This is a genomic window from Amphritea sp. (genome assembly GCF_050300915.1).
Lineage (GTDB): Bacteria > Pseudomonadota > Gammaproteobacteria > Pseudomonadales > Balneatricaceae > Amphritea.
The window spans coordinates 5,627-48,575 of sequence record NZ_JBNKYN010000027.1; the positions used below are offsets into that span (position 1 = coordinate 5,627).

39 protein-coding genes are annotated in these 42,949 nt (G+C 52.1%); 13 read left to right on the forward strand and 26 right to left on the reverse strand.

Annotated features, from left to right (window positions below; all coding sequences use genetic code 11):
- The 3 genes from ACQY8X_RS09185 to efp form a co-directional block, all read right to left on the reverse strand.
- A partial coding sequence (locus ACQY8X_RS09185; RefSeq protein ID WP_428034847.1) for a pilin occupies positions 1-568 on the reverse strand: 568 nt, incomplete at its 3' end.
- A gap of 308 nt (positions 569-876) precedes the next feature.
- Positions 877-1,848, reverse strand: coding sequence for an EF-P lysine aminoacylase EpmA (gene epmA, locus ACQY8X_RS09190; protein WP_428034848.1), 972 nt, complete (start codon positions 1,846-1,848; stop codon positions 877-879).
- 279 nt (positions 1,849-2,127) lie between these two features.
- The gene (gene efp, locus ACQY8X_RS09195; protein WP_428034849.1) at positions 2,128-2,691 is read right to left on the reverse strand and encodes an elongation factor P; all 564 of its coding nucleotides are present in this window, start codon (positions 2,689-2,691) and stop codon (positions 2,128-2,130) included.
- A gap of 110 nt (positions 2,692-2,801) precedes the next feature.
- Here efp and epmB point away from each other — a divergent pair, with 110 nt between their 5' ends.
- Together epmB and ACQY8X_RS09205 are read left to right on the forward strand one after the other, a co-directional pair.
- The gene (gene epmB, locus ACQY8X_RS09200; RefSeq protein ID WP_428034850.1) at positions 2,802-3,812 is read left to right on the forward strand and encodes an EF-P beta-lysylation protein EpmB; all 1,011 of its coding nucleotides are present in this window, start codon (positions 2,802-2,804) and stop codon (positions 3,810-3,812) included.
- Positions 3,813-3,819: 7 nt separating this feature from the next.
- Positions 3,820-4,638 (forward strand): glucosaminidase domain-containing protein, encoded by an 819-nt coding sequence (locus ACQY8X_RS09205; RefSeq protein WP_428034851.1) that lies wholly within the window; start codon positions 3,820-3,822, stop codon positions 4,636-4,638.
- A 21-nt stretch (positions 4,639-4,659) separates the two neighbouring features.
- On the opposite strand, the gene ACQY8X_RS09210 is transcribed toward ACQY8X_RS09205, so the two are convergent.
- The 4 genes from ACQY8X_RS09210 to ACQY8X_RS09225 all read right to left on the reverse strand — a co-directional run bounded on the left by ACQY8X_RS09210 (position 4,660) and on the right by ACQY8X_RS09225 (position 12,100).
- Positions 4,660-7,986: an EAL domain-containing protein gene (locus ACQY8X_RS09210; protein WP_428034852.1), complete on the reverse strand. Its 3,327-nt coding sequence runs from the start codon at positions 7,984-7,986 to the stop codon at positions 4,660-4,662.
- 617 nt (positions 7,987-8,603) lie between these two features.
- A complete protein-coding gene (locus ACQY8X_RS09215; protein ID WP_428034853.1) occupies positions 8,604-10,787 on the reverse strand; it encodes a TonB-dependent siderophore receptor in 2,184 nt (727 codons plus the stop codon).
- 405 nt (positions 10,788-11,192) lie between these two features.
- Positions 11,193-11,603, reverse strand: a complete 411-nt coding sequence (locus ACQY8X_RS09220) for a DUF805 domain-containing protein (protein ID WP_428034854.1) — start codon at positions 11,601-11,603, stop codon at positions 11,193-11,195.
- 182 nt (positions 11,604-11,785) lie between these two features.
- Positions 11,786-12,100, reverse strand: a complete 315-nt coding sequence (locus ACQY8X_RS09225) for a DUF1820 family protein (RefSeq protein WP_428034855.1) — start codon at positions 12,098-12,100, stop codon at positions 11,786-11,788.
- A 156-nt stretch (positions 12,101-12,256) separates the two neighbouring features.
- Between ACQY8X_RS09225 and miaB the strand changes: the two genes are divergently transcribed.
- From miaB to lnt, 5 genes are all read left to right on the forward strand, one after another.
- Entirely contained in the window at positions 12,257-13,615 is a 1,359-nt protein-coding gene (gene miaB / locus ACQY8X_RS09230; RefSeq protein WP_428034856.1) for a tRNA (N6-isopentenyl adenosine(37)-C2)-methylthiotransferase MiaB, read from the forward strand.
- Between the two features lie 99 nt (positions 13,616-13,714).
- On the forward strand, positions 13,715-14,740 hold the full coding sequence (locus ACQY8X_RS09235) for a PhoH family protein (RefSeq protein WP_428034857.1): 1,026 nt from the start codon (positions 13,715-13,717) through the stop codon (positions 14,738-14,740).
- Entirely contained in the window at positions 14,737-15,195 is a 459-nt protein-coding gene (gene ybeY / locus ACQY8X_RS09240; protein WP_428034858.1) for an rRNA maturation RNase YbeY, read from the forward strand. The genes ACQY8X_RS09235 and ybeY overlap by 4 nt, the downstream gene beginning before the upstream one ends.
- 27 nt (positions 15,196-15,222) lie before the next feature.
- Positions 15,223-16,080, forward strand: a complete 858-nt coding sequence (locus tag ACQY8X_RS09245) for an HlyC/CorC family transporter (protein WP_428034859.1) — start codon at positions 15,223-15,225, stop codon at positions 16,078-16,080.
- The gene (gene lnt / locus ACQY8X_RS09250; RefSeq protein ID WP_428034860.1) at positions 16,080-17,600 is read left to right on the forward strand and encodes an apolipoprotein N-acyltransferase; all 1,521 of its coding nucleotides are present in this window, start codon (positions 16,080-16,082) and stop codon (positions 17,598-17,600) included. The genes ACQY8X_RS09245 and lnt overlap by 1 nt, the downstream gene beginning before the upstream one ends.
- Here lnt and ACQY8X_RS09255 read toward each other — a convergent pair.
- Positions 17,544-18,086 carry a zinc ribbon-containing protein gene (locus tag ACQY8X_RS09255; protein WP_428034861.1) on the reverse strand — a complete coding sequence of 181 codons (543 nt, stop codon included), beginning with the start codon at positions 18,084-18,086 and terminating at the stop codon, positions 17,544-17,546. The genes lnt and ACQY8X_RS09255 overlap by 57 nt on opposite strands.
- 124 nt (positions 18,087-18,210) lie before the next feature.
- On the opposite strand from ACQY8X_RS09255, the gene leuS reads away from it, so the two are divergent.
- From leuS to ACQY8X_RS09275, 4 genes are all read left to right on the forward strand, one after another.
- Positions 18,211-20,799: a leucine--tRNA ligase gene (leuS, locus tag ACQY8X_RS09260; protein WP_428034862.1), complete on the forward strand. Its 2,589-nt coding sequence runs from the start codon at positions 18,211-18,213 to the stop codon at positions 20,797-20,799.
- A 10-nt stretch (positions 20,800-20,809) separates the two neighbouring features.
- The gene (lptE, locus tag ACQY8X_RS09265) at positions 20,810-21,319 is read left to right on the forward strand and encodes an LPS assembly lipoprotein LptE (RefSeq protein ID WP_428034863.1); all 510 of its coding nucleotides are present in this window, start codon (positions 20,810-20,812) and stop codon (positions 21,317-21,319) included.
- A gap of 6 nt (positions 21,320-21,325) precedes the next feature.
- Positions 21,326-22,345, forward strand: a complete 1,020-nt coding sequence (gene holA / locus ACQY8X_RS09270) for a DNA polymerase III subunit delta (protein ID WP_428034864.1) — start codon at positions 21,326-21,328, stop codon at positions 22,343-22,345.
- Between the two features lie 161 nt (positions 22,346-22,506).
- Positions 22,507-22,830 (forward strand): c-type cytochrome, encoded by a 324-nt coding sequence (locus ACQY8X_RS09275; RefSeq protein WP_428034865.1) that lies wholly within the window; start codon positions 22,507-22,509, stop codon positions 22,828-22,830.
- A 302-nt stretch (positions 22,831-23,132) separates the two neighbouring features.
- Here ACQY8X_RS09275 and ACQY8X_RS09280 read toward each other — a convergent pair whose 3' ends face one another.
- The 18 genes from ACQY8X_RS09280 to ACQY8X_RS09365 form a co-directional block, all read right to left on the reverse strand.
- Positions 23,133-23,573 (reverse strand): OsmC family protein, encoded by a 441-nt coding sequence (locus ACQY8X_RS09280; RefSeq protein WP_428034866.1) that lies wholly within the window; start codon positions 23,571-23,573, stop codon positions 23,133-23,135.
- 104 nt (positions 23,574-23,677) lie between these two features.
- On the reverse strand, positions 23,678-24,556 hold the full coding sequence (locus ACQY8X_RS09285; protein WP_428034867.1) for a phosphatase PAP2 family protein: 879 nt from the start codon (positions 24,554-24,556) through the stop codon (positions 23,678-23,680).
- Positions 24,531-26,132 carry an ArnT family glycosyltransferase gene (locus tag ACQY8X_RS09290; protein ID WP_428034868.1) on the reverse strand — a complete coding sequence of 534 codons (1,602 nt, stop codon included), beginning with the start codon at positions 26,130-26,132 and terminating at the stop codon, positions 24,531-24,533. The genes ACQY8X_RS09285 and ACQY8X_RS09290 overlap by 26 nt, the downstream gene beginning before the upstream one ends.
- The gene (locus ACQY8X_RS09295) at positions 26,092-27,126 is read right to left on the reverse strand and encodes a glycosyltransferase family 2 protein (RefSeq protein ID WP_428034869.1); all 1,035 of its coding nucleotides are present in this window, start codon (positions 27,124-27,126) and stop codon (positions 26,092-26,094) included. Before ACQY8X_RS09295 ends, ACQY8X_RS09290 begins: the two co-directional genes overlap by 41 nt.
- 96 nt (positions 27,127-27,222) lie before the next feature.
- Entirely contained in the window at positions 27,223-28,158 is a 936-nt protein-coding gene (locus ACQY8X_RS09300; protein ID WP_428034870.1) for a lysylphosphatidylglycerol synthase domain-containing protein, read from the reverse strand.
- Positions 28,158-29,162: a lipoyl synthase gene (gene lipA / locus ACQY8X_RS09305; RefSeq protein ID WP_428034871.1), complete on the reverse strand. Its 1,005-nt coding sequence runs from the start codon at positions 29,160-29,162 to the stop codon at positions 28,158-28,160. The genes ACQY8X_RS09300 and lipA overlap by 1 nt, the downstream gene beginning before the upstream one ends.
- Entirely contained in the window at positions 29,155-29,826 is a 672-nt protein-coding gene (gene lipB / locus ACQY8X_RS09310; RefSeq protein WP_428034872.1) for a lipoyl(octanoyl) transferase LipB, read from the reverse strand. Before lipB ends, lipA begins: the two co-directional genes overlap by 8 nt.
- Positions 29,826-30,107 (reverse strand): YbeD family protein, encoded by a 282-nt coding sequence (locus tag ACQY8X_RS09315; RefSeq protein ID WP_428034873.1) that lies wholly within the window; start codon positions 30,105-30,107, stop codon positions 29,826-29,828. Before ACQY8X_RS09315 ends, lipB begins: the two co-directional genes overlap by 1 nt.
- Positions 30,108-30,124: 17 nt before the next feature.
- Positions 30,125-30,982 carry an aminotransferase class IV gene (locus ACQY8X_RS09320; protein WP_428034874.1) on the reverse strand — a complete coding sequence of 286 codons (858 nt, stop codon included), beginning with the start codon at positions 30,980-30,982 and terminating at the stop codon, positions 30,125-30,127.
- 67 nt (positions 30,983-31,049) lie between these two features.
- On the reverse strand, positions 31,050-32,219 hold the full coding sequence (locus ACQY8X_RS09325) for a D-alanyl-D-alanine carboxypeptidase family protein (protein ID WP_428034875.1): 1,170 nt from the start codon (positions 32,217-32,219) through the stop codon (positions 31,050-31,052).
- A 121-nt stretch (positions 32,220-32,340) separates the two neighbouring features.
- Complete coding sequence (locus ACQY8X_RS09330; RefSeq protein WP_428034876.1) at positions 32,341-33,186, reverse strand: septal ring lytic transglycosylase RlpA family protein; 846 nt, start codon at positions 33,184-33,186, stop codon at positions 32,341-32,343.
- Positions 33,186-34,229: a lytic murein transglycosylase B gene (mltB, locus tag ACQY8X_RS09335; RefSeq protein WP_428034877.1), complete on the reverse strand. Its 1,044-nt coding sequence runs from the start codon at positions 34,227-34,229 to the stop codon at positions 33,186-33,188. The genes ACQY8X_RS09330 and mltB overlap by 1 nt, the downstream gene beginning before the upstream one ends.
- A gap of 143 nt (positions 34,230-34,372) precedes the next feature.
- Entirely contained in the window at positions 34,373-35,509 is a 1,137-nt protein-coding gene (gene rodA / locus ACQY8X_RS09340; RefSeq protein ID WP_428034884.1) for a rod shape-determining protein RodA, read from the reverse strand.
- Complete coding sequence (mrdA, locus tag ACQY8X_RS09345; RefSeq protein ID WP_428034878.1) at positions 35,502-37,436, reverse strand: penicillin-binding protein 2; 1,935 nt, start codon at positions 37,434-37,436, stop codon at positions 35,502-35,504. Before mrdA ends, rodA begins: the two co-directional genes overlap by 8 nt.
- Positions 37,437-37,468: 32 nt before the next feature.
- Complete coding sequence (rlmH, locus tag ACQY8X_RS09350; RefSeq protein WP_428034879.1) at positions 37,469-37,936, reverse strand: 23S rRNA (pseudouridine(1915)-N(3))-methyltransferase RlmH; 468 nt, start codon at positions 37,934-37,936, stop codon at positions 37,469-37,471.
- A gap of 80 nt (positions 37,937-38,016) precedes the next feature.
- The gene (gene rsfS / locus ACQY8X_RS09355; protein WP_299195107.1) at positions 38,017-38,367 is read right to left on the reverse strand and encodes a ribosome silencing factor; all 351 of its coding nucleotides are present in this window, start codon (positions 38,365-38,367) and stop codon (positions 38,017-38,019) included.
- Positions 38,368-38,373: 6 nt separating this feature from the next.
- Entirely contained in the window at positions 38,374-39,039 is a 666-nt protein-coding gene (nadD, locus tag ACQY8X_RS09360) for a nicotinate-nucleotide adenylyltransferase (RefSeq protein WP_428034880.1), read from the reverse strand.
- 6 nt (positions 39,040-39,045) lie between these two features.
- The gene (locus ACQY8X_RS09365) at positions 39,046-40,302 is read right to left on the reverse strand and encodes a glutamate-5-semialdehyde dehydrogenase (protein WP_428034881.1); all 1,257 of its coding nucleotides are present in this window, start codon (positions 40,300-40,302) and stop codon (positions 39,046-39,048) included.
- Between the two features lie 155 nt (positions 40,303-40,457).
- Here ACQY8X_RS09365 and ACQY8X_RS09370 point away from each other — a divergent pair, with 155 nt between their 5' ends.
- Together ACQY8X_RS09370 and ACQY8X_RS09375 are read left to right on the forward strand one after the other, a co-directional pair.
- Complete coding sequence (locus ACQY8X_RS09370; protein ID WP_428034882.1) at positions 40,458-41,915, forward strand: hypothetical protein; 1,458 nt, start codon at positions 40,458-40,460, stop codon at positions 41,913-41,915.
- A gap of 118 nt (positions 41,916-42,033) precedes the next feature.
- Positions 42,034-42,804, forward strand: a complete 771-nt coding sequence (locus tag ACQY8X_RS09375; RefSeq protein WP_428034883.1) for a sulfite exporter TauE/SafE family protein — start codon at positions 42,034-42,036, stop codon at positions 42,802-42,804.
- The last annotated feature ends 145 nt before the right edge of the window (positions 42,805-42,949 follow it).

The following is a 42,949-nucleotide window of genomic DNA, read 5'->3' on the forward strand; positions in this document are numbered from 1 at the left end:
TTCCTGTTCCTGTTCCTGTTCCTGTTCCTGTTCCTGTTCCTGTTCCTGTTCCTGTTCCTGTTCCTGTTCCTGTTCCTGTTCCTGCTCCAGGAGTAGAAACACTTGCAACGGTGCATGAGCCAGGGCTTGGCGCGGTACCCGAGCGACAGCTATCAGGCAAATAATCTGTTGAAACACCTGTTCCAGGGGGGGACATGCAGGTCCAGCTGGTCACATAGTTATTGTTACATTCAGGCACAAACTGGAGAACCTTATGACTACCCAATTGCTGTAGTTTATAGCTAACATTGACAATGCCATCGGTGATCCAGATTTTTTCAACATAGTTGGTTTCGTAATCACTCGAACTCAACCCCAGATCCGTTTCTGTAACGGGCACCTTGCCGGTACTCATTACCTCCTGCGCTATCTGCAACTTAACCCCATCAGCCATGCTAAACCCTTCGGTGACTTTAGCCCGGGTGACATAACTGGTATACGCAGGTATAGCGATAGCGGCAAGAACCCCGACAATTGCCACCGCAATCAGAATCTCTATCAGCGTAAAACCACAATCTCTCTTTTTCATATCGGGTCCTTCCATCTTTACTTACAACAAATCAATAGCTGAGAGGTCTACTGCATCAGAAGCGATCAGCTAAACACTGCTCACACGGGCTACTAATTCTTCTCGTTATTCAAAGACACACTGACTAAAAGGTAACCGCCAGCCAACCTGGCTTCAAGCATTTATTAACCGGTACAACACCCTTTCATGTCGCAGAGCAACTCTTTATAAGAAACTGATCAATCTTGCTTTGGGCTTTTCTGGCAAGTCGCGAAGAGACATTCTAACCACTAGCCAGCCGCGCAGCGGCGATCTAGCGACTGCCCCTCTCAGGCCCGATCAAACGGCAGAGCGATCACATCACTAATCTGCTCCGTTCCCAGTGCTAACATGACTAACCGATCCAGCCCCATCGCTACCCCAGCGCACTCAGGCATGCCGTTTTCCAGTGCGTCAACCAGCAAGCTATCTGTCGGTCTGACGGGCAAGCCTTCGGATTGCCGCTGGGCGATATCCTTAGCAAAGCGTTTTGCCTGCTCTGCCGCATCGGTGAGCTCATAGTAACCGTTGGCTAACTCCACACCGGCGATAAATAGTTCGAAACGGCAGGCCACCGGCTGGCCATCCGGGTCTTCAGCAACCCGTGACAGAGCAGCCTGGCTCGCCGGATAATCATAGACAAACACCGCGCCTTTATCGGTCAGCTGCGGCTCGATCACATGGGACATCAACAGATTCAACCAGTTATCCCGGTTGTCATCTTCCATCTGAATATCGATATGCTGACGGGTAATCGCGGCCAGTTCCTGAAGCGTAACCGTCTGTAGCTCAACGTGCAGGTATTGCCGAAACAGCTCGCTATAGCTAATACGCTGAAACCCTTTCATGCCGATAACCGGCCCCACCAGCGCTTCAACCTCATCCATCAGCTGAAGGTGATCAAAGCCGGGACGATACCATTCCAGCATGGTAAATTCCGGGTTATGGCGACGGCCGCACTCGCCATTACGAAATGCTTTACAGATCTGGTAGATCGCACCACTGCCGGACGCCAGCAGTCGTTTCATCGCATACTCTGGCGAACTTTGCAGATAGCGGGCCTGCTCCTGCTGTCCAGGCAACGGATGGTAGCGACACTCGATGGTATCGATATAGGGGTCGCTCACCGCCGCCGAGGTCATCAGGGGGGTTTCCACCTCCAGCACATCCCGCGCAGCAAAAAACTCACGGATCTGCGCAAAGATCTGCGCCCGTTTGCGCAGATTTTCCAGCGGCGCCGTGGCACTCCACAAATGACTCATCGGTGATTACCCTTAAATAATAGTTTGCCGCGATAATCATCTTCTGTAACCACGGCATACTGCTGTTTTGTACATCTCCGCGCCCGCGGCATACCGTACATCCTGACCATCGCCGCTCCTGCGCATCCCTGCGCCCGCGGCATACCGTACATCCTGTACATAAAAATGGCAGCCGTGGCTGCCATTGGAATCGTAGAAATTGAATTGAACGCGTTAAGAGCACATTGCTAACCGCTGTATAAGGCAGTTAGCACAAGCGCAATAGCGCCCAAACAATTTTTATGCGCGGGACACGTACTCGCCACTACGGGTATCAATTTTCAGCACATCGCCCTGTTCAATAAACAGCGGCACCCGTACTACTGCACCAGATTGCAGCTTGGCCGGTTTAGAGCCACCCTGGGCGGTATCGCCTTTAAGACCCGGATCAGTCTCAATAACTTCCAGCTCAACAAAGTTTGGCGGTGTTACGGATATTGGGTTGTTATTCCACAGGGTGACCTGACACTTATCCTGCTCTTTCAGCCACAGGTGTGCGTCGCCAATAGCGGTTTTATCGGCAGCGACCTGCTCATAGCTGGTTGGGTCCATAAAGTGCCACATCTCGCCATCACTGTAGAGATACTCCATATCGGTATCCATTACATCTGCACTTTCGGCTGTTTCGTTCGATTTGAAGGTACGCTCCCAGGTACGGCCAGTAAGCAGGTTTTTCAGCTTAACCCGGGTGAAAGCCTGGCCTTTTCCTGGTTTAACGAACTCAACGTCTACCATCGAGCAAGGGTCTCCCTCAATCATCACTTTCAGGCCGTTTTTAAACTGGTTGGATGCGTAATTTGCCATATCGATCTCAAAATAGATTAGACTCAGGTGAACCGTAGCCACCGCAAAATTGACACACATTCTACTTGAAAGGAGAATGCGAGCAAATTTTCCAGCGAAATTATTCTGATATGAACTCATCTATGCAGTTACCGGACACCTGGCAGACCCTCCTGAGCCAGACTTTAGAGAGTCCGGAAGCTCTGATTCGTTACCTGCAACTGCCTGACTCACTGTTAGAGGGTGCCGATCGCGCCAGTCTGGAGTTTGCCATGCGCATCCCCAAACCCTGGTTGGATCGCATCGAAAAAGGTAACCCCGATGATCCGTTGTTACGCCAGGTCCTGCCTCTGAGCGAGGAGCTCAACGATGTTCCCGGCTTTATCCGCGATCCGCTGGATGAGATAAACAGTAATCCGGTAGATGGACTGATTCATAAATACAATGGCCGGGTGTTGGTTATCCTCACCAGCGCCTGTGCGATTAATTGTCGCTACTGTTTCCGACGACACTTCCCCTATGCTGAGAATCGTCTGGGGCCACAGCAGTGGCAAAAAGTTCTCGATTATATTGCAGCTGACGCCAGCATCACTGAAGTGATCTTTTCCGGCGGAGACCCTTTGGTCGCCAGTGATGCCCGCTTACAACAGTTGATCTCAGACCTTGAGCAGATCCCACATCTGACCCGGTTACGCATTCACAGCCGGCTACCGGTGGTGCTGCCTCAGCGGATTACTGAAACCCTCACCGGGATTCTGAAACAAACCCGTTTCAACGTGGTGATCGTGATCCACAGTAACCATCCGCAAGAGCTGGACGACGGGGTCGCCGCTGCAGTACAGCGACTGAAACAGGCCGGCGTCACCGTTTTCAATCAGGCGGTGCTGCTGCGGGGCGTCAATGACCACATCGACACCCTTAAACAGCTGAGTGAAACATTGTTCGATATCGGCGTACTGCCCTATTACCTGTTCACCTTTGACCCGGTGAAAGGCGCGGCACACTTTGATCTACCGGATGAGGAGGCGAAACAGTTGCTGGGACAGTTGCAGGACCTGCTGCCAGGTTATCTGGTGCCAAAGCTGGCCCGTGAGATTCCCGGACGGGGGGCAAAAACCCTGTTATTCACTGGTCAGGAATAGATAACCGATGGACTCAAAATCACAACAGTCTCCGATACAAACCGTTCTGTTGTTTATCGCCGCACTGATGTTTGGTTTTGGCGCACTGGTACAGATTGCCGATCAACGTAACCAAAGTGGTATCGCGGTGCTCTACAAACCCTTGAAGACACCGGCCGATATTATTCCCCTGAGTAATCCGGTTAAAGCGGTCGCGTATACCTCAGTGGTATCCCTGGCAAAATTGCCCGTTGCTGACAAAAAACAGCGGTTTGTGGCCCTGCTGCTGCCCGCCATTCTGATTAGCAAACAACATCAGCAGCAGCGGCGTGACCGCCTGGTGCAGTTACTCTCTACCACCAGCCTCAGCAGCACCGATCAGGCCTGGCTGGAGCAGCTGATGACACAGTATGATGCCAATTCACCGACACAACTGCGCCAGCGTATGGTAGACCTGCCCAACAGTCTGATTCTGGCGCAGGCAGCGATTGAAACCGGCTGGGGCAGCTCACGTTTTTTTGTCCAGGCGAATAATGTCTTTGGCGTCTGGTCATTTGACCCGTCAGAAGCACGGATTATGGCCCGTCAACAACGGGATGGGGAACCGGTCTATGTCAAGCGCTACGCATCGCTGCTCGGATCGATAGAGGATTACTTTCTCACCCTCGGACGCGGCAGTGCTTATGCAGAGTTACGCCGGGCGGCACGCAACACGCAAAACAGCCTTGCACTGATACAACACCTGCACCGGTATAGCGAGCTGGGCGATGACTACGTCACACGCCTGGATTCGATGATCCGTCAGAATCAGTTAACCCGTTATGATAACTACCATCTGCAACACTGAGGCCCCTGGGGTTTCTTGGTTCTAGCGATCATCAGCGCCACTCACCTGTTGTAACAGAACATCCAGAGGTGTCGGCAAACCCAGGCCGTAGCCTTGTCCATAATCAACGCCGATCTTCCGTAGCAGCTCACAAATTTCATCATTCTCAACAAATTCAGCAATCGTGGTTTTGCCCATTACATGGCCGATGTCGTTGATCGATTTCACCATCGCCTGGTCCAGCTCGTCATCGAGAATACCCTTAACAAACATACCATCGATTTTGAGGTTATCCACAGGGAGGTTTTTCAGATATGCAAAGGATGACAGGCCACTACCAAAGTCATCCAGCGAGAACTGACATCCATAGGCCTTCAGCGCATTAATAAATCGCTGCGCTTCTACCAGGTTGGCGATAGCCGAGGTTTCAGTGATCTCAAACTTAACTTTATAGGGCAGCAGAACCGACGTTTCGAGAAAACCAATAATAACCTCTTTAATGTGCGGGTCTCCAAGGCTGGCGCCAGACAGATTGATCGCACAGCAACCGAAATAGTGACTGAACTGGGTAAAGTTCCGCTCCAGCCAGGCAAACGCATTACCCACGACCCACTCATCTATGCGGCCAGCCAGCTGATAGCGTTCTGCTGCGGGCAAAAATGCCCCCGGTGGGACAATATTGCCCTCCCTATCCTGCATCCGCAGCAGCAGTTCAACATCCGGTTTCAGCTGAGGGTTCTGCAACGGCACGATAATCTGACCGTAGAGCATAAAGCGCCCCTCATCCAGCGCAGAATTAATCTCTGAAACCCAATGCATCTCCCCTTCCCGGCGGGCCAGCATCTCATTTCCCTGAATATAGAGGTGCACCCGGTTGCGCCCTGCATCTTTGGCGGTATAGCACGCCGAGTCAGCCTGTTTCAGAATTTCAGTCATATTGGCGGAGTGCTCATTAATCGCCACCACACCAATGCTGACACCGATGTTAAATACCTGTTGCTCCCAACAAAACTTGAACTCCGCAATTGCATCACGCACGCCCTCTGCGACAATCCGGGCTTTATCGATTGGACAGTTCTGCAGCAGAATACCGAACTCATCACCGCCTAACCTGGCCAGGGTATCGTTTGCTCTCACCCTCCCCTGAAGAATTGCAGCGACCTGACGCAGGAGTTCATCACCGGCAACATGACCACAGGTATCGTTCACCACCTTAAACTGATCCAGATCGAGAAAACAAAACGCATGCTCACAACCGGGAAACCGCTGTGAATGAAGCAGCGATTGAAGACGAACCTCAAACTCTCGCCGATTGACCAGCGCTGTCAGCTGATCATGGCTGGCCTGATAACTAATCTGCTCTGAAATCAACCGGTTTTCGGTAATATCCTGCAGGGTAACCACGTAGTTTGTCAGCACCCCGTGAAGGTCATAAATCGGCGCGATGTTTACCTGTGCCCAGTAGTGCCCGGTCGATTTTTTCCGGTTGACAATCTCTCCGCGCCAGTTAGGGTTACTCAGCAGCTGAGGCCAGATATCGGTATAGGAAAGCGCCCCCTCCTGGGCAGCGTGAAGTATATTAATACTCTGTCCCACGACCTCTTCCGGAAGAAACCCGGTCTCCTCGGTAAACTTAGGGCTCGAATACTCAATCTCCCCACTGGGAAGCGTAATCATCACCATATTCGGGCTAAATTCGACCGCTTTACTAACTTTAAGCAGCGCTTGCTCTGCCCTGCGACGTTCTTCAACCTCATGTTGCAACGAAGCGGTTTTTTCCCCTACCAGCTGGCTGATACGCATCGTACGGCCCGTCAGCGAAAGCAACCAGCCCCCCAGTAGCGCCGCAAACATCATGCCGCCAAGCAGCACTATCCAACTACTCCACTGGGATAAATGTACAAAGAACTCTGGCTTCGCCCGATACTCAAACCGGTAAACCCTGCCGCCCGCTAAATACTCTTTCGTACAGCCCAGAAACTCATCCGCATTGGTATCTGATGACGCATATATCTGCTGCCTGCTATCTGTGGTATCAAAGACATCGACATCGATTTGTGATGCCAGATCCTGGTGTTCGCTCAGGACGAAGCGGATAAAGTCCTCTGCCCGGTAAACCGCCGCAACCACCCCTTCTGTCGACATTCCCAGATCCGCACCACCATGATTAACCTGCAGGTATGCAACAAAACCTTTCTGCTCTCCCGACTCCTGAATCAGCCTGATCGGGGAGGTATAAGCAGCACTGTTTTGCTCCCGTGCCCGTTGCAAAGCCTCCTGAGCCAGCGGATTACTGATCACATTAAAACCAAAAGCCCGTTTATTTTCAGCAAATGGCTCAACGTAAGTCACAGGGTAGTAATAATCTCTTTCAGGCGCCTCAGACAGCGTTCCATTGTCGCCCTGTTCCATGATTTTCAGTGGAATCGGGGACGATCGTTCGTAGTCAAAACGCCGCTCACCAGGAATGCGGGGAATCCACTCCAGAGCCTGTATTTCTGGGTAGCGCTGCAACTTATGGTGGGTAAAGTTATAAAAATCAGTGGCGCGGACGCCTGAACTGCTGAGAAAAAGGCCACGTAAAGAGTATAGAACCTCTATGCCGCCATCAAACCGCGCCTTCATGCTTGAGTGCAGCTGTTCTGCCTGTTGATTAAACTTCAGGTGCCGTTCCTGCGACTCATAATTTTTGGTTACCAGAAAAAGCATAACAATAATGAGCAACAAGCATCCCATCGGAAAGACTACCGCCCATTTCCGGCTGAACAAGGCACTCTGGCGGTTAGCAAACAGGGCCAGCAACATCGGTGCAACAACAATCGCGCCGATACTGTCGCCAACCCACCAGGTAAGCCAGCTGACAAGAAAGTTCTCCCAGCCAATAACACCAAATAACAACAGTGTCATAATCGCCATCAGGCTCGCCGTAAAGGATGCCAGGGGCCCAATAATAAGCAGAAAAAAAGCGATCTGTTTGTCATCAATCAGATCTGGCACCTCCCCCAGAAACCGGTGGGTCAGCCATACAGCACCAGCGGCCTCAAGAATAGCGGCCATGCTGAGTAAAAACATTAAGCCTAACGAGCGCAACAACGCCGCTGCACTGCCAGTATCCAGCCAGCTATCGGCATAAAATACCATTAACGCAACAAACAAACCGAAACAGGCACGATATCCCCGCAGCAGAATAGCCGCAATTGAAACACCGGCCGCAGGCCAGACTGCGGAGGCGTCACTGGGAGGGATCGACAGCAACTCTACCGATGCCTGAGCCAGTAACAGGTAGACCAGTCCGGGTAGCACATGGGTATAAAAAAGATCAGTAATGCGGTGCCGGGCTGTTTTAGCAATGTGTAGATTTGAAGACATACTGCAACTGGGTTCTCTTAGGGATGCTATCTGATTGAAAAACTATAAACAATGTACCCTAAAGCGCTACTAATATTGGGTAGATACTACTTAATCTGATACATTCTTCCCGCAGATTAAAAACCTCAACATACTTAATTAAACCGATTTAGAGCTGCTATTGAAAGATGCACTATTGTCTAACTTAGTCTCAGTCAACATCGAATCTAATAGCGATAATCGACAGACGCCTGCCACAAACAGCGAATAAAAACTTACCCGATAATACAGTACAACATCGCCCGATAACCGATAGTAACATGTTCGGCGGGCCCCTCTCAGCACTTTAAGTGAAGCATGCAAACTCAGGTGGTGTAAGTCGTGCGCGCCGCTAGCGACCGCCAGATGAGATCATGAAAACGCCTTAGATGCAGAGCAGCCTGCATCGGCACGGGAAAAGGTATCAGTGAAAAAGAGATGATCACTATCGGCGCCATAGTGATAACGACGAATAGCAATCATCCCGATTGAAACAAAGACAACAAATAGAATATAAGCTGTCTATTTACTGCTTCTGCAGATCAGACATTAACACGCCATGTTTTTACGATAGAAATGCATCAGATTATTTAACAGTATCAGTAACTCGCTTGCAATTTCAGACTCAGGCTTCTGGGTTCGCCGTAAGTGTTATAAGTATTCCAGCCCCCTAAACGGGTGTAGTAAGTCTGATCGGTCAGGTTATTCAGGTTCAGACTCAGCGTAACATGCCTGTTGAGAGGGTAACGCGCCATAGCATTGACAATCGAGTAGCCATCCTGACTGCGTATTGCCCAGCTGCCAGTCCCGGCTGAACTACCACTGACAGTGTTAACCCCCAACCCCAGACTCAGATGTTGCAGTGCACCGGTTCGAAAGTGACGCATCCCCCAGAGTTTTAAGGTATGTCGGGGTTCCCAGGTTGAAAAGACCTCGCCCTGACTCCAGCTATCGGCCAGATACTTAGTCTCAAGCAGGGTATATCCCGCCTGTATTTCATAATCCGGTGATGGTTGCCCAGAAACCTCTATTTCCCACCCCTTACTTTCTACCTCGCCGGCATTAAGGTAATAACCTACATGGTTCGGGTCCTGATAGGCTCTATTTGAATCCTGCAGTCGGAACCAGGCAATCGAAGCCTGAAGCTGGCCCGCAAAAAACTCAGACTTTAACCCTACTTCTGTCTGGCTTCCCTCACGGGGATCAAGCATCCCTCCGGCATAGGTTTCCCGGGACTGCGGAATAAAAATATCACTTCGGCTGATATAGGCCGACGTGCTCTTGCTAAAGTCATAAAGCAGCGCACCATAGGGAGTAAACTGATCACTGACATGAGAATCGTCTGACCATGCTGAAGGAGCCGCTGGCGCGACGCTGCGTGATTTGCCAGTATAGTCACTCAAGCGTCCGCCCAGGACTAATGTAAGCGGGTCAGCCAGACTCAAACGAGCCTGAGAGTAAAAACCGCTCTGGGTGGTATCGGTTTCACCGCCAAGGTCATAGGGCAGATTAAAATCTGGCACCCGTTCTGTCTGGCCAAATGGAATACCTGTCACCGTTGTCGCATTAACCCCCTCATAAGCAGAGTTATACGACTCGGCATTGTATCCCGCAAGCAGCGTATGACTGCGGCCAAAGAGTTGTAACGGCCCGGTCGCATACAGATCAACCGCAGTACGCTTATACTCATAATCCCGTTCCATGCGACCATAAGAGGTTGTCTGTGAATTAATATCGACACTGCTGCTTACATAGCCATCTTTAAAATAGAAGTCTTGTAGCCGCTGACTAACGCGGGCCTTCATCAACCAGCCATTATTCCACTGATGTTCAAGTTCAGCGGTATATTCCTGCGTATCCCAGCGCGATTCAGCCCAGTCAGCAATGGGGTTAGTCGAGCGGGAAACATCCATTAAGTGACCATCCGACCAGGCGGGGAGGCCATAAGAGGTCGCGGGAGTATCATCCTTTTGAATTGCCGCCGATAAGGACAACGTCGTATCAGAATTAAGATCCCACTCCAGTGTGCTGTAACCAAGCCAACGCTCCGTATGGGTTTTCTCGTAAAAATAATCCCTATCGGTGAATGACATAACCGCCCGGCCACGAACCGACCCGGATTCATTTAAAGCATCGGTCACATCTAATGCAACATGATAATTATCCCAACTTCCTGCAGATACTGATCCCGTCAGGGCAAATTCATCTTTAGCCCGCTTGCGGACCAGATTGACGACCCCTCCAGGACTATCGGTTCCAGTAAAAATGCCTGAAGGCCCTCTTAACACTTCAACCCTGTCGTAAATATCCAGATCAAACTGCTGCACCCCGGACAGACTTGAATATGCAGGAATACCGTCATACATAACCCCCAGAGAGTAACCCCGTGAACGCATCTGACTCTGGGTACTGTCATTGGCAATTACCGTCACCCCGGTAACCTGATTAAGGGCATCGGGTACGGTTTTGAGATTCTGGTCATTGATACGCTGCTGAGTTATCACAGACACAGAGTGAGGAATTTCCCGGGGAGCTAGTGGCTCCTTTCCTGCCACAGACAGAGGCTGTTTATAATTCGTCGATTGCTGCCCAACCACTTCAATAGTAACGGGGGCGGAGCCCTCATCAACCATTTCTGGTGCCGCTCCTGCATGTGCCGCCGAAGCACTGACAGCCGTTAAAAAGAGGCTCTGATAGAATGTTTTACGAGCGTCAGAAAGGGATGAAAGCTGTTTCTCAATCAACCCCGTTACTGTTTCAATATATCCCTTACACCCAGCCATACGTTCCTTCCTGAGATTTGAAAAAAACGTATCATACAGACAGCTGAGCGGCATTTAACCAGCCTGCGACCATATGTCGCATCTGATTGATATATATAACAAAAATTCAAAAACAGATGACTTTAACCCAAGCAATAAACAAAGGCTGGAGGAGCATTGAGTCAAAGAGTTACAAGTAACCGCAACTAAAGCCGGTCTGAGATGGAGAGCAAGAAGTATGGGTTAGCGATATGAAACAGGCAGGTTATTTTGAATATTTATTCAATGGCCTCTCGCCCTCCGCCATATAGCAAAATGGCCACTACATCAGCAAAAAGAGATAGAAGGGAAATATAATCAGCCTGATAGAGAAGGAGATAAATATATCAGGCTGACTCATTGTTGAGCGGTAATCTTACCAACAGATCAGGCGCTCGGGGCCCCGTAGTCATTCGCGTTCTGATCGCCTGCCAGACAGCCAGCCTCAACAAATACCCAGATAGCACCGATCAGTGGTACAAAATTCAACAGAACCCACCAGCCTGACTTATTCCGGTCATGCCAGCGTTTAACCTGAATAGCCAGACCGACCCACACCAACGGAATATACAGAACGGCCGTGACAAACATAAGCACTTCAGGACCAGTACTCAACGCGGTCAGCAAACCAAAAACAACCATTTCAGCGACAAACATCCCCAGCGCGGTAAGCCAGAAGATTTTGCGGCCAATACGCCCCTGAAATGAAAACAGTATCTGTTTTAAAGTCAGCGGAGCAACCGCCGAATTCGCTTCTAACAGTTCGGCCTTAGGCGCTTCATAAACATTTGTATTCATTAAATAATCCTTTATTCATAACTGATCAGCCCTGATCGAATAACAGTTACCTGGTTAGCTTCAAGGCGATCTGCTTAAGTGTATGGGTTAGTTGCTGGTGGTGAACCAGGCGCTATCAGATGATAGCGCGGCACAAGTTATAGAAACTATGAGAAATATCAAGTTTTATACGCTGAAACAGATCAGTTTCTCGGAGGCATCACCGGAAATGGCGTGACGGTACCCTTCACTTCGGTAATTTTTGCCGGCCCTTCATGCTTAACTTCATCGATGCGAATAATCGCCTGCATCGGAATATAACTGCGTTCCACATCTTCAAACTGCTTTTTAAGCTTCTCTTCCGAAGGGTCAACCACCATTCCGCTCTGACTGCCAAATACGATATTTTCTATCTCCAGAAAGCCCCATAAGTCACTTTGATAGACATTATGCGCATAGATCTCATAGATCTCGTTCTGATTAAGAAATTTTATCCGATAGATCGGGTCACTCGCCATGATTCACTGCACTCAAAAAGGTTAACAGCCGTTATTATGGGGGCACGTTAGCTGATTACAAGTGATTTCCTAAGCGGTTAAAAACTATGCAGCCGGATTGCCATAAAGTATAATTCCCGCCCTTTTAATTTTCCCAAGCTGTAGAACAGGTGTGCAATGGCCAAGAAGCTATTCATTAAAACCCACGGATGCCAGATGAATGAGTACGATTCCTCACGGATGGCAGATCTGCTGGGCGAAAGCCATGAACTTGAGTTAACCGATAATCAGGATGAGGCGGACGTACTGCTCCTGAACACCTGTTCAATTCGCGAAAAGGCTCAGGAGAAAGTATTTCATCAACTGGGCCGCTGGCGCAAGCTCAAAGCAAAGAACCCTGATCTGAAGATCGGTGTTGGTGGCTGCGTAGCCTCACAGGAAGGTGAAGCGATTCTCAAACGCGCCCCCTATGTGGATATGATTTTCGGTCCGCAAACCCTGCACCGCTTGCCGGAGATGATCGATCTCACCAACGCCGGCACACAGAAAAAAGGCATCGTTGATATCAGCTTCCCTGAAATTGAGAAGTTTGACCATCTGCCCGCCCCCAGGGTTGAGGGTGCAGAAGCCTTTGTATCCATCATGGAAGGTTGCAGTAAATACTGTACATTCTGTGTTGTCCCCTACACCCGTGGTGAAGAGGTCAGCCGGCCACTGGACGATATCATCGCCGAGGCGGTTGAACTATCTGAACAGGGGGTACGCGAAATCCATCTGCTGGGGCAGAACGTTAACGCCTACCGGGGAGCAACCCATGATGGCGATAGTGCCGACCTGGCCGAGTTAATCCGTTGTATTGCCGCCATCGACGGCATCGACCGCATCCGCTTTACCACCTCCCACCCAGTCGAGTTTACCGACAGTCTGGTCGAGGTCTATCGGGATGTACCTGAACTGGTAAGTTTCCTGCATCTGCCGGTGCAAAGCGGTTCTGACCGGATTCTGATGGCGATGAAGCGCGGTCATATGGCTCTCGAATACAAGTCACTGATTCGCAAAATTCGCGCAGCCCGGCCTGATATTACCCTGTCATCCGATTTCATAGTGGGTTTTCCTGGAGAAACCGATGCTGATTTCGAGGCGACCATGAACCTGATCGCAGAGATCGGTTTTGATAACTCCTACAGCTTTATCTACAGCCGCCGCCCAGGTACTCCAGCCGCGGACCTTCCCGATGATGTTTCAGATGAGACTAAGAAAGAGCGCCTGAATATTCTGCAACAGCGCATCACTCAACAGGCTATGCAGATCAGCCGCCGAATGGTCGATTCGGTGCAACGTATTCTGGTGACCGATTACTCACGTAAAGATCCGGGCATGCTGCAGGGCCGCACCGAAAACAACCGGGTGGTTAACTTCCGTTGCGACAATGCGGATCAGATCGGCCACTTTGCCGATGTGCGCATCGTTCAGGCTTATACCAATTCACTGTTGGGTGAGTTAGTCGGCTCCGAGCTTGATGGCACATTGCAGTGATATCTATTACCTGTCATCAGCGCACCCCGATAAGCTGCTAGACTGTTCTGACAAACAGTCATAACCAACGTTGTTGCATCTCTATTAAAGGATCCCTCTTTGAACACAGCGCAAACCATTCAGCTCACCCTTGAGCCGGATAACCCACAACATCTGTCCAACCTCTGCGGCCAGCTCGATGAGCACCTGCGTCTGATTGAACAGCGCCTGGGGATAGAGATCAGTAATCGCGGCAACAGTTTCAAACTGGCCGGGCAATCGAACGTCGTGCGCGCTGGTGCCAAATTGCTGGAACAACTTTACGAAGATGCCCGGCAGGGCGAGCAGATCACCCCGGATCAGATCCACCTGCTACTGCAACAGTCTGGGGTTGAACAACTGACGGGCAATGAGCCAGTGGTACCGGTGTATCAGGCGGATATAGCCATTCAGACCCGCAAAGCCCTGATCCGCCCTCGCGGGCCAAATCAGCAGGGTTATGTCCGTTCAATCCTGACCCATGATATTAATTTTGGTATCGGCCCCGCAGGGACTGGCAAAACCTATCTGGCGGTCGCCTGTGCCTGCGAAGCGTTGGAGCGTGAAGAGGTAAGCCGTATTCTGTTAGTTCGCCCCGCCGTTGAAGCCGGTGAAAAACTGGGCTTCCTGCCCGGCGACCTGAGCCAGAAGGTAGACCCCTACCTGCGCCCACTGTATGACGCCCTCTATGAGATGCTCGGCATTGAACGGGTCAGTAAACTGATCGAACGTAATGTGATCGAAGTTGCCCCGCTGGCGTATATGCGTGGCCGGACCCTGAACGGCTCGTTCGTGATTCTCGATGAGAGTCAGAACACCACCCGTGAGCAGATGAAGATGTTTCTCACCCGTATTGGCTTTGGCTCAACGGCCGTTATCACCGGCGACACGACCCAGATCGATCTGCCCAAAGGGGTTCGCTCCGGCCTGATCCACGCCATTGAAGTGTTGAAAGAGGTCAAAGGGATCGGCTTTACCCGGTTCACCTCCAAAGATGTGGTGCGCCACCCGCTGGTGGGACATATTGTCGATGCTTACGACCTTTACGATAAGCGTCAGGAGCAGCAACAAGCCCGGCAACCGGATAATCAGCAGGACAGAAGATGAGCTATTTCGTTGACCGCCAGTGCCAGATAGAAGATTCAAATCTCCCCTCTGAAGAACAACTCACCGAATGGGTCAGCACGGCCCTTAAAGGCCGTCTGGATGCCGCCGAGCTATCAATCCGCATTGTTTCTCCCGAGGAAAGCCGCGAACTCAACCACCAATACCGGGGCAAGGACACTCCCACCAATGTATTATCCTTTCCTTTCGAGATGCCGGAAGGGATAGAGCTCGATCTTCTGGGGGATCTGGTGGTTTGCGCTGAGGTAGTTACCCGGGAAGCAAAGGAACAGAATAAGCCATTATTCAACCATTGGTGCCACATGGTTATACATGGAGTATTGCATCTGCTTGGATTCGACCATATAAATAACGCTGAAGCGGAAGAGATGGAACAACTGGAACGGGAGATTCTTGCCCAACTGGACATTCCTGACCCCTATTTGTTAACCGAATAAGCTAAATGCCGAAAAACGGAGCACCACATGAGCGAAGAGCGATCGGGAAATGGCCAGAGTAAATCCTGGCTGGGTAAACTCACCCAGATATTTTCTGATGAACCCAAAACCCGTGAAGACCTGTTAGCAGATCTGAAAGATGCCACCGATGAGAACGTCCTGGATCAGGAAGCGTTCAGTATCATTGAGGGCGCGATGCAGGTTGCCGACCAGCAGGTGCGGGATGTAATGATTCCGCGTTCACAGATGGTCGTGGTGGAAGCAGATCAGACGCCGAAAGAGTTTTTACCCATTATTATCTCGTCTGCCCACTCACGCTTTCCGGTTATCGGCGAAAATCCGGATGATATTCTTGGGGTATTGCTGGCCAAAGACCTGCTATCGCTGATTCTCGAAGATAACAATCTGGAAAATTTCGACATCAAGCAGCATGTGCGCAAAGCAACCTTCATCCCGGAAAGTAAGCGCCTCAATGTGTTGCTCAAAGAGTTCCGCGCCACGCGCAACCATATGGCAATTGTGGTTGATGAATATGGTGGCGTCTCGGGTGTCATTACGATTGAAGATGTACTTGAACAGATTGTTGGGCAGATTGAAGATGAGCATGATGTTGAAGATGACGAGGGCAACATCAAACCTTTTGACGATAACGGCTATATCGTCAAGGCGCTGACCCCGATCGAGGACTTTAATGAGTTCTTCGATACCGGTATGCCAGACGATGATTTTGACACTATCGGTGGACTGGTGACACAGAAGTTTGGTCATCTGCCACGCAAGGATGAGACGGTGGAGATCGATGCATTTACCTTTAAAATACTCAGTGCTGACAACCGGCGTATCCGGCTGCTTCAGGTCATTCGGTCAGAACCGGCCAAGCAATAATGACTAAGCGCACACCGTTCATCTTCCTGCGCGTTATTCTCTGTCTGCTTGCCGGAGCCATCGCGCCATTATCCCTGGCACCTTTTAATTACTGGTACCTTGGCGGTGTGTCAGTTGCCCTGCTGTTTGTACTGTTACACAACTGCTCACCCCGGGTAAGTGGCTGGCTGGGCTGGTGTTATGGCCTGGGGTTCTTTGGCAGCGGCGTATCCTGGGTATTTGTCAGCATTCATGAGCACAGCAGCGCCTCAGTGGTGCTGGCGGGGTCGATGACGGCTCTGTTTGTCGCCGCACTGGCGGTTTTGTTTGCCTTGCAGGGATGGCTCTACAACCGGTTTTTCCGCAACGCTATCGGCTTCTGTGCGCTCTGGATGCTGTTTGAGTGGTTGCGCAGCTGGCTGCTGACTGGCTTCCCCTGGCTCTATCTTGGCTATGGCATGATCGATACGCCGTTAGCGGTGTTCGCACCGCTGGGGGGAGTATGGCTGCTCAGCCTCTATGTCGTCGTTACCAGCACTCTTCTGGTAACCTTTGTTAAACGCCTCAACCAGCCCTTACAGGCAGCGACAATCCTGATGATCCTCGGCCTGCCTCTGGTCGCCATTCAACAGCATCAGATCCCTCAAAACTGGACCACCCCGGTCGGCGAGCCTATCCGTGTTATGGCGGTTCAGGCCAATATTGCGCAACAACAGAAGTGGCAACGTAGCGCACTGGAAAATATTCTGCAAACCTATGTCGATCTCAGCCAGGACAGCGACAAAGTCGATCTGCTAATCTGGCCCGAAACCGCCATTCCAACCTTTTACAAGAAAGCCAGCGTGATTCTCAGTCCGTTCACGCAGATGCTGGAACAGAACAACACCGCCATGATCAGCGGTATTCCAACAGTGTATAACGATCCTGAGCACCCCAAAGGCAAGCGCTATACCAACAGCCTCACGCTGTTTGCCGGAGGTAATGGCAGTTATGACAAGCAGCGGCTGGTACCTTTTGGGGAGTATGTACCACTGGAACGCCAGCTACGCGGCATCATCGACTTCTTTAACCTGCCGATGTCTGAATTCAGCCTGGGATCACCTGACCAGCCCCTGCTGGAAGCCGCAGGCAGTCAGATTGCGCCGTTTATCTGTTATGAGATCGCCTATCCGGAGCTGGTCCGGCAACAAAGTCTGACCAGCGACCTGTTACTCACCGTCAGCAATGACACCTGGTTCGGCCATTCCAGCGCACCGGCACAACATCTGCAGATTGCCCGGATGCGGGCATTGGAAACCGGCCGCTGGCTGATTCGCGCGACCAACAATGGCATCAGCGCCCTGGTCAGTCCTGACGGTAAAATCAGCACCACGGTGCCACAATATGAACAGGCGGTAATGGTCGGTCAGGTGCAGAAGATGCAAGGTCTGACTCCCTACCAGGAGTGGGGAATCAAACCACTGCAGGCGGTAATCGGGCTGATGTTACTGTTTGGTCTGTTCACCGCCCCACGGAGCCGACAGTCGCGTAAAAGTTTCTGATCCGCACTTCGGGCAGGGCTCTAAGCGGCTGGTACTGGTGTGGGTAACCTGCTCACTGCAGTCAACACAGACAAAGGTGCCAGCCGCCGCGATATCACCCACAGTGTATTGATCCTCGCCGTCCGCCAGGCGCTGCTCTAGCTCAGTGATGCCAATCCGGGTGCGGTCGGCCAGATCCATCAACTGTCGGGCCACGGTCTGCTCAAGAAAGTTCAGATCAAAATTAAGCCAGGCAGCAATGCCTTCACCGGTTTCATGTGCATAATACCCCAGCTGTTTCAGATCTTTTTTCAGATAGGCACTGAGCAGATCCATCTCATCGCGGGTCATCTCTTCGGCGGCCAGTTCCAACTCAACAGCCTCCTCTATTTTCTCCTGCAGATAATCCCAGGAGCGGTGCTCGGCGGATTCAAGATCCTCACGTAACCGGCTTAGCACCCGATCATATTGAGCACTACGATCTTTACCACTGCTATTGTTGCTCATATCCATCTCCAAAGCCGACTAAAAACTATATGTACCATTGCATATATTGTATCCTATGCGCCACAGACAAAACATTCCATTGACCGGCATCCAACCATCGCCGGTTTTTATCATCAGAGTCGAAATGAACGAACAATATAAACCGCAGCATATTGAGCCTGAAGTCCAGAAACACTGGGTCGACAATGAAAGCTTCAAAGCCACTGAAGACCCGTCAAAGGAGAAGTTCTACTGTCTCTCCATGTTCCCCTACCCGAGCGGTCGGCTGCACATGGGGCATGTACGCAACTACACTATTGGCGATGTCGTTTCACGCTATCAGCGGATGCAGGGCAAAAATGTCCTGCAACCGATGGGCTGGGATGCGTTCGGTCTGCCTGCGGAAAACGCGGCTCTGAAAAACAATGTCCCACCCGCCAGCTGGACCTATGAAAACATCGATTACATGCGTAATCAGCTGGACCAGATGGGCTTCGGTTATGACTGGAGCCGTGAGGTTGCGACCTGTCACCCATCATACTATCGCTGGGAACAATGGTTCTTTACCCGCCTGATGGAAAAAGGCCTGGTTTACAAGAAAGATTCTGAAGTGAACTGGGACCCGGTTGATCAGACCGTGCTGGCTAACGAACAGGTGATCGATGGTCGCGGCTGGCGCTCTGGTGCGCTGGTTGAGCGCAAGAAAATCCCCCAGTGGTTCCTGAAAATCACCGATTACGCCGATGAACTGCTGGATGATCTGGATAAGCTGAGCGAGTGGCCTGAACAGGTTCGCACCATGCAGCGCAACTGGATCGGTCGCTCTGAAGGTGTCGAGTTAAGCTTTCATGTCGATGGTTTTGGTGAACTGGACGTCTTCACCACCCGCCCTGATACTCTCATGGGTGTCACCTATGTCGCCGTAGCGCCGGGCCACCCGCTGGTACAACAGGCTGCAGTAAACAACCCGGAACTGATAGCCTTTATCGACGACTGTAAAAACATGAAAGTGGCCGAAGCTGATATGGCCACCATGGAGAAGAAGGGCTTTGCACTGGGAATTGAGGCAACTCACCCACTAACCGGGCAGAAGGTACCGGTCTGGACCGCTAACTTCGTATTGATGGACTACGGTTCTGGCGCGGTGATGTCGGTTCCGGCCCATGACCAGCGCGACTACGAATTTGCTAAAAAATACAACCTGCCGATCAAGCAGGTCATCCGTCCGGCGGATAACAGCGACGCTGACATCGATAAAGAAGCCTTTACCGACAAAGGCATTCTGATGAACTCCGGCAGTTTTGATGAGCTGGATTTCGAAGTCGCCTTCAAAGCGATCGCCTCCGAGCTGCACAGTAAAGGCAAAGGTAAAGTCACCATTAACTACCGTCTGCGTGACTGGGGCGTATCTCGCCAGCGTTATTGGGGCACACCGATTCCAGTCATCAACTGTGACAGTTGTGGTGCCGTGCCGGTGCCTGAAGAGCAGCTGCCGGTTATCCTGCCAGTCGATGTCACCTTTGACGGTGTTGGTTCACCCATCAAAAAGATGGATAGCTTTAAGAAAACCAGCTGTCCGAAGTGTGGCGCAGATGCCGAACGGGAAACCGACACCTTTGACACCTTTATGGAGTCCTCCTGGTATTACGCCCGCTACGCCTGCCGCAATGCTGACACCATGCTGGAACCAGACGCCGCTAATTACTGGCTACCGGTGAATCAGTATATCGGTGGTATCGAGCACGCGATCCTCCACCTGCTCTACTCCCGCTTCTTCCACAAACTGATGCGCGATGAAGGCCTGGTAAACTCCGATGAACCGTTTGAACGTCTGCTGTGTCAAGGCATGGTGCTGGCGGATACCTACTACCGTGAAGACGACAACGGCGGCAAGATCTGGATCTCACCGACCGAAGTAAAGGTTGAGCGGGACGAAAAAGGCCGGGTGACTAAAGCGGTGCATATCGCCGATGGTGAGCCGGTTGAATCAGCAGGCATGGGCAAAATGTCCAAGTCGAAGAATAACGGTATCGATCCGCAGGTAATGATCGATAAATACGGTGCCGATACCGTCCGTCTGTTTATGATGTTTGCCGCACCACCAGAGCAATCGCTGGAATGGTCTGATTCCGGCGTTGAGGGTGCTCACCGTTTCCTCCGCCGTCTGTGGAAACTGGTCTACGACCACCTGCAATACCCGGGTGAGATGGTAGCGCTGCAACCCGACAGTCTGGACGAACGGCAAAAAGAGCTGCGCCGTAAAACTCACGAAACCATCAAGAAGGTGTCTGATGACGTCGAACGTCGCCAGACATTTAACACCGCGATCGCCGCAGTGATGGAACTCAGCAATGCGATCAGCCGCTTTGTTGATGCCAGTGATCAGGGCCGTGCGGTTGTCCGCGAAGCACTGACCGCTGCAGTGCAGTTGCTGGCCCCCATCGTGCCGCATATCACGCATCAGCTATGGGCAGACCTGGGTAACAGCAGCAGCCTGCTGGATGCACCCTGGCCGGTGGTGGATGAAGCCGCAATGACCCTCGCCAATGTGCAGATGGTGGTTCAGGTAAACGGTAAAGTACGAGGTAAGATCAACGTCCCCGCCGACTCCGATGAAAGTGTCGTGTTACACACCGCCCTGGCTGATGAGGGTGTGCAGCGCCACATGGAGGGAAAAACCATCCGCAAACAAATTGTGGTACCAAATAAACTCGTCAACATCGTTGTCGGATAAGGGGTCAAGGATGAATCGCTGCCAAAACCGGCTTTCAGCCACACTGTTGCTGACTGTTTGTTGTCTCATGCTGTCTGCCTGCGGGTTTCACCTGCGGGGCAGTGCAGAGATTGCAGAACCGTTGCGGCAGCTCACTCTGGTCACTCCGGAACGCTCCCGCAGTCAGCTTGAGCCGGTACTACGCAGACAGTTGGAAGCCAATGGCATCAGCGTTAATACCGGCTCTGGCTACCTGCTGAAGATCATTTCGGAATCCCGCTCCCGGCGTGAAGCCACACTGGGGGCAAATGCCGATATCGATGAGTACGAGCTCACCACCAAAGTAAAATTCATGGTGAAAGACCCGCAGGGTAATCCTCTGCTCGAACGTGAAGTCCTTGCCGAACGCACCTATGACTACGATGCGAACAAAGAGACCGCCAGTACAGCGCAGGAGGCTCAGCTCTATCTCGAAATGGATCAGCAGCTAGCTATTCAGATCATGCGTTTCTACGCCAACCTGAAGCCTGCGAGCCCTTAGATCACGATGAAGATAAAACCGGAGCAGCTTGGCAACAAACTCGGCCCGCAACCGGCCCCGGTTTATCTGATCACCGGTGACGAAACCCTGCTGATAGAGGAGAGTTGCGACCTGCTGCGCAAACACCTCAACACCCTCGGTTTCTGTGAACGGGAAACCCTTCATGTTGAGGGCGGGTTTAAATGGGAATACCTGCTGGAATGCGCCAACGCACTTTCCCTGTTTGCTGAACAGAAGATTATCGAACTGCGACTGGGCAGCCATAAGCCTAACAAGCAGGCCAGTGACATCCTCCAGGAATACCTGAAACGCCCCGCCGAAGATAATGTATTACTGATCATCGCCGACAAGCTCGATGGTACTGCGAAGAAAAGCGCCTGGCTCAAAGCGATTGATCAGCAGGGCATTATCGTCGAGATCTGGCCAGTAGACCTGCAACAGTTACCGGGCTGGATCAGTAACAGATCCCGACAAATCGGCCTGACGCTGGAACACGATGCGGTTCAGCTACTCTGCGAGCGGATCGAAGGCAACCTGCTGGCAGCCAAACAGGAACTGGATAAGCTCAATCTGCTCTATGCTGGCCAGACGGTTACCGCGGATATGGTAATGGACAGCGTCTCCGACAGCTCCCGTTACGATATCTATGGCCTGACCGAGGCAGCTATCCAGCAGCAGATACCCCGTTGTAATAAAATTATTGAAGTGCTCCGCCAGGAAGGCACCGAAGCCTCAGTCGCGTTATGGGCTATCGCCCGGGAGATTCGTTCACTGCTTGTGATTCAGAACGGTCTGCAAAAAGGCACGCCATTCGACACCCTCTGTCAGCGTGAGCGGATCTGGGGCAACCGTAAAAATCAGATGCGTAACGCCGCGCAGAGAATCCCCACTGACCGCCTCAGCCATATGCTCAGCCGCTGCGCCGAAGCCGATGCACAGATCAAAGGCGCTCTCGGCGACCCCTGGCTGACCCTGACCGGAATCACCCTCCAGCTTGCCGGAATCGAGCTTAACCTGGAGCGGTAAGAGCAAACGCCAGAACGCCGCGCCACAGCTGCCAGACGGAAAACGTCGTATTCCCTGCCAGAAAAAGCAACAGTTACCTGAGCCGCATCATCGTTGCAATATTGACCTCCCTTGAGAATGTAGGCGATACTCAAGATTAGCTCTGCAGAAGGATTCTGACTGTGATAACAATAAGATCTGCCATATTATCAGTTTTATTTACACTGCTACTTAGCGGCTGCTCTGACAGTGCCCCTGAAACAAGCTCAACCAATGGCAAAGAACTTTACAACCTTTACTGCGAGAGTTGTCACAAAAGTGATGGCAGTGGCAATTTTCTGAAAGGCATTCCCGCTAACAGACTGACCCGCCTACAGGGAGATCAGCTGGTAATGCTTATCCGTCAGGGCGACCCTTCAAGACCCGACATGCCAGCGTTCACCAATCTCACCAAGCAGCAAGCCTCCGCGATAGTCGATTACCTTTACAGCCTCAGGATTTATTAAATTTAAAACAGGCCGCCGTTAAAAGCAGACCGCTGAACAAGTTCAGCTGGCTAGAACGCCGCTTCGCGGCTGCCCGTGGCGAGACGGAAAACTTCGTTTTCCTTGCTAAATAACGCGTTTAAAAGACGGATAGTCACCGCATCTGGCAGCACTTTTTAGCCGGGGGCAAATGCGTATCTGAATGCTTATACCCGCAGCAGAGACTCATTCAACCCACAGTTGATAGCAAACAAAAAAGAGAGCCGGGCGGGCTCTCTTTTTTAGTTTTTCTAACCACTGGCAAGCGGCGCAGCCGCGTCTGGCTACTGAACTAAAGAGTGGGTAACCTCAGTTTCCAGCATGATATTGTCATCCAACGGGCAGCGATGGCACACCTCTTCAAGAAACCGGGCTTTCTCTTCATCGCTCAGGTCAGCATCGATCTTCGCTCTGACGGTGATGGTCTGGAAGCCTATCCGGTCTTCGGTGGGCTTGCCCAGCAATCCGGCAGGGTTCATGGTGCCGTCAACATCAATATCGATGCCACGCATCTCAATTTTTTGCTGAGTTGCAGCGATACGGGCGATACTGGCAATGCATCCACCCAACGAAAAAAGAAAAAACTCCAGCGGAGTCGGGCCTTCATCGGTCCCACCCGCCTGTTTTGGCTGATCAATGGTAACTTTGTGCCCCCGGATATCAGCATGTACCTGACAACCCTCTTTCATGGAGGTCGAAACCGAGATAACTTTACTAGCAGACATAACAAACACCTTAAATTAACAACATATATAAGAAAACTCTAATATATGTATTATGCCACAACCGGCTCCGTGATTTAAAGACTCAGACAGGTTGTAGTGAAAGTTTAATATCTGCCAGCGTCAGGGATTCGCGGTTGACGCGCTGGCAGGAAGTATTCACAAACAAAAACCAGTAACGCAGCGAAAGCGATCACTTTTGCAAACAGTTGCGCCTGTGAATAACCACCCGTATGCCCGGACATAATCATCAAGGCTGCCACCAGTAACAGGAAGACAATAAACAGGTGCATCGGTCTGCGAAAACCAATGTCTGATAGCTTCGCCGTTTTAACCGCAGCCACAGTGACCAGCATCCCCAGCGCGCCGCCTACCAGCACATCAACCGGCCAATGCGCTGCTACCATCACCCGACTCAGACCGATCAGTCCGCCTAACAACAGCAGACCAAGACGCAGGCGCCGATGATCGAAGAAGTAATAAGCCACCGCGACAAACGCAAAAGCGGTAAAAGAGTGGCCGGAGGGGAAGCTGCCGTTTCTCAATGCTTTTCCCACCAGGTTATAGTCACCCACCAGGAGTGCCACAGGAGGACGCTCAGTACCAAAAAGTGTTTTCAGCCCGTGAGTCACCAGGGTGCCATAGATGGCAGCAATAAAAAGCACCCAGAGTAGTTCTGGTTTACGCCGGGCGACAAACAGGGCCAGCGTCAACACGAAGGTGGTATCCCCCATAAATGTAACGATCTGCCAGAACGCTGCCGGAAAATAGGGGGTAAACTGATTAAACAGATGAAATGCGCCGTGATATCCGGCCACCAGCCAGAGCAGCAGTGCAACGCCGAGTAACACCAGGGCGATCTGGGTTAACCGCTTTAATGCCTGTGCATCATATTGATCATTGAGACTGTGCTTCGAGCTATCCAGCCGGACAGGCAGTTCGGCAACGATAAAGCACTGTTTAATTTGTGCCAGCAGGCTTTGCATCACGCCACTCCACCAGTCTGATACCACCCTTACTGAACAACAGATCTAATACAGCATCGGGGTTTTTCTGCTGTAATTTCAGAAAATTATCCGCATCGGTAAAGATCACATCACCCGCTTCGGGCGACCGGTCTTGCGGCGTTATAGCATCCCGATAGACACTGAAACTAGGGCGATGCACCCCATAAGCAACCACATGTTTGTCACTCAGTGTGCGGGCGATAACCGCCGCTTCCTGAACCGGTTGCTGCTGTAACCCGGCCATCACCTGAATAAAGAAGGTAAACACAAACAGCGTCTGAATAAAGCCGATAGCCACAAACTTAGCGGGCCGTTCCAGTTTCTTGGTAAAGATCACCGCCAGCGTTAACAGCAGAGCGATAATACTCGCCGCAATGTAGGGCATTCCGACAACCTCCCAGACCCGCCCCAGCATCTCCTGCTCATAAAGTTTTCGGCTAGTGACTGCGGCGGATTGCAAAATCCAGGGCAGCGCGACCATCAGCACAAAAAACAGCAGCGGCAACACCAACCCCCAGCCACGAAACAGACGCTCCCGGTAATGGGCAAACAGCAGCAGCAAACCACTGATACCGTAGACCACATAGTGGGGCAGCTGAGTACCGGACACCGATACCAGCACAAACACCACACCCAGCCAGATCATAAGATAGAGGGTAAGTGAGTCCTTACAATAGTCCCGCAGATGACGTAGCAGGGTAAACAGCGCGGAGCTGAACGGCAGTAGTACCAATGGCAGCGCGATGAGGTAATACCAGAGCGCACCACCATGACCTTCCCGGGTGTCACTGAAACGCTTCAGATTATGATCCAGCAGGAAGCCCTGAAAGAAACCTATCCCCTGATCCTGATACACCAGCCATAACCACGGAGTAAGGATGACCAGTAACAGCACCCAGCCCGGCAGATAAAAGATGGCCGCCAGCCAGCGCCGCCACTCCCCCTGAATGATATAGAAGATGCCACTGACCAACAGCGGTACCAGCACCGCTACCGGCCCTTTAGCCAGCAACCCCAATGCCATCCACAGATAGACCCGCAGCAGTAGCGAACGTGCCGGATTCTGCCAGTGACGCCACATATCCAGCAGGGTCAGGGTCATAAACAGGTTGAGCCAGGCATCGGCGATAGCGGCCTTACCGATAATCCCGATCCACAGGGTATTGGCCATAATCAGCACCGCATACAATGCGGTCGTTCGGTTCCATTGCTGAGCGGCAAATCGGTAACACACCAGCAACCAGCAGCTGGCCGCAATCGCAGAGGGTAGCCGCAGGGAGAACTCGCTCAGATCAAACAGTGAAACACTGAGCGCCTGAAACCAATAACTCAGTATGGGTTTGTCGTAACGGGGCTCGCCATCCAGATAGGTGGCGGCAAAATTGCTATTGACCAGCATCTCCCGGGTGGCTTCAGAGAAGGCTCCCTCATCCAGATCGAAGAGAGGAAAGCCCCAGATATTCCAGAAGAACGCAAAAAAGAGAGCGGTGAACAGCAGCCCGTAGTGGAAGAGGTTAGTTTGGCGCAGAGTCGGCGTCATGCGCAGAGGTCTCATCCGTTACGTCAGGCTGTTGCGTAAACCAGCGCCCTTCATCGTCATTGTTCAGTTTTTCACGCAGGGTATAACCACGAGTGTTCGAGGTTTCAAAGAAGATCCGTGACATCATCTCGGCCAGTACGCCGGTGGTGATAAACTGCAGCGAAACCACCAACAGGAAGATGCCAATCATAAACAGTGGCCGGCTACCGATATCCTCACCGAGGAACAGTTTAACCCCCATCAGCCAGGTCATAATCAGAGACCCCAGTACCCCCATCCCCAGACCGAGATAACCAAAAAAATGGCCCGGACGCGCTTTGAATTTGAGGAAGAAGAACACCACCAGCAGATCAAGAATAACCCGGAAGGTGCGTGACAAACCGTATTTAGATTCGCCAAACTGGCGGGCATGGTGATCAACCACGGTTTCACCAATACGCGACGGTTGAGTCACAGAGGCAACCCAGACCGGAATAAAGCGATGCATCTCACCAAACAGACGCACCTGTTTAATCACACTGGCACGATACACTTTCAGGCTGCAGCCATAATCATGCAGACGCACACCGGTTACTTTTGCAATCAGGCGATTGGCCTGACGAGAGAAGAACTTACGGGTTGATTCATCTTCCCGCTGTTTGCGCCAGCCCTGCAACATATCCAGATCGCGCTCTTCCATCTCCACGATCATGCGCTGGATATCAGCGGGATCATTTTGCAGATCGCCATCCATAGTGACAATAATTTCACCCCGGGCCGCATCAATACCGGCCTGCATTGCGGCGGTCTGACCAAAGTTACGCTGCAGCCCCACCACCCGCAGGTGATCACCCCACTGCTGCTGCGCCTCGTAGAGACGGTTAACAGTATTATCCGGACTACCATCATCGACGCAGATAAGTTCCCACTTACCGGCATAATCACTGAGGCATTCATGCACCCGCTCAACCAGCGGAAAGACGCAATCCTCTTCTTTATACATCGGTACGACGATTGATAATGATTTCATAAATTATCCGGATTCAGGTCATTAAAAGTGTAAGCGGACTCTATCACAAAGCCCTTTTGATATGAAGGTAAAGCCCGTCATAGCAGGTATTGCAGGTCATTCCGTTTCTGCCTGCAAGGCCTCCTGACGGTGAAAAATCTTTGCCACCAGCCACCCCAACCCGAAGGCAACAAATGACATCAGCAACAGAAACAGATGCAGCTGCACTGCCACTTTAAGCAGCGCTGTCGTATCGATGGCATAGAACTGTCCGGCCAGCACAAAAGCAGCTTCGAAAGTGCCCGAACCAGCAACCCCATGAATTGGCAGAATCGAGGAAAGATCAGCAAGCGCCACACTGGTTACCGCCTGTGTCAGGGTGAGCTCGGACAACTGCAGCACCACCCCAAGAAACGCCAGTAGCTTAGTCAGCCAGATGGCGTAGGTGGTGAGCACGATGGCGCCAAAATGCCCGCCCCGGGTTGGCAATACAGCCAGCGCCTGCGCCAACTTTACCAGTTTCGGGTGACTGAAACGCCCCAGCAGCCAAACGACTAAACGTTTGCCCTGATCAAAGAGTAATAATCCCACGACCGTCACCAGTGCCAGCCCCACGGAGGCTAGCGGATTAAACTGCCATACCGCCAGCACACCCGCAACGGATAACAGCGCCACCAGGTCCAGTAACCGATAGAGCAACAGGTGCGAGGATGAGCTCATCAGCCCGATACCAAAATAACGCTTAATCAACACCGGAAACGCCACCTCACCGGTACGCATCGGCAGCAGATTATTGAGTAGATTATGGTTGGTACTGAGATAAAACATCTGTGGGTAACGCCGGCCAGGCAGCTCAAAGCTGATCCTGATCCGCAGTGCACGCAGGGCATTACTGCTGAGTGAGAGGACCACCAGCAACACCAGCGTCCCCAGGGAAAAGCCCTGCCAGGAGGTCAGCAGGCTATACCAGCCGATCTTATACTCCACCACCGCCAGGGTGATGACCAGGATCACCACTGACAGCAGTAGTTTAAGCAGTTGAGCGCGACGCATCAGCTGATTTTTTCACCTTTAGCCTGCAGATCAGCATGGTAGGAAGAGCGCACCAGCGGGCCACTGGCAACCTGTGAGAAGCCCAGCTCTTTTGCCACCCGGGCATACTCAGCAAACTCTTCCGGGGTGACATAACGATCTAACGGCAGGTGATCGCGACTGGGCTGCAGATACTGACCGATGGTGAGCATATCCACATCGTGCGCTCGCAGATCTTTCAATACCTCGATGATCTCCTCTTTGGTCTCACCCACCCCAACCATCAGGCCGGACTTCGTCCGCACATCCGGACAGCGCTGCTTATACTTCTGCAGCAACTCTAGTGACCACTGATAATCGGCACCGGGGCGAACCTTGCGATACAGACGCGGTACGGTCTCCATGTTGTGGTTAAACACGTCCGGGGGCGTTTGTTGCAGAATATCCAGAGCAATCTCCATCCGTCCACGGAAATCCGGCACCAGAGTCTCCACCTGAATCGATGGTACCGCCTTACGGGTCTCGGTGATGCAACGGGCAAAGTGCTCTGCCCCGCCATCGCGCAGATCATCACGGTCGACCGAGGTAATCACCACATAGCGCAGTCCCATATCCGCAATCGCTTCAGCCAGTTCAGCAGGTTCATTTTCAGGCAGTGGTTTAGGCCGGCCATGAGCAACATCACAGAACGGACAGCGACGGGTACAGATATCCCCCATTATCATGAAGGTGGCCGTACCATGGCTGAAGCATTCGCCCAGATTCGGGCAGCTGGCCTCTTCACAGACCGACGCCAGCTTATGCTTACGCAGCTTATTTTTGATTCCCTGTACTTTGGGCGAGGTACCCAGAGATACCCGCAGCCACTCAGGCTTGCGCAGAATCTGATCCCGCTCGGTGGGAATCACCTTAACCGGGATCCGCGAGACCTTTTCCGCTCCGCGCAGTTTCACACCCGCTTCAGCACGCTGCGGCTTATCGACTACCGCCGCTGCAGTTTGCACTTTTTCACTATTCTCAGACATCTGTACCTTCCAACGAGTTAGCATTGGTGCGCTCGTTATAGTCGAGTCTTTTCACCAGTATTTCTGTAAGTGAATCCTTAACGGACTCTCTGTCGAGGGTATCGACCAGGTTTTTCAATCGGGTAACTGCCATACCGGCATAACCACAGGGGTTGATCCGGTTAAAAGGTTCGAGATCCATATCCAGATTAAAGGCCAGTCCGTGAAACGAACAGCCTTTACGTACCCGCAATCCCAGCGAGCAGATTTTTGCTTCATTGACATACACACCGGGCGCATCTGCCCGGGCATAGGCTTCCACACCATAGCCTGCCAGCAACTCAATAATACTGGCCTCCATCCGTGCGACCAGCTCTTTCACACCAAACTTTTTCCGTCTGAGATTGAGCAGCAGGTAGACAACCAGTTGTCCCGGACCGTGATAGGTTACCTGACCACCACGGTCGACCTGAACGACAGGAATATCACCAGTGCCGAGCAGATGCTCTGCATTGCCCGCATGCCCCTGAGTAAACACCGGGTGGTGCTCCAGCACCCAGATCTCATCGACACTGTGTTCGTCCCGTGACGCGGTAAAATCCTGCATCGCCTGCCAGGTCGGCAGATACTCCACCAGGCCCAGGTCTCGGATGACTATAGTTTCAGGTTGCGGTAACAACGGCATCACATCACCATCTGCACACGACCCGTGCTCAGAAGATCCTGATGCAGCGCTTTCAGCTGTTCATGGCCTGTGGCTGTAATTTTCATGCGAATTGAGGTGAAGGTGCCTTTACTGCTGCCCTGAATCTCAATTTTATTGATATCAAGATCCGGCACATGGACACGCACCACCTCGATCACTACCTCCTGAAAATCAGGCCCATCGCGGCCGATTACCTTAATCGGGTAATCTGCACAGGGGAACTCAATCTTTGGTGCTTCTTGCTCAGTATTCTCTGCCATAACTATCTCTCAATCACTCAACCGTTCATCAGATCATTTTGATAACGGGTAAACAGGTCAAACATTCTCGCCCATAGCGGCCCTTTGTTGCCATCAGCCACCGGCTGACCATCAATTTCCAGCACCGGCACTACCGCCCGGGTAGAGCTGCTAACCCAAACCTCATCGGCAGACATCAGACGCTCATAATCGATATCCACCTCCTGGGTGGGAATACCGTTTTCAGCCGCCAGCTCCAGTATCAGCTCCCGGGTTGTCCCCCCAAGAATCTCGGAGCCACGCTTGGGTGTGTAGATCACCCCTTTATCCACCAGCATCAGATTACAAGAGGCTCCTTCGGTCAGCAGTCCATCGCGGATCATCAGCGCTTCCTGCACCCCCGCCTGACGTGCCTGCTGCATAACAAGAATGTTGGGTAGCAGGCCGGTACTCTTGATATCGCAACGGCCCCAACGCAGATCAGCGGTCACTATTGCCTTTACCCCGACAACCGATTCCGCACCGGCGGCGTAGATATCTTTAATCAGGCTACAGCAGGCAAACACCGTCGGCACCATGTCTGCATCATAGATATGACTGCGGTGACCGGAACACCCCCGGCTGATCTGCAGATAGACAGACAGGTTACCGCCGCCATTCAGTTCAACCAGGTGAGTTAAGATGGATTTCCAATCATAATCAGCCGTAATTTGTAATGCCCGCAGACTGTAGTCCAATCGTTGCAGGTGCTCATCCAGCCGGAACCCCTGCCCCCGATAGAAAGGAATCACTTCATATACGCTATCACCAAACAGAAAACCCCGGTCAAAAACCGATATTTTCGCCTGCTCTTCGGCGATAAATTCACCATTCAGAAAGACTGTTTTCATCTTCATTTAACGACAGATGCCCGAACTCAGGTTATCCGCCAAGCCCGGGCATCCATTCATCAGACCCCCTGGGTCAGTTGATCAGATTATAGAAGAATAGCGCAATAGCATCCCAGATACGTTGCAGCAGTCCCGCTTCAGCAATACTTTCCAGAGCGATGACCGGTGCTTCAGCAACCACCTTGTCCTCAATCATCACTTTCAGGGTACCAAAGCGCTGGCCTTTTTCGATCGGTGCTTTAATTACCTTATCCAGATCCAGCACCGCTTGCAGCTGCTCACCCTCACCCCGTGGAATGGTGATCGCCATCGCATTTTCCAGCCCCACTTTCAGCTGATTCTGCTGCCCGGCCCACACTTTAGCTGTTTCCAGCACCTGACCGGCATCATAGAGTTTATGCGTACGGAAATAACGGAACGCATACGCCAGCAGTTTCTGACTCTCCTGTGCCCGCGCCTCTTCACTGCTGGTACCCATAACAACGGTAATCAGGCGCATACCGTCCCGTTTTGCGGAAGCCACCAGACAGTAACCTGCGGCATCGGTATGGCCGGTTTTCAGACCATCGACTGAATCATCCCGCCACAGTAACTTATTGCGGTTTGGCTGACGAATCTTGTTATAGGTGAAATACTTTTCCGAATATACACCGTACTGTTCAGGATATTTCTGAATGATCGCCTGGGCCAGCAGCGCCAGATCATAGGCCGAGGAGTAGTGTTCCTCCGATGGCAGCCCGGTGGCGTTCATAAAGTGGCTGTTTTGCATACCCAGCAAAGCAGCATGCTGGTTCATCATATCGGCGAACGCAGCTTCACTCCCAGCAATATACTCAGCGACAGCAACACTGGCATCGTTCCCCGACTGGATAATGATCCCTTTCAGCAGGTCACTCAACAGCACCTGGGTGCCTTCCTGAATAAACATCCGTGACCCCGGAGCACGCCAGGCTTTTACCGAAACCGGCACCAGGTCGCTCTTACTGACATTTCCTTTGGTCAGTTCACCTTCCAGAATATAGCTGGTCATCATCTTAGTCAGACTGGCGGGGGGAAAGCGCTCATTCTCCCGGCTGGCCATGATCACTTTACCCGTATCCGCATCCATAACGATATACGCCCGGGCAGCCACCTGAGGGGGCGCAGGGGTTATCTTCGCGGCCTGAGCGGACAGCGAGGAAAAACAGAAGAAGAGAAGCAACAGGCGAAACGGTAAGGAGCGAAAAACAAATTTTCTAATCATAGTGTTTTATAGATACTTTTTTTACGGTTACAGAGGGTCCAGATACAGCTGAGACCGGCAAATAGCCTAAAGGTTCGACCGATAGTCAGCGGTTTCCTTTAGCCAAATTTTTTAACAGCGCCTAGTCTACCAAATGTGGACGAAGATAGCCTGCCGCTTCGACTCTTGACACCAGCTCAGCCAGATTCGCATTCAGCTTTACAGGACCAACCTGTACCCGATAGAGAGTGCGGTCCTGCAGTTTTAGCGGCACAATTCGCACCTGATACCCTGGCAACATCGTTTGCAACTGTTGTTTTGCCTCAATTGCGGTAGCTTCCAATCCAAAGGCGCCCACCTGCAGATAACGCGCTCCGACGGCAGGATTGACAGCTTCCGGCGGTGCCAGTGCACGGTTTCCTGTAGCAATGACGGCGCTTGAGGAGTTGGCCCAGCTACGTGGATCAATCGCTTCTACCTCGACGTTGGCGGTGCCGCCGCCGAGCATATCCAGCTTGGATGCCGCCGCATAGGAAAGATCAATGATCCGCCCGCCATGGAATGGCCCCCGGTCATTTACCCGCACGATCACCCGTTTGCCATTACTGAGATTAGTCACCTGAACATAACTGGGCAGTGGCAGCGATTTATGTGCGGCACTCATGCCATACATATTATAAGTTTCGCCATTGGAGGTCAGATGGCCATGAAATTTCTTACCATACCAGGAAGCGACACCACGTTCTTTATAGCCACTGCTTGATGCCATCACCGTATAGCTTTTACCTAGTACGGTATAGGGACTCCTGTTACCACCACTACTTCTAGGTTCAACCCGGGGCACAGCATCCGGCACATGGGAAACATCGACACTACCTGAAGGGCCATAATCTTTCTCGACAGCGTAGCGCCCACTGGGCGCGGAAGAACAGCCGCCCAATACCGCTACCAGCGATAGCCCTACCAGGCCAAGAATTATGCGCTTCATCACTTAACCTGCGCGCCGCCGGACTGATCCGCAAGCAGCTGATTACGCTTCGCAGCCACCGCCTCACTCAGCTCATACACCGCCATAGCATACAGCGGGCTATGGTTATAGCGCGTGATCACGTAGAAGTTCTGCAAGCCAAACCAGTGCTGAAACTCACCCTCGGTTTCCAGACGCAGCAGAATCGCTTTATTCTCAGCATTCAGGTCGGTGCGGGTACGAATCCCCCGTTCTGACCACTGCGCCAGGGTCAGCTGAGGTTTCAGATCAGCGTTGATCCAGCTTTCATCTGCCAGCTGTTCCATCACCACATTGCTGCGCACCGGTTCGCCGGTTCTCCAGCCATGGGCGCTGAAATAGTTGGCGACACTACCGATCGCATCAACCGGGTTATTCCAGATATCTTTCTTGCCATCGCCATCAAAGTCGACGGCAAAGTTGCGGAAACTGCTGGGAATAAACTGGCCAAAACCCATCGCGCCGGCATATGAACCTTTTAAGCTGAACGGGTCTGCATGCTCTTCACGCACCAGATAGAAATACTCTTTTAGCTGCCCCTGAAAGAATTTTCCCCGGGGAGGGTAATCAAAACCAAGGGTAGATAATGAATCAACCACCCGGTAGCTACCCATATTCCGGCCGTAGCGGGTTTCAACACCGATAATGGCAACGATAATCTGCGCAGGCACAGCATACACCCGCTCAGCCCGTTGCAGCGCATCCTGATACTCATTCCAGAATTCAACACCCTGGTTGATACGCTTATCCCGCAGAAAGATATTGCGATACTCACCCCAGTTAAGGCGTTTTTCCGCCGGACGGGAGATCGCTTTGATAATACTGTCCTGGCGTTCAGCAGAGCCCAGCACCGCTCTGATCTCAGCTTCATCGAAGCCTTCGCTGACCATCTCTGAGATAAACGGCTGCGCTGCAGGGTGATCTGCATAGCCATGGGTATGATCTGCCGCAACCGCAGCGCCCCATACCAGACCGGCACTTAATACAACGCCGGTCAGCAAACCTGAAAATCTAGTTCTGAACATATCACCCTACCTTATTTGCCATAACAGCCTGGCATTCCTTAAACGATTGAGTTGCGATACCGGCACCTCAGCTGAATCATGACTTTATCACAGTGGCACCAGAACAAAACCGCTGAGTTATTATGTTTATCTGACCTTAACCCTTAATGACTGATCATCTGCCGGTGTGCCTGCACCGACATCAGCAAACCAAAGCCAGCCATCAGCGTTACAATCGAGGTGCCACCATAGCTGACCAGCGGCAGCGGCACCCCCACCACTGGCAGGATGCCACTGACCATACCGATATTGACAAATACATAGACGAAAAAGGTCAGCGTTACACTACCCGCTACCAGACGCCCGAAACTATCCTGTGCTTTGGTTGCAATCACCAGCCCCCGGGCGATAATCAGCAGGTAGATAACCAGCAACACCAATATCCCGATCATCCCCAACTCTTCGCCCATCACCGCGATAATGAAATCGGTATGACTTTCTGGCAGAAAATCCAGTTGCGACTGAGTCCCCAGCATCCAGCCTTTGCCCTCAATGCCACCGGAGCCGATGGCGGCCTTTGACTGGATAATATTCCAGCCAGCCCCCAGAGGGTCACTCTCAGGATCAAGAAAGGTCAGCACCCGTTGTTTCTGATAATCCTTCATCACCATCCACAAGCCTGGCAAACCTGCCGCTGCGACCGCCAGGGCACCAAATATATAGCGCCAGTATATGCCGGACAGCAGCAATACAAACACCCCCGAAGCGGCAATCAATAAGGATGTTCCAAGGTCGGGCTGCTTCATAATCAACACCACCGGCACAAAAATCAGCACCAGGGAGATCACGATATGCCGAAAACTGGGGGGCAACGGCCGGTTAGCCAGATAACAGGCAACCATCAGCGGTAACACCAGCTTAACGATCTCGGCGGGCTGGAAACGAAATCCGGGCAGGGCGATCCACCGCTGCGCCCCTTTGGCTCCCACTCCCACCAGCAACACCGCCAGCAATAAACCTAAGGAGATGACATACATCGCCGGTGCCCAGCGGGCAAACAACTGCGGGCGCAGCTGGGCAAAGACGGTCATCACAACCAGCCCCGCGCCCATCCTTATTGCTTGCCTAACCACATACCCCATATCGCCACCGGAAGCACTGTACAGTACCAGTAAGCCGTAACCACAGAGCACCAGAATAAACAGCAGCAGCCAGGCGTCCAGCCGGGTATAGGACCACAACCCCCGGCGTCGTGCCAGGTGAGGCTGGGCATCAGGCATAGTGCGCTGGAAATCAGCCATCAGTTGCGACTCCAGCCAGTTCGTCGATTTCAGCATCCTGTTTTTTCAGCGCCATAAATGCGTCAATCACATCCCGCGCGATCGGCGCGGCAGTACTCGAACCACCGCCGCCATTTTCGACAATCACCGATACCGCAATCTCTGGATTATCTGCGGGTGCAAAGGCAATAAACAGCGCATGATCGCGATGGCGCTCTGCCATGCTCTCGGCGTCATAAACCTCATCTTGCTTGATCCCCACCACCTGCGCAGTACCGGTTTTACCGGCAATCTGGAAGTCCAGCCCATAACCAATTTTACGGGCAGTCCCTCGTGGACCATGCACCACTTCAACCATCGCGTCGATAATCCGCTTCCAGTACTGATTACTTTTCAGTTTAATATCCGGGAGTACCGCTCTGGTTCCTTCCATACCAGTGATTTCAACAACACTGCCTTCAACAATTTTGTCGGCTTTATGTTTGTTGTGCTTCATCACCCCTTTGAGCATACGCGGTTGTTTCCACTCGCCACGATTAGCCATCACTGCTGACGCCGTTGCCAGCTGCAGCGGCGTTGCCAGCATCCAGCCCTGACCGATACTCAGGTTAAGGGTATCCCCGGCAAACCACGATCCCCTGCCGGTTTTTTTCTTCCAGGCTTTAGAGGGCAGAATACCCGGCAGAGCTTCCGGCAGATCAAGGCTGGTGACCTGACCAAAACCAAATCGTCCCAGATAGTCAGAGATAATATCCACACCGGCCCGGTTGGCGACATCGTAAAACCAGACATCGCAGGATTGATAGATCGCCATATCCAGTCCAACTGTTCCATGACCGCCATGTTTCCAGTCGCGATACCGGCGTCCACCGCTGGTCAGAGTATAAAAACCAGGGTCAAATACTGTATGAGTGGGGCTCACAACACCACTGTCGATAACCCCCATCGCCACCATCGGTTTGATTGTTGATCCCGGCGGATACTGCCCCCGTAACGCCCGGTTAAAAAGTGGCAGATCAGGGGATTCCCGCAGGTCTTTATAGTCCTGGGTACTGATTCCGGTGACAAACAGGTTGGGGTCATAACCGGGGTTACTCACCAGCGCCAGAATTCCGCCAGTTTTCGGATCGATAGCCACAATCGCAGCGCGGCGTCCCTCCACCAGTTTTTCTGCTGCTTGCTGTAAACGAATATCCAGATAAAGAACTATATCTCTGCCGGGCACCGGATCAGTTTGCTCCAGCACCCGCATGACCCGCCCACGGGCGTTGGTTTCAACCTTCTGATAGCCAACTTCGCCATGCAGCAAGGGTTCATAAAACCGCTCAATTCCCAGCTTGCCGATATAGTGTGTCGCGCTGTAATTTTTTGGATCGACCCGCTTCAGCTCTTTTTCGTTGATCCGCCCAACATAACCCAGGGCATGCACCAGACTCGCACCGAAGGGGTAGTAGCGAATCAGATCGGCTTCAACCTGAACCCCTGGCAAACGTTGATAGTTCACGGCAATGCGGGCAATCTCATCATCGGTCAGACGAAATCTCAACGGTACCGTTTCATAAGGCCGGCGACGCTGTTGCAGACGTTTACGGAACGACTCAACCTCCCGCTCAGTGATCGGTATCAGTTTTTGCAGCTCTGCCAGCGTATGTTCCAGGTCGCCCACCTTCTCTTTCAACAGCGTCACGCTGTAACTGGGGCGGTTATCGGCCAGCAGAATGCCGTTGCGGTCATAGATAAGCCCGCGGGTCGGTGCCACCGGCTGCAGCTGAATCCGGTTATCATCGGACACCGCCGCCAACTGGTCGTGCTGAACGACCTGCAGGTAGTAAAGTCGGCCGATCAGCACCCCGATCAGCAACAGGACGATGACAAAAGCGATCAGCGCGCGCGAGAGGAACACCCGTCCCTCTTTTGTATGGTCTTTCAGACTATCAAACGCTGACATCTACACAATTCTTCACTGGTCTGTATAACAGGTTATTTATGATAGGGGTGGCCCTGCAGAATGCTCCAGGCCCGGTATAATTGCTCCGCCAGCAGGATACGCACCAGCGGATGGGGAAGAGTCAGCCCCGACAGCGACCACTTCTGATCGGCGATAGCAACACATTCCGGTGCCAGTCCATCAGGGCCGCCGACCAGCAAACAGACATTCTGTCCGGACATCTGCCACTGCTCAGCCTGCCCGGCCAACTGTTCGGTACTCCAGTTGCGGCCGCCCACTTCCAGCGCAATCACCCGGTCACCTTTGGGAATCGCCGCCAGCATCAGCTCGCCTTCCTGACGCTTTGCCCGGGCCAGATCCGCACCTTTGCCACGATGCCCAAGAGGGATCTCCACCAGTTCCAGTGAAAACTCGTTTGGCAGTCGTTTCAGATACTCATTAAACCCTTCGGTAACCCAGCCAGGCATTTTGGTACCTACGGCGATAAGGCGTATTTTCATACTAAAAACCAGTTTCCTTTAAATCTATCTGGCAGAGGGATATCCGCTCAACCGTCAGTACAACTTATCTATTGCACTGTTTAATGCGCAGTATCCTGCTCAACTTCCTCATCGTAGCCCCAGAGTTTTTCCAGATCGTAGAAACTACGGGCATCGGGCATCATCACGTGTACCACCAGGTCGCCAAGGTCTACCAGCACCCAGTCACCGGTATCCAGTCCTTCAATCCCCAGCGGCATTAACCCCTGATGTTTCATCTCTTCCTGAACATGCTGTCCTATTGACATCACATGACGCTTAGAGGTTCCACTGGCTATCACCATCCGGTCTGTCACGGTTGATTTATTGGTTACATCAATCTCGACAATATCCCGTGCTTTCATATCATCAAGGGCTTCACGTACAGCGATGATCATCTGATCCATTTCCATTAGTAATTATTTACCTTCGTTATGTTGCTCAAAATTATAGAGCCTGTGTTGTTTTATATAACCCCAGACCGCATCCGGTATCAGATAACGGGGGGAGCGCCCTACCCTGATCAGTTCTCTGATCTGGGTGGCAGAAATACCCAGCGGGGTCAGTTCACGAAAAATCACATGACCCGCAGGGTGTTGCAGCATGGCGTCAATATCGTCAAGTTCATGAGTCCTGCTGACCTGTTGCATCTGCTCGCAAGGCTCATAGATCCATCCTGGCCGCTTCACCACCACGATATGACAGAGTTTCAGAAGTTCCTGCCAGCGATCCCACTTAGGCAGCGACAGATAGGCATCCATACCCAGTATCATACAGATCGGTTCAGCCGTACCGAGTTCCCGACGAAACGATTCCAGAGTCAGAACAGTATAGGAAGCATCTGCCGAAATAACCTCCCGGTCATCCGCGACCAGAGCCGGTTCATCCGCCACCGCCAGACGCACCATATCCAGACGCTGCTGACCGGTCCGCTCAGGTTGTTTACGATGCACCGGAGCCTTGGAGGGCATAAGAGTGACCTGCTTCACCCCCAGCCATTGTTGAATTTCAAGCGCTGTGCGCAGATGTCCATTATGGATGGGATCGAAAGTTCCACCCATGAAGACTTTAACGGATACGCTCATGCCGCGTTACTGACGAATATGACCGTCACCCAGCACCACATACTTTTGCGAGGTCAGGCCATCGAGGCCCACCGGGCCGCGTGCATGGATCTTATCTGTAGAGATACCGATCTCAGCACCCAGGCCATATTCAAAACCATCGGCAAAACGGGTTGAAGCGTTCACCATCACCGAACTGGAATCCACTTCGCGCAAAAAACTGCGCGCTTTGGTGTAGTTTTCAGTAATAATCGAGTCCGTATGATGTGAACCATAAAGGTTAATATGTTCAATCGCCTCAGCCATATTACCGACCAGCTTAATCGACAGAATCGGGGCCAGGTACTCGGTTTGCCAGTCCTGCTCGGTTGCGGCGTTAATGTTTGGTAGCAGCTGACGGGTTTTGTCACAACCACGCAGCTCAACCCCAATCTCCTGATAACGTTCGGCTAACTCAGGCAGAATATCCGCCGCACGGGCCTCATGCACCAGCAGGGTTTCCATTGTATTACAGGTACCATAGCGGTGAGTTTTCGCATTAATGGCAACGTTAATCGCTTTGGTTTTATCCGCATCGTCATCGATATAAACATGGCAGATGCCATCCAGGTGTTTGATCACCATCACCTTAGCGTCACGACTGACCCGCTCAATCAGGCTTTTTCCACCCCGGGGGACAATAACATCGACATATTGCGGCATGGTGATCAGTTCACCGACCGCGTCGCGGTCGGTGGTTTTAACAACCTGAACAATATTCTCAGGCAGCCCGGCGGCTTTAAGACCGGCCTGAATACACTCAGCCACCGCCGCATTACTGTGAATCGCTTCAGAGCCACCCCGCAGAATGGTAGCATTACCGGATTTCAGGCACAGGCTGGCTGCTTCCACGGTCACATTCGGACGGGATTCATAGATGATACCGATCACCCCCAGCGGCACACGCATTTTACCCACCTGAATACCACTGGGCAGATAGTTCATATCGGTAATCGCGCCGATCGGATCGGGCAGAGCAGCCACCTGACGTAAACCTTCGATCATGGTATCGATCTGCGACTGTTTCAGCTCCAGGCGATCCAGCATCGCATCATCCAGGCCCTTGGCCCTGCCCTGTTCCAGGTCTTCAGCATTCGCCGCCACCAGCGCTGCACGGGATGCATCAATAGCGTCCGCCATCGCCAGCAACGCGCGGTTCTTGGTGTTGGTATCTGCTTTAGCAATTTCGCGGGACGCGAGGCGTGCCTGCTGACCCAGTTCTGCCATGTATTGTTTAACGTTCATAACCATCCTGCTCCGTCGAGACCGGGCATTATAACCCGCCCGGCAGCGGGGGTCATCGACAGAGAAAGCAAAACAGCAAAAAAGCCGTTTTTGCCGCGTAACTAAGCTGTTATTATCTGCAGGCTCTACAGCCCGGGATTATTAACCGTCGGAATATGGATAAACCGCCACGTTTCACAGCCACTATCAATCAGCGCACCCGGCTGATGATGACACTTGCCTGTATTTTACTCGCAGGCATTCTGCTATCAGGTATCTACCTGAGTATTGTGGCGGGGAAAATAGCCCAGTCAGAGACCCGTCAACAGGGTGAACTGCTGGGCCAGCAAACCGTTACCATGATTAAACCTGCACTCATGGCCGGAGACTCCGTCAGCCTCAACTTTGTTCTCAGTCAACTGGTAAAACAGCCCCATGTCGCTGCAATTGTTCTCACAGACCCCAAAGAGCGTCTGCTGGGCCGGGCGGGTGATATAAAGCAGGATAATCTGATTCAGCAGGATGTACTGATCCGACAGCAGGATGAAACCCTGGCAATTCTCGAACTTTACCTCAATCCACAAGCCAGCAAGACCGCCCTTAACTCGTTGTTGATACAGGCAGTAATTCTGGCACTGATTACCGCCATTATCACCCTGACAGGCTGCTGGTTTAGCCTCGACAGCCGTACCCAGAAGGCCGCGGAAAATACCCCCGCACAGGATCCGTCACAACCTACCTGGCAACAGTCAAAATCAGCCGCAGATACTGATGATATCGACACAACAGCAGAACAGTTCCACGACACCCACCCGGAACAGCTGGTTGATCTGCTGCGGCCCGACAACGATGCACCACACATGCCCGGCTTTGCTCCCTTTTCTGATCATAAAGTCAGGGATGAGAGTGCGCTGTTACTCACTGAGGCAAATGAAGACACCGTTGTCGAAGAGACCGATCTGGCGTTACAGCCTCGCAAAAAAACACCCAATCCACTGTTTGAAAACAGTCAGCATGAGATTCAGCTTGACCTGTATGCCTTTGAACAGGAGCTTGAACTAATCGTTGCCGCAGAAGAAGCGGGCTATCTGCTTTATCTCGACCTGGCATCAGGCCACTCCGACAACCTTCACCGCGAAGAGCTGCAGGAGCTACAGACATACTACTACCGCATGCTCGATATGGTGATCGCCATCTATCAGGGTGAGTCAACCCGAGCCGACAACGGTGACCTGCAACTGGCATTCCTCAAGCCTCACAAAGATGATTCCCACGGCATCAATGCGATCTGCGCCAGCCAGCTCTTTAACCGCTTATATAAACTCTTCAACCAACAGCGTATCCGCAGTTTTAAACCGGTACTTAATCTGCATATGGCGCTGGTTCGCGGCCACTATAAGAAGCTCCCCCGAATGCAGGAAGAGGCCCGTTATCTGACCCACAGTACAGACAGCAATGAATTAATTACCCACACGGCGCTCAGCGAAGCACCCGATCTGAAAGTCAGCCTGCTGGCCGGGGCCGATATTATCCGGGCAGAAGAGGACAAAGTACTGGTCAGATCAGTCAACGATAACTACCAGAAGCTATTAGATAAACAGGCCCGTCATCTGCTGAGCAAGCTCTTCCCCTGAGTCCACTGACGCACCAACCATACAGATCAGTGATAAATAGCAGCAAACCTGTATCTGTCATGCACTTGTCTGATGGCCTATGCTCAGCTGACTGATCTGGCTAAAAGGACAGACACCCATGTTCACCGACCTGCTAATACTGTTCATTGCCGGATTTCTCGGCGGAGTGCTTAACTCCATTGCTGGCGGGGGTAGTTTCATCACCTTCCCGGCACTGCTGTTAGCAGGCGTCCCTCCCATTAGCGCCAACGCTACCAACACATTTGCATCCTGCTCAGGTTATATGAGTGGCACCTGGGCTTTCAGAAAAGACCTTCTGGCGATTAAAGATCAGCTACCGCGCTTTATTCTGATCAGCCTGTCAGGCGGTATCTGCGGCGCATGGCTGTTGCTACAGACTCCAGAGGCCTCTTTTGCAGCAGCGGTTCCCTGGCTACTACTATTTGCCACTCTGCTGTTTATCTTCGGCCGACAGCTAAACCGGACTCTCAGGCAGCTGGGAAGCCGGCATCGCCACGCCTCAGCTGCGGCGGCAATACTACTCACCGCTCTGCTATTTGGTGTGTGTCTCTATGGCGGATTCTTTAACGCTGGATTAGGCATCATCGCGCTCAGCTATCTGGCACTTGCCGGGCATACCGATATCAACCGGATGAACGGTCTGAAACTACTGATATCAACCTTTGTCTCGCTGATTGCGATCGTGCTGTTTATCTATGATGGTGTTATCGCCTGGTATGAAGGCTCTATAGTTCTGGTGGGGACAGTCCTGGGTGGCTATTTTGCAGCCCACCTATCGCGAAAATTGCCGCAACAACAGGTGCGCTACTTCGTTATGATTGCCAGCACCAGTATTACCTTGTATTTTTTCTATGATGTATATCGATAATCAACTGGTCGGATAAACGCAACCCGGCAACCATCACCCCACTGAGGCAGATCAGAATAATGGATATCGTGACCCTTCTGCTGTTTATTCCCACATGCTTCGCCCTGAACATGTCTCCCGGACCGAACAACCTGATGGCGATGAA

Bases quoted from the DNA above. Each gene is read 5' to 3' on its own strand.
- rodA (WP_428034884.1), bottom strand. From the start codon at position 35,509: ATGGCTGATTTCCAGCGCACTATGCCTGATGCCCAGCCTCACCTGGCA.
- ACQY8X_RS09315 (WP_428034873.1), bottom strand. From the start codon at position 30,107: ATGGCAGAGAATACTGAGCAAGAAGCACCAAAGATTGAGTTCCCCTGT.
- ACQY8X_RS09365 (WP_428034881.1), bottom strand. From the start codon at position 40,302: ATGAACGTTAAACAATACATGGCAGAACTGGGTCAGCAGGCACGCCTC.
- ACQY8X_RS09370 (WP_428034882.1), top strand. From the start codon at position 40,458: ATGGATAAACCGCCACGTTTCACAGCCACTATCAATCAGCGCACCCGG.
- mrdA (WP_428034878.1), bottom strand. From the start codon at position 37,436: ATGTCAGCGTTTGATAGTCTGAAAGACCATACAAAAGAGGGACGGGTG.
- lipA (WP_428034871.1), bottom strand. From the start codon at position 29,162: ATGTCTGAGAATAGTGAAAAAGTGCAAACTGCAGCGGCGGTAGTCGAT.
- efp (WP_428034849.1), bottom strand. From the start codon at position 2,691: ATGGCAAATTACGCATCCAACCAGTTTAAAAACGGCCTGAAAGTGATG.
- nadD (WP_428034880.1), bottom strand. From the start codon at position 39,039: ATGAGCGTATCCGTTAAAGTCTTCATGGGTGGAACTTTCGATCCCATC.
- epmA (WP_428034848.1), bottom strand. From the start codon at position 1,848: ATGAGTCATTTGTGGAGTGCCACGGCGCCGCTGGAAAATCTGCGCAAA.
- leuS (WP_428034862.1), top strand. From the start codon at position 18,211: ATGAACGAACAATATAAACCGCAGCATATTGAGCCTGAAGTCCAGAAA.
- lipB (WP_428034872.1), bottom strand. From the start codon at position 29,826: ATGCCGTTGTTACCGCAACCTGAAACTATAGTCATCCGAGACCTGGGC.
- rsfS (WP_299195107.1), bottom strand. From the start codon at position 38,367: ATGGAAATGGATCAGATGATCATCGCTGTACGTGAAGCCCTTGATGAT.
- epmB (WP_428034850.1), top strand. From the start codon at position 2,802: ATGAACTCATCTATGCAGTTACCGGACACCTGGCAGACCCTCCTGAGC.
- ACQY8X_RS09295 (WP_428034869.1), bottom strand. From the start codon at position 27,126: ATGAAATCATTATCAATCGTCGTACCGATGTATAAAGAAGAGGATTGC.
- ACQY8X_RS09285 (WP_428034867.1), bottom strand. From the start codon at position 24,556: ATGCAAAGCCTGCTGGCACAAATTAAACAGTGCTTTATCGTTGCCGAA.
- ACQY8X_RS09330 (WP_428034876.1), bottom strand. From the start codon at position 33,186: ATGAAGCGCATAATTCTTGGCCTGGTAGGGCTATCGCTGGTAGCGGTA.
- ybeY (WP_428034858.1), top strand. From the start codon at position 14,737: ATGAGCTATTTCGTTGACCGCCAGTGCCAGATAGAAGATTCAAATCTC.
- mltB (WP_428034877.1), bottom strand. From the start codon at position 34,229: ATGTTCAGAACTAGATTTTCAGGTTTGCTGACCGGCGTTGTATTAAGT.
- ACQY8X_RS09215 (WP_428034853.1), bottom strand. From the start codon at position 10,787: ATGGCTGGGTGTAAGGGATATATTGAAACAGTAACGGGGTTGATTGAG.
- ACQY8X_RS09225 (WP_428034855.1), bottom strand. From the start codon at position 12,100: ATGGCGAGTGACCCGATCTATCGGATAAAATTTCTTAATCAGAACGAG.
- ACQY8X_RS09320 (WP_428034874.1), bottom strand. From the start codon at position 30,982: ATGAAGATGAAAACAGTCTTTCTGAATGGTGAATTTATCGCCGAAGAG.
- ACQY8X_RS09280 (WP_428034866.1), bottom strand. From the start codon at position 23,573: ATGTCTGCTAGTAAAGTTATCTCGGTTTCGACCTCCATGAAAGAGGGT.
- rlmH (WP_428034879.1), bottom strand. From the start codon at position 37,936: ATGAAAATACGCCTTATCGCCGTAGGTACCAAAATGCCTGGCTGGGTT.
- lptE (WP_428034863.1), top strand. From the start codon at position 20,810: ATGAATCGCTGCCAAAACCGGCTTTCAGCCACACTGTTGCTGACTGTT.
- miaB (WP_428034856.1), top strand. From the start codon at position 12,257: ATGGCCAAGAAGCTATTCATTAAAACCCACGGATGCCAGATGAATGAG.
- ACQY8X_RS09205 (WP_428034851.1), top strand. From the start codon at position 3,820: ATGGACTCAAAATCACAACAGTCTCCGATACAAACCGTTCTGTTGTTT.
- ACQY8X_RS09290 (WP_428034868.1), bottom strand. From the start codon at position 26,132: ATGAGACCTCTGCGCATGACGCCGACTCTGCGCCAAACTAACCTCTTC.
- ACQY8X_RS09375 (WP_428034883.1), top strand. From the start codon at position 42,034: ATGTTCACCGACCTGCTAATACTGTTCATTGCCGGATTTCTCGGCGGA.
- ACQY8X_RS09220 (WP_428034854.1), bottom strand. From the start codon at position 11,603: ATGAATACAAATGTTTATGAAGCGCCTAAGGCCGAACTGTTAGAAGCG.
- ACQY8X_RS09210 (WP_428034852.1), bottom strand. From the start codon at position 7,986: ATGTCTTCAAATCTACACATTGCTAAAACAGCCCGGCACCGCATTACT.
- ACQY8X_RS09325 (WP_428034875.1), bottom strand. From the start codon at position 32,219: ATGATTAGAAAATTTGTTTTTCGCTCCTTACCGTTTCGCCTGTTGCTT.
- ACQY8X_RS09245 (WP_428034859.1), top strand. From the start codon at position 15,223: ATGAGCGAAGAGCGATCGGGAAATGGCCAGAGTAAATCCTGGCTGGGT.
- holA (WP_428034864.1), top strand. From the start codon at position 21,326: ATGAAGATAAAACCGGAGCAGCTTGGCAACAAACTCGGCCCGCAACCG.
- lnt (WP_428034860.1), top strand. From the start codon at position 16,080: ATGACTAAGCGCACACCGTTCATCTTCCTGCGCGTTATTCTCTGTCTG.
- ACQY8X_RS09255 (WP_428034861.1), bottom strand. From the start codon at position 18,086: ATGAGCAACAATAGCAGTGGTAAAGATCGTAGTGCTCAATATGATCGG.
- ACQY8X_RS09300 (WP_428034870.1), bottom strand. From the start codon at position 28,158: ATGCGTCGCGCTCAACTGCTTAAACTACTGCTGTCAGTGGTGATCCTG.